Source organism: Streptomyces sp. ID05-39B (assembly GCF_033794725.1).
Lineage (GTDB): Bacteria > Actinomycetota > Actinomycetes > Streptomycetales > Streptomycetaceae > Streptomyces > Streptomyces bobili.
Genome location: NZ_JARGEF010000016.1, coordinates 1 through 56676 on the forward strand (window position 1 = coordinate 1; position 56676 = coordinate 56676).

Genomic DNA, 56676 nt, shown 5'->3' on the forward strand with positions numbered 1-56676 from the left:
GTCGGGGTGGAGGTCGGCGGGGTCCGGTGTCCGGTCGGCGGGGTCCGGTGTCCGGTCGGCCGGGTCCGGGGCGCCGGCCGCCCGCTCGTGCTGTGGCTTGGACTCGTCGGGCGTCCCGGCCTTCGCCGGAGTGGGCGGCTCGTCGGGCGTCCCGGCCGAGGGGCCGTGCCGCTTGTCCGTGGAGGGGTCGAGGGCCTCGGCCGGGGGCTCCTGGTGTGCGGCCGGCGGGGGCGCGGGTGTCGCGTGGCGCTCGGCCGGCTCTTCGCTGTCGGGCCGCGGCTGCCCGCTCCCGCCGCTTTCCACCACGGTGTCCCCTCGTTGGTCGCAACTCCCGCTCCTGCCGGGCGGAAGGGTCTGGGACCGATGGTATGCGTCCGCCGGGACGCGTTCCGCCCCGGCACCCCCTGGGGTTTCACGGCTCCCGCCACTTGCCGTGGGCGGAGGGGGTCACTGTCGGTGGCGGGCCGTAAGGTCTTGGGCATGGAGAGCAGCAGCGAGGGTGTCGCCCGGTCCGGCGACGAGGACGGTGTGGGGAGCCTGCCGCGGGCGGGGGTCGGGGAGACGGTCGTGGTGGCGGTGGAGGCCGCCGGTGAGAAGGCCGTCACCGCGATAGCGCCCGCTTCGCTCTCGCCCTCGCGCGCGGGCGACTTCATGCAGTGCCCGTTGCTGTACCGGTTCCGGGTGATCGACCGGCTGCCTGAGAAGCCGAGTGCGGCGGCCACGCGGGGCACGTTGGTGCACGCGGTGCTGGAGCGTCTTTTCGACGCGCCTGCCGCCGAGCGGACCGCGCCGCGGGCCAGGTCGCTGGTGCCGGGCCAGTGGGACCGGCTGCGTGAGTCGCGGCCCGAGGTGGCGGAGCTGTTCGCCGACGATCCTGAGGGTGAGCGGCTGTCCGGCTGGCTGGCGGAGGCGGAGCAGCTGGTCGAGCGGTGGTTCACGCTGGAGGATCCGACGCGGCTGGAGCCCGCCGAGCGGGAGCTGTTCGTGGAGACGGAGCTGGAGTCCGGGCTGAGGCTGCGCGGGATCATCGACCGGGTCGACGTGGCTCCCACCGGTGAGGTGCGGATCGTGGACTACAAGACCGGCAAGGCGCCCCGGCCGGAGTACGCCGAGAGCGCGTTGTTCCAGATGAAGTTCTATGCGCTGGTCGTGTGGCGGTTGAAGAACGTGATCCCCCGGCGGCTCCAGCTGGTCTATCTGGGCAGTGGTGATGTGCTGACGTACGATCCGGTGCTCGCCGATCTGGAGCGGGTGGAGCGCAAGCTGTTGGCGTTGTGGGAGGCGATCCGGCTGGCGACGGAGACGGGTGAGTGGCGGCCCCGTCCGACGAAGCTGTGCGGTTGGTGTGATCACCAGGCGCACTGTCCGGAGTTCGGTGGTACTCCCCCGCCGTATCCGTTGCCGGTGCGGCCGGTCGGGGGGACGGTCCAGGGGTAGGGCGTGGGTGAGGGCGGCCGAGTCCGGCGCGGTCGCGCAGGGCAGAATGGGGCCGGACTACCGAAGGAGACTTACGTGGCCATCCGCGTCCTACTGGTCGATGATCAGCCGCTGCTGCGTACCGGCTTCCGGATGATTCTGGAGGCGGAGCAGGACCTCGCGGTGGTCGGTGAGGCCGGCGACGGCCTCCAGGCCCTCGACCAGGTGCGGGCCCTGCAGCCCGATGTTGTTCTGATGGACATCCGTATGCCTCGTATGGACGGGGTGGAGGCGACGCGGCAGATCACCGGGCCGGGCCGGGACGGTCCGGCGAAGGTGCTGGTGCTGACGACCTTCGACCTCGACGAGTACGTGGTGGAGGCGCTGCGCGCCGGGGCGAGCGGGTTCCTGCTCAAGGACGCGCCCGCCAACGAGCTGGTGCAGGCGATCCGGGTGGTGGCAGCCGGTGAGGCGATGCTCGCGCCGAGCATCACCCGGCGGCTGCTCGACAAGTACGCCACGCATCTGCCCTCGGGCGACGAACCGCTGCCGGACACGCTGCACACGCTCACCGACCGTGAGGTCGAGGTGCTGAAGCTGGTGGCGCGGGGTCTGTCGAACGCGGAGATCGCCGCCGACCTGTTCGTCAGTGAGACGACCGTGAAGACGCATGTCGGGCATGTGCTGACCAAGCTGAGCCTGCGGGACCGGGTGCAGGCGGCGGTGTATGCCTATGAGAGCGGGCTGGTGCGTCCCGGGGCTCAGTAGCGGCGGGACCCACCGCACGACGGCACGGAGGGCGCCCCTTCCTGACAAGGGGCGCCCTCCGCGTCTGTTGGGGCTTCTCAGCCCTTCTCCAGCTCCCAGAAGCGGAAGACGGTGGAGGCGTCGAGGCAGTTCTCCAGGCCGTAGACGTTCTCCTGGACGACGGCGTACTGCTTGGCCTGCCAGATCGGGAGGACGGGGACCTGGTCGGCCACGATGTCCTGGAGCCGGCCGTAGTCGTCGGCGGTGGCGCCGCGGTCGCTCTGGGCGGCGGTGCGCGGGATGAGCGTGCCGGTGATGGCGTTGTCGGTGTAGTTGTTGCCCAGGACGTTGCCCTCGCCGAAGAAGGGCGCGGTGAAGTTGTCGGGGTCGGGGTAGTCGGGCACCCAGCCCTTGACGTAGACACCGTACTTGCCGTCGGCGATGTCCTTCTCGTACTGCTGGTAGGCCACCGACCTGACGTCGGCTTCGAAGAGGCCGCTGGCGTTGAGCTGGGCGGCGATCGCCTTCAGTTCCTGGTCGGTGGCGGGGCCGTAGCGCGAGGGGGTGGACCAGAGGGTGAGGTCGACCTTGTCGGTGATGCCGTCGTCCTCGAGGGCGGCGGCGGCCGCGGTGCGGGAGGGGCTGGCGCCGTAGCGGTCGAAGAAGGCGGTGTTGTGGCCGGCGATTCCGGCGGGGATGATCGAGTACAGCGGGTCGGCGGTGCCCTGGTAGACGTCGGTGATCAGGGCTTCGCGGTCGATCAGGTGGGCGATGGCGCGGCGGACGCCGAGCTTGCCGGCGACGGGGTCGTCCATGTTGAAGACGAGGTGCTGGACCTCGGCGCTGCTGCCCTCGACGACCTCGACACCCGAGCTGTCGTCGTTGGTGTCGGTGTCGGCGATGTCGGTGGCGGTGAGGCCTCGGTAGGCGATGTCGACGCGGTCGTCGAGGAGGGCCGTCTTGAGTCCGCGCTGGTCGCCGTGGAAGAACTTCAGGGTGACGCCGGTGTTCTTGACCTCGGCGGTGCCCTTGTAGTGCTCGTTGGCGGAGAAGGTGGCTTCGTCCTCGCCGAAGGAGTCCAGCTGGTAGGGGCCGGAGCCGACGGCCTCGCCGTCCTCGCGCAGGCCGTCGGCGTCGTACTGGCGGTGGTCGACGATGGAGCCCGCGCCCGAGGCGATCTTGCTGGGGAAGGTGGCGTCGGGGACCTTCAGCTTGAAGACGACGGTCTTCTCGTCCGGTGTCTCGACCTTGTCGAGCATGGGGAACATGATCGCGGGGCCGGCCGGGTCGTCGACGGCCAGCATGCGGTCGAAGGAGAACTTGACGTCCTCGGAGGTGAGGGCGTCACCGTTGCTGAACTTCAGGCCGTCCTTGAGGGTGCAGGTGTAGACCTTGGTCCGTGTGTCGGTGAAGCCGCAGTCCTTCGCGGCGTCGGGCTCGGGTTCGGTGGCGCCCTTGGGGAAGCTCAGCAGTGACTGGAAGACGTTGTTGAACAACAGCCAGGAGCCGGGGTCGTAGCCGGAGGCCGGGTCGGTGGCCAGGACGTCGTCGGACATTCCGATGACCACGGCGGAGCCGTCGCCGCCGGAGCCTGTCGACTGTGAGCCGCAGCCGGTCAACAGGCCGGAGGCCAGCCCCGCCACGACGGGCAGGACCGGCCACTGGTTGCGCATGTTCACGTGCGTGTGCCTTGTCGTCGTTCTCGTGCTCCCGGGGCCGTGGTCCACGGCCCCGGGCCGGACGGTCCGTCAGCCGCTGGTGCCGCGGGACAGCTCCCAGAGCTGGAGGGTGGCGGAGGAGTTCAGCACGTAGGCGGTGCCCGTGACGTCGTCGCGGGAGGCGACGTACTGCTTGCCCTGCCACAGGGGCAGGACGGGGACGTCCTCGGCGACGATGTCCTGAATCTCCGTCAGCGTCTTGCCTGCGGCCAGGCGGTCGGCCTCGCGACGGGACTCCGGGATGAGCTTGTTGATGATCTCGCTGTTCTGGTACGGCGACTTGAGGAAGTTGTCCTTGTCGAGGAACGGCGCGATGTAGCTGTCACCGTCGGCGAAGTCGGGGAACCAGCCCATGCCCCAGACGTCGTACTCGCCCTTGCGCTCGGCGGGGACGAAGGCGTCCCAGGGGGTGCCCTCGATGGAGACCTCGAACAGGCCGCTGGCGTTGAGCTGCTTCTGGAGGAGCTCGAACTCCTTCTTCGTGGCCGGACCGTAGTGGTCGGTCGTGTAGTGCAGCGTCACCTTCACCGGGGTGGTGACGTCGGCCTTGGTCAGCAGGGTCTTGGCCTTGCTGACGTTGGCTTCGCCGTACTTGTTGAAGAACGAGTTGGAGTGGCCGGTGACCGAGGCCGGGACGAGCGAGAAGAGCGGCTCGGCCTGCGAGCCGTAGACGTTGTTGACCAGCTCGCCGCGGTTGACGACCTGCGCCATGGCCTGGCGGACCGCCTTCTCCTTCACGGACGGGGCCGTGGTGTTGAAGGCGAGGTAGCGGATCTCCAGGCCGGCCAGCTCGACGATGTCGACGCTGTCGTCGGCGGAGGAGTCGGAGAGCTTCTCGATCTGCTCGGGCGACATGGTGCGGGTCATCACGTCGATGTCGCCCTTTTCGATGGCGGTGCCCATCTCGTCGGCGTCCGCGTACGAGACCATCTCGACCTTGTCGTTCTTCACATCGAGAGCACCCTGGTAGTTGGGGTTCTTGGTGAAGACGGCCCTGGTCAGCTCGTCGCCGTCAGTCTTGGCCTCGAGGGTGTACGGGCCGGAGCCGTCGACGGAGAAGCCGTCGCGCAGCTTGCCCTTCTCGTAGTCGTCGGGGTTGACGATGCCGGCGACCGGGGTCGACAGCTTGAACGGGAAGGTGGCGTCGGCGGTGTTGAGATGGAAGATGACTTCGTTGTCACCCTTGGTCTCGACGGTGTCGACCGTCGAGAGGAGGGCGAACACGCCGGAGTCGGCCTTGAGGGCGAGGGCCCGGTCGATGGAGAACTTGACGTCCTCGGCGGTCACGGCGTCGCCGTTGGCGAACTTCAGGTCCTTGCGGAGCTTGCAGGCGAAGCGCTCGTTGCCCGTGTCGGTGAAGCCGCAGCTCTCGGCCGCCTCGGGGACGGGGTCGCCCTCCCCCTTGGGCTGGATCATCAGGGTCTGCACGGTCTGGCGCAGGACGTTCCAGCTGCCGACGTCGTAGGCGTAGGCCGGGTCGAAGGGCGCCGGGGCGTCCTTGGTGGCGGTGAACCGGTCGGTGGTGCCCACGACGATGGCGTCGCCGCTGCCGCTGCCGCTGTCGGACCCGCCACAGGCGGCGAGCACGGGCGCGAGCAGACCTGCCACGGCCGGCAGCACCAAAGTCTTGCGGTTCATGCTCGAGTTTCTCCAGAGCTGTCAGGTCCGTGTACCCGGCATGCAGGGGTGTCGCGGCGGATCACGGGGGTAAGGGCGATGTTCTCGCGACGAGATTAGTCCGCACCTGCACCAGGGTTCGCAGCCACCGGAGTTGAAAGGCCATCACGCAGCGAAACCGGGCGTGGACACACCGAAAACCCGACAGTGGAATGATTCGTGCACGGTCCCATGAATCGGGACACAAGGACCCGCCCGCACCCCCCGAACGGGGGTGAACGGCACATCTGGGCGCCTGTGTCGAGACCGTTCAGCGTGGCGAAGTTCACATGTGCGTCAGGGTGCGCGCGGAGCGGAATTCGGCCGTCTGCGTCGGCCTGAATTCCCCGCGCGGGCACGCGCCGAATTCCCTCGCTATCGGTGGTGCACGCTGGGTGAACGGCTCCGGCATTTCTGTCATCGGAAGATCACGGAGATGATGGAGATCACGATGACCGCGGATCACGGAGATCACGCTTGATCTCCGTGACGATCATCCGAGCGGCATCAGGGCACGCAGGAACGTCAGGTCGACCTGTTCCAGGGAGGGAACGACGGTCCGCCGGGGCGCCGGGGCGATGGGCGCGACGGACGGCACGGCGACGACCTGGCAGCCCGCCGCCTCGGCCGAGGCGACCCCGGTCGCGGTGTCCTCGACGACGGCGCATCTGGCCGGATCCGCACCCAGGCCGGCGGCGGCGAACAGATAGGGGTCGGGGTGCGGCTTGGTTCGCGACACCTCGTCGCCGGCCACCGTCAGCGCGAAGTGCCGGGGGCCCAGCGAGGTGAGGACGCGGTCGATGATGCGGCGGTGCGAGGCGGAGACGAGGGCCGTCGGGATCCGGCGCGCCGCCAGCTCGGCCAGCAGCCGGGCGGCTCCCGGCATCAGCGGCAGGCCGTGTCCGATGCGCTCCTCGAAGCCCTGGTTGAGCAGGACGCTGAGTTCGGCGAGGGTGATGTCGGCGCCGGTCGCCTCGATCAGGAACCCGGCGCTGCGGCTCATCGGGCCGCCGACCACGACATGGCGCCAGGAGTCGTCGAGGGTGTGGCCGAGCCGGGCGAAGACCTCGGCCTCGACGTCCCACCAGAAGCCCTCGGTGTCCACCAGGGTGCCGTCCATGTCGAGGAGCACTGCCTGCAGGGCCGAGCCTTCGGCCGTCCGGGTTCCTAGTGCGGGGACCGTGCTGGTCATCCACGTACCTCCTTGAGGGACGAGCAGGCCGGTTCCCGAGAGGGAACCGGCCTTCAGTGGACCGACCAGTGTACGACTTGTCCGATCAGTGTGCCGAACGCGGCGCGGCGCGGCGTGTGCGGCGCCTCACCGTGCGTTGAAGTACTTCGCCTCCGGGTGGTGGATCACGATGGCGTCCGTGGACTGCTCGGGGTGCAGCTGGAACTCCTCGGAGAGGTGGACGCCGATCCGCTCGGGCCGCAGCAGCTCGGCGATCTTGGCGCGGTCCTCCAGGTTGGGGCAGGCGCCGTAGCCGAGGGAGAAGCGGGCGCCGCGGTACTTCAGGGCGAACATCTCCTCGACGTCGGCGGGGTCCTCGCCGGCGTATCCCAGCTCCGAGCGCACCCGGCCGTGCCAGTACTCGGCGAGGGCCTCCGCCAGCTGGACCGACAGCCCGTGCAGTTCGAGGTAGTCGCGGTAGGCGTTGGCCTCGAAGAGCTTGGCGGTCTCCTCGCCGATGCGGGAGCCGACGGTGACGACCTGGAGGCCGACCACGTCGGTCTCCCCCGACTCCTCGGGGCGGAAGAAGTCGGCCAGGCACAGGCGGCGGCCGCGGCGCTGGCGGGGGAAGGTGAAGCGGGTCCGCTCGTTGCCCTGCTCGTCGAGGATGATCAGGTCGTCGTCCTTGGACACACAGGGGAAGTAGCCGTAGACGACGGCGGCTTCCAGCAGGTTGTCGGTCTGGAGCTTGTCCAGCAGCCCGCGCAGCCGGGGCCGGCCCTCCGTCTCGACGAGCTCCTCGTACGTGGGGCCGTCGCCGGTGCGGGCCTGCTTGAGGCCCCACTGGCCCTTGAAGAGGGCGCCCTCGTCCAGCCAGGAGGCGTACTCCTTGAGCTGGATGCCCTTGATGACGCGGGTCTCCCAGAACGGCGGCTCGGGGACGGGGTTGTCGGTGGCGACGTCGGAGCGGACGTGGCCCTCCTCCGGGTGTTCCTCGGCCTCGACGGCGCCGGCGCTCGCGCGGACCCGGCGCTGCTTCAGTTCGGGCAGCGCCGCGCCGGGCACGCCCCGCTTGACGCCGATGAGGGCGTCCATCAGGCGCAGGCCCTCGAAGGCGTCGCGGGCGTAGCGGACCTCGCCCTCGTAGACCTCGTGCAGGTCCTGTTCGACGTAGGCGCGGGTCAGGGCGGCGCCGCCGAGGATGACCGGGTAGTCGGCCGCCAGGCCGCGCTGGTTCAGCTCCTGGAGGTTCTCCTTCATGATCACCGTTGACTTGACCAGGAGACCGGACATGCCGATGACGTCGGCGCGGTGCTCCTCGGCGGCCTCGAGGATCGCGGAGACGGGCTGCTTGATGCCGAGGTTGACGACGTTGTAGCCGTTGTTGGTCAGGATGATGTCGACGAGGTTCTTGCCGATGTCGTGGACGTCGCCGCGGACGGTGGCCAGCACGATGGTGCCCTTGCCCTCCTCGCCCTCGACCTTCTCCATGTGGGGTTCGAGGTAGGCGACCGCGGTCTTCATGACCTCGGCGGACTGCAGGACGAACGGCAGCTGCATCTGGCCGGAGCCGAACAGTTCGCCGACCACCTTCATGCCGTCCAGGAGGGTCTCGTTGACGATCTCCAGGGCGGAACGGACCTGGAGGGCGGCGTCGAGGTCGGCCTCCAGGCCGTTCTTCTCACCGTCGATGATGCGGCGCTTGAGGCGCTCGTCCAGGGGCAGGGCGGCCAGTTCCTCGGCGCGTCCGGCCTTGAGGGACTTGGTGGTGGCACCCTCGAACAGGGCCATGAGCTTCTGCAGGGGGTCGTAGCCCTCGCCGCGGCGGTCGTAGATGAGGTCGAGGGCCGTGCCTACCTCTTCCTCGGTGAAGCGGGCGATCGGCAGGATCTTCGACGCGTGCACGATCGCGGAGTCCAGGCCCGCCTTGACGCATTCGTCGAGGAAGACGGAGTTGAGCAGGACGCGGGCGGCCGGGTTGAGACCGAAGGAGATGTTCGACAGGCCCAGCGTGGTCTGGACGTCGGGGTGGCGCCGCTTCAGCTCGCGGATCGCCTCGATGGTGGCGATGCCGTCCTTGCGGGACTCCTCCTGACCGGTACAGATGGTGAAGGTCAGGGTGTCGATGAGGATGTCCGACTCGTGGATGCCCCAGTTGCCGGTGAGGTCGGTGATCAGCCGCTCGGCGATCGCGACCTTGTGCTCCGGGGTACGGGCCTGGCCCTCCTCGTCGATGGTGAGGGCGATGAGCGCGGCGCCGTGCTCCTGGGCCAGCCGGGTGACCTTGGCGAAGCGGGACTCGGGGCCGTCGCCGTCCTCGTAGTTGACGGAGTTGATGACCGCGCGGCCGCCGAGCTTCTCCAGGCCGGCCCGCAGGACGTCGACCTCGGTGGAGTCCAGGACGATGGGCAGGGTGGAGGCGGTGGCGAAGCGGCCGGCGAGTTCCTCCATGTCGGCGACGCCGTCGCGGCCGACGTAGTCCACGCACAGGTCGAGCATGTGGGCGCCTTCGCGGATCTGCTCGCGGGCGATCTCCACGCAGTCGTCCCAGCGGCCCTGGAGCATGGCCTCGCGGAACTTCTTCGAGCCGTTGGCGTTGGTGCGCTCGCCGATCGCCATGTACGCGGTGTCCTGGCGGAACGGGACGTTCTGGTAGAGCGAGGCGGCGCCCGCCTCGGGGCGCGGGTCGCGCGCGGCGGGGGCGAGGCCGCGGACTCGCTCGACGACCTGGCGCAGGTGCTCGGGGGTGGTGCCGCAGCAGCCGCCGATCAGGGACAGTCCGTAGTCGCGGACGAAGTTCTCCTGGGCGTCCGCCAGCTCGGGGGCCGTCAGCGGGTAGCTGGCGCCGTCCTTGCCGAGGACCGGCAGTCCCGCGTTCGGCATGCAGGCCAGCGGGATGCGGGAGTTGCGCGCCAGGTAGCGCAGGTGCTCGCTCATCTCGGCGGGGCCGGTGGCGCAGTTCATGCCGATCATGTCGATGCCGAGCGGCTCCAGGGCCGTCAGGGCGGCGCCGATCTCGGAGCCGAGCAGCATGGTGCCGGTGGTCTCGACCGTCACGGAGACGATCAGCGGCAGGTCCAGGCCGGCGTTGCGGCGGGCGCGCTGGGCGCCGAGCACGGCGGCCTTGGTCTGGAGGAGGTCCTGGGTGGTCTCGACGATCAGCGCGTCGGCGCCGCCGGCGATGAGACCCTCGGCGTTCTCCTGGTAGGCGTCGCGCAGGGTGGTGTAGGCGACGTGTCCGAGGGTGGGCAGTTTGGTGCCGGGGCCGATCGAGCCGAGCACCCAGCGGGTGCGGCCGTCACGTGCCGCGAAGGAGTCCGCCGTCTCGCGGGCGATGCGAGCGCCCGCCTCGGACAGTTCGTGGACCCGCTCCGGGATGTCGTACTCGGCCATGGCGGCGAAGTTCGCGCCGAAGGTGTTGGTCTCCACGCAGTCCACGCCGACGGCGAAGTACTCCTCGTGCACCGAGCGCACGATGTCGGGCCGGGTGACGTTGAGGATCTCGTTGCAGCCCTCGAGGTTCTGGAAGTCCTCGAGCGTGGGGTCCTGGGCCTGGAGCATCGTGCCCATCGCTCCGTCGGCCACCACCACTCGGGTGGCGAGTGCCTGACGGAGCTCGGACACACGGGTCCGGCTGTCGGCGGAAGGGGTCGGCGGCACAGAGGCCATGAAAGGGCTCCCTCGGGTGCGACGGCTGTCGGCTTCACGGCGCCCTCCGGTCGCTCCCGGACCGTCCCGGGGGATCGGTCATGGAGCTTCCCGTGGAGGGCGCTCGCCGCCAGGGTAGCCGGGACCGGGGGCTTATGGTCAGGGCGTCCACGGGACGGACCCGGAAGTCTGTGTGTCGCCCATGGGGGCCAAGTGGTGTGACGCGTATCGACCGACCATTGGCGGGAGGTCGGCATGGACCGGTAGTGTTCGACAATGCCGAACGACGGCAGCATTGGCTGCGCGTGGACGGCCGAGGGGACGGAGGCAGAACGGCGATGGCACGGAACATCCAGTCGCTCGAACGGGCGGCCGCGATGCTGCGACTGCTCGCGGGCGGCGAGCGGCGGCTGGGCCTCTCGGACATCGCCTCGGCCCTGGGCCTGGCCAAGGGCACGGCCCACGGCATTCTGCGCACCCTGCAGCAGGAGGGCTTCGTCGAACAGGACGAGGCCTCCGGCCGCTACCAGCTGGGCGCCGAGCTGCTACGCCTGGGCACCACGTATCTGGACGTGCACGAGCTGCGCGCGCGTGCCCTGGTGTGGACGGACGACCTGGCCCGCTCCAGCGGCGAGAGCGTCCACCTGGGCGTGCTGCACCAGCAGGGCGTCCTGATCGTGCACCACGTGTTCCGGCCCGACGACAGCCGGCAGGTCCTGGAGATCGGGGCCATGCAGCCGCTGCACTCGACGGCCCTGGGCAAGGTGCTGTCGGCGTACGACCCGGTCGCGCACAGCGAGGCCATGGAGGCCGACCGCAAGCCCTTCACCGAACGCACGGTGTGTGAGCTGGAGGAATTCGAGCAGCTCCTCGACCTCACGCGTGCGCGGGGGTACGCGGCGGACGTCGAGGAGACCTGGGAGGGCGTCTCCTCCGTCGCCGCGCCCATTCACGACCGGCGGCGCATGCCGGTGGGCGCCGTCGGTATCACCGGTGCGGTGGAGCGCCTGTGCCGGGACGGCGAGGTGCGCCCCGAGCTGATCGCCGCCGTACGCGACTGTGCCCGTGCGGTGTCGCGCGACCTGGGCGCCGGGCGGTTCTGAGACCTGCGCGCAGACACACCGGGGCGCCGCGACGACGCTCCGGCTTTCGGCATGCCCGCCGCCTCCCCTGCGCACGCCCGCCACGGCCCGTCGGCACGCCTTCGCCGTCCCGGCACCCCCACCGCTTCCCCTCGGCACGCCCTGCTCCCGCCCCTCGGCAGAAGCGCTCCGGTACTCACCGCCGTGGCCGTCGCGGCCCTCGCCGCCCTCGCCGCCGCGACCACCGCGCCACTCACCGCCGTGGCCGTCGCGGGTCTCGCCGCCGCGTGGCCGTGCCGGCCCTCGCCGCGCCCTGACGTGGACATACGCGTTTCCGTGCGCAAGCGCGCGAGCACGGGGATCGGCCCGCCCGGATCGATCTGCGGCAGCGATCAATAACGATCGTGCTTTCGATAACAGGACTCTTGACGCACCCGCGACGCCGGAGCAAGACTCCCGTCCATCGGTCGGCATTGTCGAACACCTACCGGCAATACGCGCTAGAGTGTGACAACGCCAAGGGCCGGCATCGCTCTCATCCGAGAGCAGCTCGAACTCCCGGAGGGACCCGGGGTTCGGTCCCCTGGACGAAGGACAAAGGAGTCGCGGGTGTCCAGCTCCGACATCTTCATCGGCGAGACCATCGGTACCGCCATACTCATCCTGCTCGGCGGCGGTGTGTGCGCCGCCGTCACGCTGAAGGCCTCCAAGGCCCGTAACGCCGGCTGGCTCGCCATCACCTTCGGGTGGGGCTTCGCCGTGCTGACGGCGGTCTACACCTCGGCGCCCCTGTCGGGTGCCCATCTGAACCCGGCCGTGACCCTCGCCCTCGCGATCAAGGACGGCGACTGGAAGAACGTCCCGGTGTACTGGGCCGGTCAGATGATCGGTGCCGCCATCGGCGCGGCCCTGGTGTGGGTCACCTACTACGGCCAGTTCCAGGCGCACCTCACCGACAGGGAGATCGTCGGCGGTCCGGGTGCGCAGGACACGACCGCCAAGGCCGTGGAGGCCCAGGAGAAGGGGGCCGGCCCGGTGCTCGGCATCTTCTCCACCGGCCCGGAGATCCGCAACGCGGTGCAGAACCTCGCCACGGAGATCATCGGCACCGTCGTGCTGGTGCTCGCCATCCTCACGCAGGGCCTCAACGACAAGGGCAACGGCCTCGGCACCATGGGCGCGCTGATCACCGCGCTGGTGGTCGTCTCGATCGGCCTGTCCCTCGGCGGCCCGACGGGCTACGCGATCAACCCGGCCCGTGACCTCGGTCCGCGCATCGTGCACGCCCTGCTGCCCCTGCCCAACAAGGGTGGCTCCGACTGGAGCTATGCCTGGGTCCCGGTGGTCGGTCCGCTGATCGGCGGAGCGATAGCGGCAGGCATCTACAACGTGGCGTTCGCCTAGGAACATGAGTTCAGGAACATGAGCTTCACGTTGCACACCGAGCACGCGCCGTACGTACCGCTCTTCAACCACGGAATCTCCGGGAGCACACTGTGACCGACGCCCACACCGCCGGCCCGTTCATCGCCGCGATCGACCAGGGCACCACCTCCTCGCGCTGCATCGTCTTCGACCGCGACGGCCGGATCGTCTCCGTCGACCAGAAGGAGCACGAGCAGATCTTCCCGAAGCCGGGCTGGGTCGAGCACGACGCGACCGAGATCTGGACCAACGTCGAGGAGGTCGTCGCCTCCGCCATCGCCAAGGCGGACATCACCCGCGACGACATCAAGGCCATCGGCATCACCAACCAGCGCGAGACCACCGTCCTGTGGGACAGGAACACCGGTGAGCCCGTCCACAACGCCATCGTCTGGCAGGACACCCGTACCGACGCCCTCTGCCGCGACCTGGGCCGCAACGTCGGCCAGGACCGCTTCCGCCGTGAGACGGGCCTGCCGCTGGCCTCGTACTTCGCCGGCCCGAAGGCCCGCTGGCTGCTCGACAACGTCGAGGGTCTGCGCGAGCGCGCCGAGGCCGGGGACATCCTGTTCGGCACCATGGACAGCTGGGTCATCTGGAACCTGACCGGCGGTGTCAACGGCGGACGGCACGTCACCGACGTCACCAACGCCTCGCGCACCATGCTGATGAACCTGCACACCCTGGAGTGGGACCCGAAGATCGCCGAGTCCATCGGCGTTCCGCTGGCGATGCTCCCGGAGATCCGCTCCTCCGCCGAGGTCTACGGCGAGATCACCGGCGGCAAGCTGGGCGACCTGCTCGGCGGCATCCCGGTCGCCTCCGCGCTCGGCGACCAGCAGGCGGCCCTGTTCGGCCAGACCTGTTTCGCGGAGGGCGAGGCCAAGTCGACGTACGGCACCGGCACGTTCATGCTGATGAACACCGGCGACAAGATCATCAACTCGTACTCCGGGCTGCTGACCACCGTCGGCTACCGCATCGGCGAGAACAAGCCGGTCTACGCCCTCGAGGGTTCCATCGCCGTCACCGGCTCGCTGGTGCAGTGGATGCGCGACCAGATGGGGCTGATCTCCACCGCCGCCGAGATCGAGACGCTCGCGCTGTCGGTCGAGGACAACGGCGGCGCGTACTTCGTGCCGGCCTTCTCCGGACTGTTCGCCCCCTACTGGCGTCCGGACGCCCGCGGTGTCATCGCCGGCCTCACCCGGTACGTCACCAAGGCGCACCTCGCGCGCGCCGTCCTGGAGGCGACCGCCTGGCAGACCCGCGAGATCAGCGACGCCATGACCAAGGACTCCGGCGTCGAGCTGGCGGCCCTCAAGGTCGACGGCGGCATGACCTCCAACAACCTGCTGATGCAGACCCTCTCGGACTTCCTGGACGCGCCGGTCGTGCGTCCGATGGTCGCCGAGACGACCTGCCTCGGTGCCGCCTACGCCGCCGGCCTCGCCGTCGGCTTCTGGACCAGCACCGACGACCTGCGCGCCAACTGGCGGCGGGCCGCCGAGTGGACCCCCCGCATGGACGCGGACACCCGCGACCGTGAGTACAAGAGCTGGCTCAAGGCCGTCGAGCGGACCATGGGCTGGATCGCCGACGAAGACTGACGAGGAGTAAGAACCGCAATGACCACCGAGTCCACCCTGCAGTCCGTGCCTGCCCTCGGCACGCACCCGGCCTACGGCTCGAACCCGAGCCGTGCCGAGACCCGGGAGCAGCTCGCCAAGGCGTCGTACGACCTCCTCGTGATCGGCGGCGGCATCCTGGGCATCTCCACCGCCTGGCATGCCGCGCAGTCCGGCCTCAGGGTGGCAGTGGTCGACGCCGGCGACTTCGCCGGCGCCACCTCCTCCGCCTCCTCCAAGCTGCTCCACGGCGGTCTGCGCTACCTGCAGACCGGCGCGGTGAAGCTGGTGGCGGAGAACCACTTCGAGCGCCGTGCGGTGTCCCGCCAGGTGGCCCCCCACCTGGCGAACCCGCTCACCTTCTACCTCCCCGTGTACAAGGGCGGGCCGCACGGCGCGGCGAAGCTCGGGGCGGGCGTCTTCGCCTACTCCGCGCTGTCGGCCTTCGGTGACGGCGTGGGACACCTGCTGTCGCCGGGCAAGGCCCAGCGCGACGTGCCCGAGCTGCGCACCGAGAACCTCAAGGCCGTCGCCGTGTACGGCGACGACCAGATGAACGACGCCCGGATGGCGCTGATGACGGTCCGCGCGGCCGTCGAGGCGGGCGCCGTGGTGCTCAACCACGCCGAGGTGACCGGGCTGCGCTTCACCAAGGGCCGGGTGACGGGCGCCGAGCTGCGCGACCGTCTCTCCGGTGACGAGTTCGGCGTCAGCGCCCGGCTCGTGCTCAACGCGACCGGGCCGTGGGTGGACCACCTGCGCCGGATGGAGGACCCGAATGCCGCACCGTCGATCCGGCTGTCGAAGGGCGCGCATCTGGTCCTGAAGCGGACGTCTGCGTGGAAGGCGGCGCTGGCGACCCCGATCGACAAGTACCGGATCACCTTCGCCCTCCCCTGGGAGGACATGCTTCTGCTCGGCACGACCGACGAGGTCTACGAGGGCGACCCCGCGGACGTCTCGGTCACCGAGAAGGACACGGCGCAGATACTCGACGAGGCCGCGTTCTCCATCCGTGACCAGCAGCTCGACCGTGATCTGATCACGTACGCGTTCGCCGGTCTGCGGGTGCTGCCGGGCGGTCCCGGCGACACGGCCAAGGCGAAGCGGGAGACGGTGGTGACCGAGGGCAAGGGCGGGATGCTGTCGGTCGCGGGCGGCAAGTGGACGACGTTCCGGCACATCGGGCGGACGGTCATGCAGAAGCTGGAGGCGCTGCCGGGCCACCCGCTCGGTGACGACTTCGAGCCGGTCTCCTCGCTGCCTAAGAGGATGCCGCTGCCGGGTGTCGCCAACCCGCGCGCGGTCGCCCACCGGCTGCTCGTCGACAATCCGGCTCCGGGGCCGCGCATGGCCGCCGACACCGCCAGGCACCTGGCCACGCACTACGGTTCGCTGGCCTTCGACATCGCCCGCCTGGCGAACGAGAACCCGGAACTGAGCGAGCGCGTCCACCCCGACGCTCCGGAGATCTGGGCGCAGGTCGTCTACGCCCGCGACCACGAGTGGGCCGAGACGCAGGACGACGTCCTGCGCCGCCGTACCACCCTGACGATCCGCGGCCTGGCCACGGACGAGGTCCGCGCGAAGGTGCAGGACCTGCTCGACAAGAAGTAGCCGGTAGGGCGCTACGACGCGAAGGGGACGGCTCCTCGGGGAGGGGCCGTCCCGTTCGCGTGCGTGCCGCGCCGCATCATCGGCCGATCACCTCGGTGTCCGAACACCTCGCCGGTGGCCCGGAGTTCCCGCCCGGGAGCGGACGTCGAGGTCGGGCCTTCGAGTGGCTTCCGGCGAGGGGTGTCCGGGGGTGGTGAACGGGGCAGTGATCCGTTCACCGGGCCCGTGCAAGGGGGCTGCGGGCGCCCCCGCCGGACGCCGTAAGGTTGGGTGGTCAGGCGAGGGCACGTCGGAAGGAGGCGCTGGGTGATCGAGCTCGAGGGGGTTCCCGAGCTGATCGACCCGGTCATGGTGGCCGCGTTCGAGGGCTGGAACGATGCCGGCGACGCCGCCTCCACCGCGGTCGCGCATCTGGAACGGGAGTGGAAGGGCGAGGTGTTCGCGGCGCTGGACGCCGAGGACTACTACGACTTCCAGGTGAACCGGCCCACCGTGTGGATCGATGCCGGAGTGCGAAAGATCACGTGGCCGACGACAAGGTTGTCGGTGGTGCGGGTCGGCGGCGAGAAGCCCCGCGACCTCGTGCTCGTGCGGGGCATCGAACCGTCCATGCGCTGGCGCTCGTTCTGCAACGAGCTGCTCGGCTTCGCGCACGAGTTGGGCGTGGAGCTGGTCGTCATCCTCGGCGCCCTGCTCGGCGACACCCCGCACACCCGTCCGGTTCCGATCAGCGGCACGACGTCCGACGCGGACCTGGCCCAGCGGATGGACCTGGAGGAGACCAAGTACGAGGGCCCCACGGGCATCGTCGGCGTCCTCCAGGAGGCGTGCACGCACGCGGGCGTGCCGGCGGTCAGCCTGTGGGCGGCCGTACCGCACTACGTGTCGCAGCCGCCCAACCCGAAGGCGACGCTGGCTCTCCTGAACCGGCTGGAGGACCTGATCGACGTGCGCATCCCGCTGGGCGAGTTGCCCGAGGACGCGCGTGCCTGGCAGGTCGGCGTGGACCAACTGGCCGCGGAGGACAGTGAGGTCGCGGAGTACGTCCAGACGCTGGAGGAGGCCCGCGACACCGCGGAGCTGCCGGAGGCCTCGGGTGAGGCGATCGCCCGGGAGTTCGAGCGCTATCTGCGGCGCCGGGACGGCGGCGGACCGCCCGGCCCCGGCGAGCGGACGCGGCCCCCGAAGCCGCCGAAGCCGACCGGGGAGAGTGCCGGCGAGAGTGCCGAGGACGACGATTCGCCGGAGGAGTAGGACCGGCGGACGCACGGACGGGGCGCCCCCTCACCAGGAGGAGGCGCCCCGTCCGTGCGTCCGCCGACGGGTTACAGGGCGACGCCCAGCAGTGCGTCCACCGCCCGGGACACCACACCGGGCGCCCCGATGTCCGTGCCGCCCCGCTCCTCCTGGAGCGCGGCCCAGCGGTCGACGGCGGCCAGCGCGGCCGGGGCGTCCAGGTCGTTCGTCAGGGCCGCGCGGATCTCTTCCACGAGGGCCTCGGCGGGTGGGCCGTCGGGCCGGGAGACAGCCGCGCGCCAGCGCCCGAGCCGGTCCACGGCGTCCGGGAGCACCTGGTCGGTCCACTCCCAGTCGGCCCGGTAGTGGTGGGCGAGAAGGGTGAGCCGGATCGCGGCGGGGTCGACGCCGTCCCGGCGCAGCCGGGAGACGAAGACGAGGTTGCCCTTGGACTTGGACATCTTCTCGCCGTCCAGCGCGACCATGCCGGCGTGGACGTACGCCTTGGCCATGGGGAACTCGCCGGTGAGCACCTGTGCGTGGGAGGCGCCCATCTCGTGGTGCGGGAAGGCGAGGTCGGAGCCGCCGCCCTGCACGTCGAAGCCCATGCCGAGGTGGTCCAGGGCGATGGCGACGCACTCGATGTGCCAGCCCGGCCTGCCGCGGCCCAGCGAGCCGCCGTCCCAGCTGGGTTCGCCCTCGCGGGCCGCCATCCACAGCATCGGGTCGAGCGGGTTCTTCTTGCCCGGCCGGTCCGGGTCACCGCCGCGTTCCTCGGACAGCAGCCGCATCGCGGCGGCGTCCAGGCCGGAGACCTTGCCGAAGTTCGGGTCGGACCCGACGGAGAAGTAGACGTCCCCGTCGAGTTCGTAAGCGGCGCCGAGTTCACGCAGCCGCTCGACGAGCGGGACGATGCCGGGTATGGCCTCGACGGCGCCTATGTAGTGCCGCGGCGGCAGCATCCGCAGGGCCGTCATGTCCTCGCGGAAGAGGGCCGTCTCCTTCTCGGCGAGCGCGACCCAGTCGAGGCCGTCCCGCTGCGCGCGTTCCAGAAGCGGATCGTCCACGTCGGTCACGTTCTGGACATAGTGAACCTGCCGCTTGGTGTCGAGCCACACGCGCTGAACCAGGTCGAACGCGTTGTAGGTCGCCGCGTGACCCATGTGGGTCGCGTCGTACGGCGTGATGCCGCAGACGTAGATACGGGCGACAGGACCGGGGTCGAGGGTGACGAGGCCGCCGGTCGCGGTGTCGTGGATCCTCAGGTCGCGGCCCTGACCAGGCAGGGCGGGGACCTCGGAAGCGGGCCAGGCATGCATGTCATGAGCCTAACCGGAGGGGTCTGCCGGATACGAACCGGAGCGGGCCGGATGACTGGGAAGGCACTCTTGCGCGGTTCCGGCCCGTGTGCTGCGGTGGCCGCCTGATGGGGAGCGCGGGACGACTAGACCGGTGGCCAGGGGATGGCCGGCCAGTCCCCGCCGGGCTCCGGGTGCCTGCCGGACTCCAGAAGCGCGCCGACCCGCGCGCGGGTGGCGTCGATCTCCGCCGGGGTGATGAGGGCGGCCAGGGTGGCGGTCAGGGTCCCGTCCATCTCCAGGGCGCCCTGGAGGCCCTTGAGCACCTCCACGGCCTCCCCGGTCAGGGGTTCCCCCGCCCAGCCCCACAGGAGCGTGCGGAGCTTGTCCTCGGCGTTGAAGGTGACGCCGTGGTCGATGCCGTACAGCCGCCCGTCGGCGGTGGGCAGCAGATGGCCGCCCTTGCGGTCGGCGTTGTTGATGACCGCGTCGAGGACGGCGAGCCGGCGCAGCCGCTCGTCGTCGGCGTGCACCAGCAGCGCGGTCCGGCCCTCACCGGCCTCGGCGAGACCGATCGCCTTCCAGCCCGGTCCGGGCTCCTCGGCGTCGAGCAGGGCGAGCAGCTCGGCCTCCGGGGACACCTCGATCCACAGCTGGCACATGCCCTCGCCGTACGGCCCGTCGCGCAGGACGGTGGGCGGGACCAGTCCCCAGCCGGTCGCCTCGCTGACCTCGTACGCGGCGACCTCGCGCTGGGCGAGGGTGCCGTCGGGGAAGTCCCACAGGGGTCTCTCCCCGGCGACCGGTTTGTAGACGCACGCGGCCTCGCGGCCCTCGTGCGCGACGGTGCAGTACAGGGCCGCGTTGGACGCCTCCGTGATGCGGCCGCGCACGGTCAGCTCGCCCCGCGCGAGCAGGACGGCGTCGGCCTTGCCGGTGGTCGTCACGCCCCGCGGCGGTATCCGTTCTGGCGCGGACATACGTGTCCTTCCGGGTCGAGCGGCAGACTGCACAGCGGGCAAGGCGGCCGGCCGGCGTTGACGACGTCGAGGGCCCGCTTGGCGAAGGCCCGTGCCTGCGCGCCGGTGAGCCGGACCCGCAGCATCGGGGGCCCGTTCTCCTCGTCCTGGAGGAGCCGTTCCTCGGCCTCGGCGAGGTCCTCGTCGGTGTCGGCCTCGAGTTCCACGAGTGCCTGCGCCTCGACGATCATGCGCTGTTCCTCGCCGTCCCAGGCGAGGGCCATCGTGCCGACCCGGAACTCCTCCTCGACCGGGGTGTCGAGTGGGGCGGAGTCGGCGACTTCGGTGGGCGTGACGGCGGGCACCGCGGCACTTCCGCCGCTACGGCGTACGACCTCGTCCAGCAGCTCGTCCATGCGCTCGGCGAGCGCGGCGACCTGGGTCTTCTCCAGGGCCACGCTGGTCACCCGGGAGCCGGCCGTGGCCTGGAGGAAGAAGGTACGGCGTCCGGGCAGTCCGACCGTACCGGCCACGAAGCGGTCCGGGGGGTCGTAGAGGAACACCTGACGGGACACGTCCTGTCTCCATGGGGATCGTGGGTACGAAAACGTCCATGCGTGAACGCGCGTGTGGACCGCTTCACCCTACTGCGGCCGACGATCACGGTGCGCCCGCGTCGCCCCCGACCGTGGCGTCCTGCTCCGGCGGCGCCTCGCGCGGCATGAGGGAGGCGAAGTCGCCGGTGTCGCCGAGGCGGACGAGGAAGGGGCGCAGGCGGGTGTAGCGGATCACCGTGACGGAACAGGGTTCGACGGAGATGCGCTGGAAGAGGTCGAGGTGCAGCCCGAGGGCGTCCGCGACGAGCGACTTGATGATGTCGCCGTGGGAGCACATGAGGTAGGCGGCGTCGGGGCCGTGGTCGCGCTCCACGCGCGCGTTCCACTCGCGCACCGCCTCGGCGGCGCGGGTCTGCATGGCCCGCATGGACTCGCCGCCGGGGAAGGCGGCGGCGGAGGGGTGCGACTGGACGACCTCCATCAGCGGGTCGTCGGTCAGCTCGGCGAGCTTGCGGCCGGACCAGTCGCCGTAGTGGGCCTCCCCGATCCGCTCGTCGGAGTGGACGGGCAGGTCGGGGCGGGCGGCCAGGAGCGGCCGGATCGTCTCCTGGCAGCGCTGCAGCGGGCTGGCGACGACCTCGGTGATCGGCACGCCCTCCAGCCGTGCGGGCAGCGCGGCGGCCTGCGCGGCGCCGCGCTCGTCGAGGGCGACGCCGGGTGTCCAGCCGGCGAGCACTCCGGAGGTGTTGGCGGTGGACCGTCCGTGCCGGACCAGGATCAGCGTGGGCATGCCGACCAGGGTAGGGGTACTCCTGGGGGCACGGGGAACGGCGGAAGGGAATGCGCTACGTGATCGTCGACTGCGCCATCTATCGCGACGGGCGCCGGACGGAGGGTCCGCAGGACTTCTCCGAGGCGCTGGACGACGTGCGTACCGAGGGCGGCTTCGTCTGGATCGGGCTGCACGAGCCCTCCGAGAAGGAGTTCACCCACGTCACGCGGGAGTTCGCCCTGCACCCGCTGGCGGTGGAGGACTCCCTGAAGGCCCACCAGCGGCCCAAGCTCGAGGTGTACGACGACTCACTGTTCCTGGTGCTGAAACCGGTCGTGTACGAGCCGGAGAGCGATGTGGTGTCCTCCGGCGAGGTCATGGTCTTCCTCGGCGACTCCTTCGTGCTGACCGTGCGGCACGGCGAGGGTTCGCCGCTGGCGGCCGTACGGCAGCGGCTGGAGCACGAGCCGGAGATGCTCGCGAAAGGGCCCACAGCGGTCGTCTACGCGATCGCCGACGCGACCGTCGATCACTATCTGGACGTGGCGGCGGAGCTGCAGACCGACCTGGAGGAGCTGGAGGCGGAGGTGTTCTCGCCGGACGGCGGCGGTTCGCGGAACACGGCGTCCCGGATCTACACGTTCAAGCGGCAGATCCTGGAGTTCCGCCGGGCGACCGTTCCGCTGGCGCCTCCGGTGTCCCGGCTGGCCGGCTCCGGTGTGGCCGGGACGGGCCTGCCGTTCGTGAACGACGACGCGCGGCCCTTCTTCCGTGACGTCGGCGACCATCTCGCGCGCGTGAACGAGTCCGTGGAGGGCCTGGACCGGCTTGTCTCGGACGTCCTGTCGGCCCATCTGGCGCAGATGAGCGTCCGGCAGAACGACGACATGCGGAAGATCTCCGCGTGGGCGGCCATGGCCGCGGTCCCCACGATGATCGCGGGGATCTACGGCATGAACTTCGAGCACATGCCGGAACTGCACTGGACGTGGTCGTACCCGGCCGTGATCGCGGTCATGGCCGCCCTGGAGGTGGGTCTGTACCGGACGTTCAAGCGGCGGGGGTGGCTGTAGGGGCCGCGGGCGCGCGGGCCGGGCCACGTCGTTCAGGCGAACTCGGGGGCCGTGGGGGCGGAGCCGCCCAGGGCGTCCCTGCGTTCGGGCATCCTGAGGGTGACCATGCGGTGCCAGCCCGCCAGCCGCTCCCACACGTACACGGCGTGGATGCCGGCGGCGAGAAGGGCCGCCTTGGGCCGGGACCAGCCCAGGATGCGGCCCATGCGGGTCATCACGGCGAGGCTGACGTCGCGGTAGACGCGGATCTCGGCGAACGCGGCCTCGCGCAGGGTCCGCTGAATGGCGCGGCCGTGTCCCGCGCGCGCGAAGCGCAGCAACTCCTCGTGGCAGTAGGCGAGGTGGTTGTCCTCGTCCTGGGAGATCATCTTCACCGCGCGGCCGAGGTCGGGATGGTCGGCGAAGTGCTTGCGCAGCAGTTCCATCTGTTCGGAGGCGCGCTGTTCGGTGACCCGGCTGTGGGCGAGGTAGGTGACGATGTCCGGCACGGTCAGCGGCCGCTCTGCCCTGAGCCGGTCGTGGGCGAGGCCGATGCCGCCCTGCTCCAGGAGCATCGTGTAGTCGGTGTCGGGCGGGACGGGGACGGGCTGGAGGCCGCGCTTCCTCAGCAGGGCGTTGAAGATCCGCCCGTGCTTGTCCTCGTCGGCTCCGTGCCGGGTGATCTTGGGGGCGAGGTCGCGCTGGTCCGGCGGGACGAGCGCGGCGATCCGGGCGTTCTCCCAGCCGCCCTGCGACTCCCCGCTCGCGGCGATGGAACAGAACAGCCGGAAGGACTCGTCGTCGTCCAGGATCTCCTGGAACAGGCTCTTGGCCGAAAGCATCCTGAGGCACCTCTCTGCATCCCGGGGGAATCCGCAGGTTCCGCAAAGAACGAGTCAAATGCGGGACGAGAGGTACGGCAACAGCTATGTCGGACAACTACGCCGAACGGATGACCCGAGAAGCTCGCGCCGGGGGCGTAACCGCACGCTTCCCGGCGCGTTGTTCCCCGTGACGGCCGTGGCGGGGAAGACCCCCGAGCCCCCACCACGGCCGCTGAAGACCTCCCCCCCTCCGCCGCGAGCGGCCCTACGCCAGTCCGGCCAGCTCCAGGGCTTCCGCACCCGCCCGCAGCGAGGCGAGCCGCTCGTCGAGCGTGAAGCCCGCGGGGGCGAGGGTGAGGGTGGTGACGCCGGCCGCCGCATAGGCCTTCATCCGGTCGGCGATCCGCTCCTTGGACCCCAGCAGCGTCGTCCGGTCGATCAGCTCGTGCGGTACGGCGGCCGCGGCGCCCTGCTTGTCACCGGCGAGGTACTTGTCCTGGATCTCGTCGGCGGCCTGCTCATAGCCCATGCGCCGCGTGAGCTGGTTGTAGAAGTTCTGCTTGCGGCTGCCCATTCCGCCGACGTACAGCGCGGTGTACGGGCGGAACGTGTCGGCGAGCTGCTCGACGTCGCTGTCGGCGCCGACGGCCAGCGGCAGCGTCGGGCAGATGTCGAAACCGTCCAGCGTCCTGCCGGCCTTCTCGCGCCCCGCGCGCAGGTGCTTGATCGCGGTGTCCTCGAGGTGGTCGGCGGACGGGAAGATCAGCAGGGCGCCGTCGGCGATCTCGCCGGTCTGCTCCAGGTTCTTCGGGCCGATCGCCGCGATGTAGAGCGGGATGTGCTCGCGCTCCGGGTGCACGGTCAGCTTGATCGGCTTGCCGGGACCGCCCGGCAGGGGCAGCGTCCAGTGCTCGCCCTCGTAGGACAGCCGCTCACGCGTCATCGCCTTGCGGACGATCTCGACGTACTCGCGCGTGCGGGACAGCGGCTTGTCGAACTTGACGCCGTACCAGCCCTCGGAGACCTGCGGGCCGGAGACGCCGAGGCCGAGGCGGAAGCGGCCGCCCGACAGCGAGTCGAGGGTGGCGGCGGTCATCGCGGTCATCGCCGGCTGGCGGGCCGGGATCTGGAAGATGGCCGAGCCGACGTCGATGCGCTCGGTCTGGGCCGCGACCCAGGTGAGCACGGTGGCGGCGTCCGAACCGTAGGCCTCCGCGGCCCAGCACACCGCGTACCCGAGCCGGTCGGCCTCCTGCGCCACGGCCAGGTTGTCCCCGTCCATTCCGGCACCCCAGTAGCCGAGGTTGATCCCGAGCTGCATGGCCGATCCCCTTACTGATCAGTAACGACGCTGTTGCGGAGACAGTAGCGCGGGCACGGCCCCCGGGGGAGGGCGGTGTGGCGAGGGTCGCGCCCGGCCGCCGGGCCCCCGGCCTGCCCGAACCACTCGCGGCCCGCCCGGAATTCGGTTGTCCACAGGCAACCCACGGCCCAGTTCTGGCCAGTAATCTCGGCACCCATGGAGCAGAGGCATCTCGGCCGCACCGGCCTGCGCGTGTCCCGCATCGGGCTCGGCACCCTGACCTGGGGCCGCGACACCGACGAGCACGACGCCGCGGACCTCCTGAAGACCTTCTGGGAGGCGGGCGGCACCCTCGTCGACACGGCGGACGCGTACGGCGACGGAGAGGCCGAGTATCTGCTGGGGCGGCTCATCGAAGGCCTCGTTCCGCGCCGGGACCTGATCATCTCGACCAAGGCCGGCAGCGTGCCCGATCCGGACCGTCGCTTCGACGGCTCGCGCGGTCACCTCCTGGGGGCCCTGGACGCCTCGCTCGGCCGGCTCGGCACGGACCACGTCGACGTGTGGCACGTACACGCCTTCGATCCGGACACCCCGCTGGAGGAGACCCTCCAGGCCCTCGACATCGCGGTCTCCAGCGGGCGCGCCCGCTATGCGGGGATCGCCAACTTCTGCGGCTGGCAGCTCGCCAAGGCCGCCACCTGGCAGCTCGCCGCCCCGGGCACCCGCACCCGGCTGGCCGGCACGCAGATGGAGTACTCCCTGCTCCAGCGCGGCGTGGAGCGCGAGGTGCTGCCGGCCGCCCTGGACCTGGGCATCGGCCTGCTGCCCTCCTCCCCGCTCGGCCGGGGAGTCCTCACCGGCAAGTACCGGGGCGACGCCCGGCCGCCGGACTCGCGCGCCGCCTCGGACCACTTCGCGCCGTTCGTCGAGCCCTACCTCGACGACACCGCGAGCCGCATCGTGGACGCCGTGGCGACCGCGGCGGACGGGCTCGCGGTGACCCCGCTCCAGATCGCGCTGGCGTGGGTGCGCGACCGGCCGGGAGTGACGGCCCCGATCGTCGGCGCGCGCAACGCGCAACAGCTCACGGCGGCATTGTCAGTGGAGGCCCTTAGTCTTCCTGACGAGATCTGCCGGGCGCTCGACGACGTGTCGGCGCCCGTGCACCGCTATCCCGATCACGACTGGAGCACGCTGTGAGCACGGAGCCGGAGCCCCCCAGCACCACGGAGAACACCGGGCCGGGCACCCCGGACGACGCCCCGCCCGCCGAGGCCTCTTCGGGGACCGACTCCGTGGCGGCCACGGCCGGGGGGCCGACGTCCGAGGCCGCGACCGGTGAGAGCGCCCCGAAGCCCCCGGCCGCCGAGGCCGCGGATACGGAGCCCGGCGCCGACGAGGCCGCCCGGAAGCTCTCCGAGGCCGAGGCGGAACTCGCCGCGCAGAAGCTGGAGCGTGAGCGGATCGAGCGGCGCAAGGCCGAGAAGCAGGGCCCCATCCCCGCCGGGACCAAGCTCAGCGGCAAGGCCGCCGACCTCCTCGCGGCCGTCCGGGCAGTGGAGGGTGGGGAGAAGCCCGCCGCCACCGTGTTCGCCGATCCGGAGCCCGCCCCGCGCCGCGCCGCGGCGGAGCCCGTGCGGCGCCCGCAGCCGGTGGCCGCGGAGCCCGCCGCCACGGCACCGGCACCGGACACCGTCGAGGCGGTACGGCGGGTGCTGACCGGTGGCGGTGCCCCCGAGTCGCTGGCGCCGCAGGTCGCCGCCGCTCTCGGCGAGGGCGCCGCGCAGGCGCTCGGCGAGGACCCCTGGCAGTTGCTGCGCGTCCCCGGTGTGCGGCCCGAGCAGGCCGACGGCTTCGCGCGGGCGCTGCTCGGCACGGAGTGCGCCCCGGACGACGAGCGGCGGGGCCGGGCGGTCACCGTCTGGCTGCTGGAGCAGGCGGCCCTGGCCGGGCACACCGCCCTGGAACTGCCGGCCCTGACGGCCGCGCTCGGCAGGCAGGGTGTCCCGGACGCGGACGCGGCCGTACAGAGCACCCTCGCCGAGGGCGAGGCCCTCGCCTTCCAGGACGCCGTCGACGAGCCCGGGGCCGCCCCGGCCAGGGCTGCGCAGAGCGAGGAGTCCGAAGGGGACGACGAGGAGGAGACCGGCCCGGTCCGGGTCCTGGTGGGCCTCGAACGGTACGCGCTCGCGGAGGAGAGCCTCGCCGACGCTCTGGCCCGGGTGGTCAACTCGGTCGCCAAGGAGGCTTCGACGGCGTGGGAGCCGGCCGCCGCCTCCGCGTCCGGCAGCACCGCCGAGCTGATCCGCGCGGTCGCCGGGCACGGTCTGGTCCTGCACACCGGTGGCGAGGCAGCCCGCGCGGAACCGGCCGCCCTGCTGGCCGCCGCCCGGTCCCTCGGGCTGCGCGCGGTCGCCGCCTGTCACACGCCGGACGGACGGCGGCGGCTCGCGGCCCGTCTGCACGCCGATGACGGGGACGGCTTCCTCGTCACCGTCCCCGGCCTGCTGTCCGGCGCCGAGGGCCCCGGCCGGGACGCCGAGGGCGCCTTCGCCCTCGACCTGCTGATCGTGCTGGACGCGCCGCAGCTGGACGTGGAGACCGCCGCGATGCTCGTGGAGTCACTGCCGGACGGCGCCCGGCTGGTGCTCAGCGGTGATCCGGCGATGCTCTGGTCGGCCGGTCCCGGCCGGGTCTTCGCCGATCTGCTGGCCGCCCGCGTCTGCCCCCAGGTGGCTTCCCGCACCCCCGATCCGGGACCGCTCGGCGAGCTGGTGTCCGGCGTGGGCATCGGCGAGCTGAACCAGGTCGAGGCGCCCGGCAAGGAGATCGTGATCGTGCCCGTGCGGGACGCCGGCGAGGCCGTGCACCGGACGGTGCAGCTCGTCGCCGACTCCGTGCCACGGGCCTTCGGCATCCCCGCCGAGCAGACGGTGGTCGTCACCCCGGGCCACGGCGGCGCGGCCGGTACCCGCGCGCTGAACGCCGCCCTCAAGGAGCGCCTCAACCCGGGCCCCGGCCGCTTCGGCGGCTTCGACCCCGGCGACCGGATCGCCTACTCCCCCGCTCCGGGCCGTACGGTGGCGGGCCAGGTGGTGACGGCCGACGCGGACGGACTGCACCTGTCCTGCGCCGGCGCCGCCGTGGTCGTACCGAAGGAGCGGGTGGAGCAGTCCGTGCGGCACGGGTGGGCGCTCACGGCGCACCAGGCGGTGGGGAGCCGGTGGCCGGCCGCGGTCGTGGTGCTGCCAGGCGATGCCGCGCAGGTCCTCAGCCGCCCGTGGGTCTACACGGCCTTCAGCCGGGCCGAGCGCCACCTGTCCGTGGTCCACGGCGTCGAGCAGGCGCTCGCCGGTGCGGTCGCCGAGGTCACGGCCAAGCCCCGTACGACCCGGTTGCCGGTGCTGCTGCGCACACAGGTGCCGGCGGCGGGCTGACGGCCCGGAGGACGCGGACGGCGGCGGTCACGGCGGGGAATCACTCCCCTGCCGTGACCGCCGCCGTCCGTCCGTCCACGTCCACCGCCGTCGCCGGGCGTCCGGCACGGCTCCGCGCTAGCGGTCCACGCGGTCGGCGTCCGACCGCTGCGAGCCCGCTCCCCCGTCCTCCTCGTCATCCGCCGGTTCGCCCTCGTCGTCGTCCTCGTCCTCCTCGTCATCGAGGTCGTCGTCGAAGACGGAGCTGACGTCGAAGCGGCACACGACCTGCTGCGGGTCCGGCTGCTCGAAGGGGGTCTCCAGCCATTCGCCCGGCTCGGCCGGCTCGTCGGCCGCCAGCACCCACAGGGTGGAGTCGCCCTCCTCCAGGCCGAACTCCTTGTGCCGGGAGGCGATCTCGTCGGGCTCGAACTCGCCGAAGAGCAGGCCCAGCGCTCCGTGGACGGTCCCGGAGGCCTCCGCGTCCGCGCCGTCCTCGAACTCCGCCGCCTCGACCCGCTGGGCCTGCGCCAGCAGCCGCTGCGGTTCCACCACGGCGTAGTCGCGGCGGATCAGCACGCTCAGGGCGTTGGGCTCCTCGGGGCCCGCGTAGGGCGGCAGCGAGTCGTCGGCGCCGGGGATCTCGAAGGGGGTGACCTCGTCATAGCGGTCGTAGAGCAGCTCGTCGTACACCTCCGCCGCCGCGGCCAGCTCGTTGAACGCCTCGTAGACGGCCGGGTCGTCCTCACCCGTCCTGCGTTCGACCGCCGCCAGGTGGCGGTCGAGCGCGGTCTTGACCGCCTCGGCGGCGGCGCGTACCTCGGCAGCGGTGGGCTGCGCAGCATCAGACATAGAGCAGACGCTATCCGTACCGGGCCCCAGCCCGCACAATAGATGCGATGCCGGAATACGAATTTGTCGACGTGTACGTTCCGCGCGGTGTCTCCCGCAAGGACGCGACACGTCTGCTGACCGACCATGCGGAGTACGGACACTGGGAGTTGGACCGTCTGAGCCTTCTGCGGGACGGCAGCCGCCGAGTGCGGCTGCGTCGGCGGATCATCCGTCAGGTACGCGCCACGTGGTGAGCTGAACATGACGGAAACGGAGCGGGCCCCGCCTGGGCGGGGCCCGCTCCGTCGTGCGGTGCCGGGGACGTCACGCCGAGGCGCGTGCCTTGCGGTAGAGGACCGCGCCCGCGAGCAGCGCGCCCGCGCCGGCCGGGAGGGCGAGGCCGAGCGGCAGTCCGCTGCCGGTCTGCGCGAGCTGCGGGGAGTGGACGGAGGAGGCGCCGGCCGGGGTCACGTGACCGGGCTTGGCGGGCGTGCCCTCGGCCTCGGAGTGGCTGGACTTTCCGGGGCCGGCCGGCTTGCCGGGGCCCTGGTGGCCGGGCGTCTCCTCGCCGCCGGGAGGCGTTCCGTACTCGCGGCCGGGGCCGCTGTCGTTGGCGCAGTCGTTGCCCATGGTCGGGTTGAGGATCCCGACGACGTCGATGCTGTTGCCGCAGACGTTGACCGGCACGTGTACCGGTGCCTGGACGTTGTTGCCGGACAGAACGCCGGGCGAACCGGCGGTGTGGCCGCCCGCCTGCGCGCCGCCGGAACCGCTGTGCGCGCCGGAGCCGCCCTGGGAGCCGGAGCCGCCGTGGCTGCCGCCGCCGTTCCCGGTGTGGCCGGCGCCGCCGCTCTTGCCGCCGCTGTGGCCCGTGCTCCGGTTGGCACAGGAGTTGCCGACCGACGGGTTGAGGAGGCCGACCACGTCGACGGTGTTGCCGCAGACGTTGACCGGCACGTTCACCGGCGCCTGGACGTTGTTGCCGGACAGGACGCCGGGCGAGTCGGAGGCGGAGCCGGTCGCGCCGGAGTCGGCGTGTGCGTACCCTCCGGCGGCGGCGATCACCCCCGTCGCCGCCGCCACGGTCATAAGGCCTTTGCGGGTGACCTGTCGCATTCCTGAATCCCTGCTTTCGATCTCGTCCCGAATTGCTCGCATCCTTCCAGCTGCGCGAGGCCTTCGGGTTCTACGGCTTCTTCGGTTTTCCTTTCTCACTCCATCGGCTTTCGCGCGGATGAACATGAGAAAAGACCGGTCGGCCCCGGAGCGCATGGAGTGCGCTCCGGGGCCGACGGTGTGGACGACCCCTCAGCGGGTCGACGTCACTTGTTGATGCAGACGTTGCCGAAGGCGGGGTTCAGCAGCCCGATCACCGAGACCGTGTTGCCGCAGACGTTCACGGGGACGTGAACGGGAACCTGGATCACGTTGCCGGAAACAACACCCGGGGAGTGCACCGCGGCACCCTGGGCGCCCGAATCGGCGACGGCCATGCCCGCACCCGCGAGAACCAGACCACCGGTGGCAGCCGCAGCAGCGACGATCTTCTTGATCATTATTCCTCCTTGTTGGCAATGCGATCCCAAGCAACGGGATCGCATCACCAGTAACGACGAGGAAGTAATGGGGCTACGTGCTTATCGTCGCATTCACTCTTTCCAGTCGCTCCCGCACAGGCTGCCGAATAAAAGGAACGTTGTTCAGGAAGCGTCGATGAAGCGGTCGAGGACGCGGACACCGAACTGGAGTCCGTCCACCGGCACCCGCTCGTCGACGCCGTGGAACATGCCGGCGAAGTCCAGCTCCGGCGGCAGCTTCAGCGGGACGAAGCCGAAGCCGCGGATGCCGAGGTCGTCGAAGGACTTGGCGTCGGTCCCGCCGGAGAGCATGTAGGGGATCGCCTTGGCCGTGGGGTCCTCGGCGAGCAGCGCGGACTGCATGGCCTCCACCAGCGGTCCGTCGAAGGAGGTCTCCAGGGCCTTGTCGGAGTGGACGTCCTCGCGGCGCACCTTGGGGCCGAGGATCCGGTCCAGGTCGGCGAGGAACTCGTCCTGGTATCCGGGCAGGAAGCGCCCGTCGACGTGGGCGGTGGCCTCGCCCGGGATGACGTTGACCTTGTAGCCGGCGCCGAGCTGGGTCGGGTTGGCGGTGTTGCTCAGGGTCGCGCCGATCAGCTTGGCGATGCCGCCGAGCCGCACGAGGGTCGACTCCATGTCCTCGGCGTCCAGCTGGATGCCGAGCGCGTCACCCAGCTCGTCGAGAAAGGCCCGGGTGGTCTTGGTGACCCGCACCGGGAACGTGTGGCGGCCCACCCTCGCCACGGCCTCCGAGAGTTCGGTGATCGCGTTGTCCCGGTGGATCATCGAGCCGTGCCCGGCGGTGCCGGCCACGGTCAGTTTCATCCACTGCATACCCTTCTCGGCCGTCTGGATCAGATAGAGCCGCCGCTCCTCGCTCACCGTGAACGAGAACCCGCCCACCTCGCTGATCGCCTCGGTGACGCCTTCGAAGAGGTCGGGGTGGCGGTCGACCAGGTGCCGGGCGCCGTAGGTGCCGCCGGCCTCCTCGTCGGCGAGGAAGGCCAGGACGATGTCGCGAGGCGGCCTGCGTCCGGAGCGCAGCCGGTCGCGGACGACCGCCAGGGTCATCGCGTCCATGTCCTTCATGTCGACCGCGCCCCGGCCCCAGACGCACCCGTCGGCGACCTCGCCGGAGAAGGGGTCGTAGGTCCAGTCGGCCGCGTTGGCCGGTACGACGTCGAGGTGGCCGTGGATGAGCAGCGCCGGCCGGGACGGGTCCGTGCCCTCGATACGGGCCACGGTGGAGGCTCGGCCCGGGTGCGACTCGTAGATCTTCGATTCGAGCCCGACCTCGGCGAGCTTCTCGGCCACGTACTCGGCCGCCTTGCGCTCGCCGGGACCGGAGTGGTCGCCGTAGTTGCTGGTGTCGAACCGGATCAGCTCGCGGCAGAGGTCCACGACCTCGTCCTCGCCGGTGACGCCCCTGGCCGTGTCGTCCGTCGCGCTCACTCTGGTTCCTCCCGCTGTCACTGCTGGTGGTTCCCCTCATCCTCCCCCTCTCCGCCGCCGCGCCCAAGACCGGTCCCGGCCCGTCACAAGCCGTTCACGCCCGGTGCGACGGACGGCAGGCGGGCGGCAGGCGGGCGGCAGGGCGGCGGCAGGCGGGCGGCAGGGAGCAGCGGTGACGGCAGTCGGCTGTGATCGGGCACCCCGGAAAGCCTGGTAATGTTTACGTCGTCGCCGCCGGGGAAACCCGCGCGACAGACACCTTGTCCGGGTGGCGGAATGGCAGACGCGCTAGCTTGAGGTGCTAGTGCCCTTTATCGGGCGTGGGGGTTCAAGTCCCCCCTCGGACACGCGAATGAGTGAGGGCCCCGACCGTCTGGTCGGGGCCCTCACTCGTTGATGTGGGACATCTCTCCCCGGCCTGAAGATCACCAGGTCACAGCCCCACCGCGGTCCCCGACGAGCCCCGGACGGCCATCCCTGCTGGCTGACAGATGGGGGCGAGCCTAGCGTCGTACTAAAATTTCCGGCTTGTTACGGGCTGGAGCCGGACAACCCCAGGCAGACCTGCGGGCCCGCCAGCGCCCCGGAGGTGTCCGGGCATGAGACGCGAGGACCGATGGCAGCCACAGACGAGAGCAGCGCTCTCGGCCTGCTCGACGAAGAGATCCGCGAACAGCTCGGCGACACGGCACGTTTCTCGGGCGGTCCCGCGGCCTCCCCGCGCACCCTCGTCGACATCCTCGACGCGTCCGTGCGCTCGTACCCGGACGAGCCGGCCCTGGACGACGGCGCCGCCGCGCTGACCTACCGGCAGCTGGCCGTCGAGGTCGACCGGCTGCGGCTTCGGCTGGCGGGCGCCGGGGTGGGCCTCGGCGACCGGGTGGGGGTCCGGGTGCCGTCCGGGACCAACGACCTGTACGTCGCGATCCTCGCCGTCCTGGCCGCCGGGGCCGCCTATGTGCCCGTCGACGCGGAGGACCCCGAGGAGCGGGCCGCACTGGTCTTCGGGGAGGCCGGGGTCAGGGCCGTCGTGGGGGCCGGGCACGAGCTGACCGTCCACGGCCGCTCCGAGGTGCCCGCCGCGCGGCCCGGTGCCGGGCACGACGCGTGGATCATCTTCACCTCCGGTTCCACCGGGAAGCCCAAGGGCGTCGCCGTCAGCCATCGCGGCGCCGCCGCCTTCGTGGACGCCGAGGCCGCCCTGTTCCTCACCGAGGAGCCGATCGGCCCCGGCGACCGCGTGATGGCGGGGCTGTCCGTCGCCTTCGACGCCTCCTGCGAGGAGATGTGGCTGGCCTGGCGGTACGGGGCCTGTCTGGTGCCGGTGCCGCGTGCGCAGGTCAGGAGCGGTGCCGACCTCGGGCCCTGGCTGGTGGAGCAGGAGATCACCGTCGTCTCGACCGTGCCCACGCTGGCCGCGCTCTGGGAGCCGGAAACCCTCAACGACGTCCGCCTGCTGATCTTCGGCGGCGAGGCCTGCCCGCCCGAGCTGGTGCAGCGGCTGGTGACCGAGGGCCGCGAGGTCTGGAACACGTACGGACCGACCGAGGCGACCGTGGTGGCCTGTGCCTCGCTGATGAGCGGGGCGGAGCCGGTCCGGATCGGGCTGCCGCTGCGGGGCTGGGAGCTGGCCGTCGTGGACGAGGCCGGGGAGCCCGTGCCGATGGGAGGTACCGGCCAGCTGGTGATCGGCGGGGTCGGGCTGGCCCGGTACCTCGACGCCGGGAAGGACGCGGAGAAGTACGCGCCGCTGGAGTCGCTGGGCTGGGAGCGGGCGTACCGCAGCGGTGATCTCGTGAAGGCGGAGGCCGAGGGGCTGGTCTTCCTCGGGCGGGCCGACGAGCAGATCAAGCTCGGCGGGCGGCGGATCGAGCTGGGCGAGGTCGACGCGGCGCTCCAGGCGCTGCCCGGCGTCGCGGGCGCGGCGGCCGCCGTGCGCACCGCGCGCAGCGGGAACCAGCTCCTCGTCGGCTATGTCGTCACCCAGGAGGGCTGGGACCGGGCCGCGGCCGTGGAGAAGCTGCGCGCCGCGCTGCCCGCCGCGCTGGTGCCGCTGCTCGCGCCGGTGGCCGACCTGCCGACCCGGACGTCGGGCAAGGTCGACCGGGCCGCGCTCCCCTGGCCCCTGGAGGGCCTGGAGGCGGGCGGCCCCGCGGAGCGGCTCTACGGCACCGAGGCCTGGCTCGCCGAGCAGTGGACGGAGGTCCTCGGCATCCCGGTCGGCGGCGCCCGTGACGACTTCTTCGCGATCGGCGGCGGCAGCCTGGCCGCCGCCCAGCTCACCACGCGGCTGCGCACCCGGTACCCGAACGCCGCCGTCCTGGACGTCTACCAGCAGCCGACGCTGCGCAAGCTGGCCCGGCACCTGGAGAAGTCCGCGCAGGACGACGGTTTTCGGCGGACGGTCGCGCCGGTGCCGCGGCGCGCGCAGGTGATCCAGGTCCTGCTGCTCCTGCCCCTGTTCACGCTGCTGGGGCTGCGCTGGACGCTGGTCCTGGCCGCCGCGGGCAACGTGCTGCCCGCGTACGGCGGGCTGCCGACCGCGCCCTGGTGGCTGGTGATCGCGGGCGCCCTGCTGTTCTTCAGCCCGCCGGGCCGGCTCGCGCTCGGCGCGGGCGGGGCGCGGCTGCTGCTGCGGGGCGTGACGGCGGGCCGCCACCCGCGCGGCGGCAGCGTGCATCTGAGGCTGTGGGCCGCCGAGCGGCTCGTGGAGTTCACCGGGGCGGCCTCGCTGACCGGCTCCTGGCTGGAGCGGTACGCGCGCGCCCTGGGCGCCAGGGTCGGCCCGGACGTGGATCTGCACGCGCTGCCGCCGGTCACCGGACTGCTCCGGCTGGGCCGGGGCGCGGCCGTGGAGTCCGAGGTGGACCTCTCCGGCTGGTGGCTGGACGGCGACCGGCTGGAGATCGGGCCGGTCAGGATCGGCGCTCATGCCGTCGTCGGCACGCGCAGCATCCTGTTCCCGGGCGCCCGGGTCGGCAAGCGGGCCGAGGTGGCGCCGGGTTCGGCCGTCACCGGTCAGATCCCGACCGGGCAGCGCTGGGCGGGCGCGCCCGCGGTCAAGCTCGGCAAGGCCAAGCGCAACTGGCCCAAGGAGCGGCCGGCCCGGGGCCGGGCCTGGCGGGCGCTGTACGGGGCCGCGGGCGTCGGGCTGACGCTGCTGCCGGTGCCGGCCGCCGGGGCCGCGCTGCTCGTGGTGTACGCCCTGGTCTCACCGGACGCCCCGCTGCGGGGTGCGGCACTGGCGCTGGTCCCGGCCACACTCGCCTACGGGCTGACGTACGCGCTGCTGCTTCTGGTCGCCGTGCGGCTGCTGAGTCTGGGACTGCGTGAGGGCACGCATCCGACGCACAGCCGGATCGGCTGGCAGGCCTGGACGGTCACGCAGCTGATGGACCGCTCGCGCGAGACGCTCTTCCCGCTGTACGCCGGGCTGGTCACGCCGGTCTGGCTGCGGCTGCTGGGGATGCGGATCGGGAAGGGCGCCGAGGTGTCGACCGTCCTCGCGCTGCCCAGCCTGACCACGGTCGGTGAGGGCGCCTTCCTGGCCGACGACACACTGACCGCGCCGTACGAGCTGGGTGGCGGCTGGATGCGGATCGGGCGGGCGGAGATCGGGCGGCGGGCGTTCCTCGGGAACTCGGGGATGACCGCGCCGGGGCGGAGCGTGCCGGACGGCGGGCTGGTCGGGGTGCTGTCGGCGACGCCGAAGAAGGCGAAGAAGGGCAGCTCGTATCTGGGGTTGCCGCCGATGAAGCTGCCGCGCGCGGCGGCCGGCGGTGACCAGAGCCGGACGTACGACCCGCCGGCCCGGCTGCTGTGGGCGCGCGGGCTGGTGGAGCTGTGCCGGATCGTGCCGGTGTTCTGCTCGGCCGGTATCGCGGTGCTGACCGTGGCGGCGCTGTGCGCGCTGGGCGGGTGGGCGCCGCTGCTGTCCGGGCTCGTGCTGCTGGGGGCGGGGGCGCTGGCGGGGCTGGTGTCGATCGCCGCCAAGTGGCTGCTGGTCGGGCGGCACCGCGGCGGGGAGCACCCGCTGTGGAGCGGTTTCGTGTGGCGCAACGAGCTGGCGGACACCTTCGTCGAGGTGGTGGCGGTGCCGTGGCTGGCCGGTTTCGTGCCGGGTACGCCGGTGCTGTCGGCGTGGCTGCGCGGGCTGGGCGCGCACATCGGCAGGGGCGTCTGGGTGGAGAGCTACTGGCTGCCGGAGACGGACCTGGTGACGCTGGAGGACGCGGCCACGGTGAACCGCGGCTGTGTGCTCCAGACTCACCTCTTCCACGACCGGATCTTGCGGACGGATACTGTGGTCCTCCGTGAGGGTGCCACGCTGGGCCCTGGCGGGATCGTGCTGCCCGGCAGCACGATCGGGGCCCGGACGACTTTGGGTCCCGCGTCGCTCGTGATGGCCGCGGAGTCCGTCCCGGACGACACCCGCTGGCTCGGAAACCCGATCGAAGCATGGCGTCCCTGAACGCCTGCCCCTTCGAACCGGACGACGGCACACCGGCGAGGAGTGGCAGCACGGCGCAGGGAGCGGACGCGGAAGTGGCAGTTCAGCAGGCAGGTGGGCCGGACCCGTACTTCCCGGCCAACGGTGATCCCCGCTACCGGGTGCATCGCTACGAACTCACGCTGGACTACCGGCCCGGCCCGAACCGGCTCTCGGGCACGGCCCGGATCAACGCGATAGCCGGGCGTTCCCCGCTCGCCGAATTCCAGCTCAACCTGGCCGACTTCAAGATCGGCCGGGTCCGGGTGGACGGCCGCCAGACGCACTACACGCATCGCGGCGGCAAGCTGCGGGTCCGGCCCGCCAAGCCGTTGCGGGCCGGGGCGGCGTTCACGGTCGAGGTGCACTGGGCGGGCAACCCGAAGCCTGTCAGCAGCCCCTGGGGCGGGATCGGCTGGGAGGAACTGGGGGACGGGGCGCTGGTGGCGAGCCAGCCCGTGGGGGCGCCCTCGTGGTACCCGTGCAACGACCGGCCCGCCGACAAGGCGTCGTACCAGATCTCGGTCACGACGCCGTCGGCGTACTCGGTGGTGGCGGGCGGCCGGCTGCTGACGCGGACGACGAAGGCGTCGACGACGACCTGGGTGTACGAGCAGTCCGCGCCGACGTCGAGCTATCTGGTCGGGCTGTCGATCGGCAAGTACCAGACGGTGCTGCTGGGCGATCCGGGGCTGGGCGGGGTGCCGCAGCACGGGCACATCCCGGCGGACCTGCTGCCGGAGTTCTCTCGGGACTTCGCGCGTCAGCCGGGCATGATGCACCTCTTCCAACAGCTTTTCGGGCCCTACCCGTTCGACGAGTACGCCGTGGTGGTGACGGAGGAGGAACTCGATGTCCCCGTCGAGGCGCAGGGGTTGTCGCTGTTCGGCGCCAACCATGTGGACGGGGCGCGGGGTTCGGAGCGGCTGGTGGCGCACGAGCTGGCGCACCAGTGGTTCGGCAACAGCGTGTCCATCGCGGACTGGCGGCACATCTGGCTGAACGAGGGCTTCGCCAAGTACGCGGAGTGGCTGTGGTCGGAGCGTTCGGGCGGCCGTACGGCGCAGCAACTGGCCGCTGTCGCGCACCGGTTGCTGTCCACACTGCCGCAGGACCTGAAGCTGGCGGATCCCGGCCGCAAGTCGATGTTCGACGACCGGCTCTACGAGCGGGGCGGGCTCACCGTGCACGCGTTGCGCTGCGCGCTGGGTGACGACGCGTTCTTCCGGATGCTGCGCGCCTGGCTCGGCCTGCACCGCGGCGGCGCCGTCACGACGTCCGTCTTCACGGCTCACGCGGCACGGTTCGCGGCCGAGCCGCTGGACGACCTGTTCGACGTGTGGCTGTACGGAACGGCGCTGCCGCCGCTGCCGTCGGCCGAGACGCGGGCGGCCGTCTAGGAGAATGGCGGGCATGACGACCCGATCCTGTCCCTGTGGGCTGCCCTCGCCGTACGAGGCGTGCTGCGGCCGGCTTCACTCCGGGAGCGCCGCCGCCGCGACCGCCGAGGCGTTGATGCGGTCGCGGTACAGCGCCTTCGTGAAGGGGGACGCGGGGTATCTGCTGCGGACCTGGCATCCGCGGACCCGGCCGGGGCGGCTGGAGCTGGATCCGGGGATGCGGTGGACGGGGCTGGAGATCCTCGACACGGTCGACGGGTCGGCGTTCCACACCAGCGGGGTCGTGGAGTTCCTGGCCTCCTACCGGGGCGGCGAGCTGCGGGAGCGGAGCCGCTTCGAGCGGGTGGAGGGGGCCTGGGTGTACGTGGACGGGGAGTTCCCGCAGCGGTAGCGAGGCGGGCTACGGCGCGAGGATGTCCAGTTCCTCCAGGGCGCCGACGGTGATCTCGCGGGTCAGCTTCTCGGCGCGGTCCGCGTCGCCCTCGCGGACCGCCTCCGCCACCTGCACGTGCAGGGTGACGGCCGTCGGGTCGGGGTCCTCGAACATGACCTCGTGATGGGTGCGGCCCGCGAGGACCTCCGCGACGACGTCGCCGAGGCGGGCGAACATCTCGTTGCCGGAGGCCGTGAGGATCACACGGTGGAAGGCCACGTCGTGGATGAGGTAGCCCTCCAGCTGGTGGCCTCGCGAGTTGGCCACCATGCCGAGCGCGCACTCGGTCAGCTCGGCGCACTGCTGCGCCGTGGCGTTGCGTGCCGCCAGGCGCGCCGCTACCGGCTCGATCGCCGAGCGCAGGACGGTGAGCGAGCGCAATTGGTGGGGACGGTCGGCGCCGGCCAGCCGCCAGCGGATGACCTGCGGGTCGTAGACGTTCCACTCGGCCTTGGGGCGTACCGTCACGCCGACCCGGCGGCGGGACTCGACCAGGTGCATCGACTCCAGGACGCGGACCGCCTCGCGCATGACGGAGCGGGAGACGTCGAAGCGCTGGGCCAGTTCGTCGGTGCGCAGGACGCTGCCCGGCGGGTACTCGCCCGCGGTGATGGCGGGGCCGAGGGTGTCGAGTACATGGCCGTGCAGACCCCGGCCCGGAGTGGTCATGCACTCAGCGTACGGGGTAGATCACGGAACCAAAAAGTCAGACTTATTTGTCACAGACTCTTGAATTCGTCGTACCTAATAGGTTTCAGTGTCGTCCACATCAGGTGTCGAGGAAGACAGCGAGGCAGAGATGCGAACCCCCCACGTCGTCGCGGTGATGGGCGTCGCCGGCACGGGCAAGACCACGATCGGTCCCCTGCTCGCCGCCCGGCTCGGCGTTCCCTACGCCGAGGGCGACGACTTCCACCCGCAGGCCAACATCGCCAAGATGTCGGCCGGCACCCCGCTCGACGACGACGACAGGTGGCCGTGGCTCGACGCCATCGGAACCTGGGCGCACGAGCGGGCCGGACTGGGCGGGGTCGTCAGCTGCTCGGCGCTGAAGCGGTCGTACCGCGACCGGCTCAGGGCCGCCGCACCCGGGATCGTGTTCGTGCACCTCGCGGGCGACCGGGCGCTGGTCGAGGACCGGATGGCGCACCGGCAGGGGCACTTCATGCCGACCGCGCTGCTGGACTCCCAGTTCGCCACGCTCCAGCCGCTCGAAGCGGACGAGGCAGGGGCGACGGTCGATGTGACCGGCACGCCCGAGGAGATCACCGAACGGGCCGCGAAGGCCCTCGACGTCCTTCCCGACACCCACCGGTAGCCGCCCCGCTCGGACGGGTCACCGCCCCCGCGGTCCCGTAGTGCCTGCGCGCCGCCCGCACCCGTAGTGCCTCACCCCGTAGTACCCCTCTCCCCATCCCCCGTACGCGTAAGGGACCCCCGTGACCAGACTCAGCGTCGAGATGCTGGCGGCGGACAGTGTCGAGCCGATCACCTCGGCCGGTCATGCCCAGCTGGGCATCGCCGTGCTGGCGGGCATCGCCGTCATCGTCCTGCTCATCACCAAGTTCAAGCTTCACGCCTTCCTGGCGCTGACCATCGGCTCGCTCGCCCTGGGCGCGTTCGCCGGGGCACCGCTGGACAAGACGATCGTCAGTTTCACCACCGGTCTCGGGTCCACGGTCGCCGGTGTGGGCGTGCTGATCGCGCTCGGCGCGATCCTCGGCAGGCTGCTCGCCGACTCCGGCGGCGCCGACCAGATCGTCGACACGATCCTCGCCAGGGCGGGCGGCCGCTCGATGCCGTGGGCGATGGTGCTGATCGCCTCGGTGATCGGCCTGCCGCTGTTCTTCGAGGTCGGCGTCGTCCTGATGATCCCGGTCGTGCTGATGGTCGCCAAGCGCGGCAACTACTCGCTGATGCGCATCGGCATCCCGGCGCTGGCCGGTCTGTCCGTGATGCACGGCCTGGTCCCGCCGCACCCCGGTCCGCTCGTCGCCATCGACGCCGTGGACGCCAACCTGGGCGTGACGCTCGCGCTGGGCGTGCTGGTCGCCATCCCGACGGTGATCATCGCCGGTCCGGTGTTCTCCCGGTTCGCCGCCCGCTGGGTGGACGTCCCGGCCCCGGAGCGCATGATCCCGCAGCGCCCCTCGGAGGACCTGGAGCGGCGTCCCGGCTTCGGCGTCACGCTGGTGACGATCCTGCTGCCCGTCGTGATGATGCTGGCCAAGGCGCTCGTCGACATCGTCGTGGACGACCCCGAGAACACCGTGCAGCGCGTGTTCGACGTGGTCGGCTCCCCGCTGATCGCCCTGCTCACCGCCGTCATCGTCGGCATGTTCACCCTCGGCCGGGCGGCCGGCTTCACCAAGGACCGGATCTCCGCCACCGTCGAGAAGTCCCTCGCCCCCATCGCCGGCATCCTGCTGATCGTCGGCGCGGGCGGCGGCTTCAAGCAGACCCTGATCGACTCCGGCGTGGGCCGGATGGTCCTGGAGATCTCCGAGGACTGGTCGATCCCGGCCCTGCTGCTGGCCTGGCTGATCGCGGTGGCGATACGGCTGGCGACCGGTTCGGCGACCGTGGCGACGATCTCCGCGGCCGGCCTGGTCGCGCCGCTCGCCGCCGACATGTCGACCGCCCACACCGCCCTGCTGGTCCTGGCGATCGGTGCCGGCTCGCTGTTCTTCAGCCATGTCAACGACGCCGGATTCTGGCTGGTGAAGGAGTACTTCGGCCTCACCGTCGGCCAGAACATCAAGACCTGGTCGGTCATGGAGACCCTCATCTCGGTGACCGCCGGCGGCCTGGTCCTGCTGCTCTCCCTGGTCATCTAGGAGTACGGGGATGACTCACCCTCTGTTCGACATCGGCGGCCGTACGGCCCTGGTGACCGGCTCCAGCCGTGGCATCGGGCTCGCGCTCGCCCGCGGCCTCGCGGAGGCCGGCTGCACGGTGGTCCTGAACGGGCGGGACGGTGACCGCCTCGCGAAGGCGGCCGCCGGCCTGCCCGGCGGGCGGGTGCACACGGCCGTGTTCGACGTCACCGACGGCGCCTCGGTGGCCGCCGGCATCGCGGACGTGGAGGAGCGGATCGGACCCCTCGACATCCTTGTCAACAATGCGGGCATGCAACTGCGCGCCCCGCTCCTGGAGTTCGCGGAAACGGACTGGCACCGGATCCTGGACACCAACCTGACCAGTGCGTTCCTCGTCGGGCGCGAGGCGGCCCGGCGGATGACGGAACGCGGCCACGGCAAGATCGTCAACATCTGCTCGCTGCAGAGCGAGGTGGTGCGGCCCGGCATCGCGCCGTACGCGGCCACCAAGGGTGCCCTGAAGATGCTCACCAAGGGCATGTGCGCGGACTGGGGCCCGTCCGGCGTCCAGGTCAACGGCCTGGGCCCGGGGTACATCGAGACCGAGCTGACCCGGCCGCTCGTCGAGGACGAGGAGTTCAGCGCGTGGGTGCGGCGCCGCACCCCGGCCGGCCGGTGGGGCCGTACCGAGGACCTCGTGGGCGCCCTGCTGTTCCTGGCCTCCCCGGCGGCGGACTTCGTCGGCGGGCAGATCCTGTACGTCGACGGCGGCATGACGAGCGTCTTGTGAAAGGGGCCCCGCGGATGCTGGGTTGTGTGATCCACGGTCAGGACGACCTGCGGGTGGAGGAGCTGGCGTCGCCGGTCCCCGGCCCGGGTCAGGTCCTCGTCGCGGTCCGCTACGGCGGTGTCTGCGGGTCCGACCTGCACTACTGGCGGCACGGCGGGGTGGGCGACTTCCGCCTGGCGGAGCCGATGGTGCTGGGCCACGAGGTGGTGGGGACGGCCCTCACGGGCCCCCTCGCCGACCGGGCCGTCGCCGTGCACCCCGCCACCGCGTGCGGGGTCTGCCCGGAGTGCCGCGACGGCCGGCGCAACGTCTGCCGGGACACCCGCTACCTGGGCAGCGCGGCCCGCACCCCGCACGTCCAGGGCGGCTTCGCGGCCCGGATCGCCGTCGCGGCCGAGCAGCTGCGGCCGCTGCCCGGGGGACTGGAGCCGCGCCGGGCGGCGCTGGCCGAGCCGCTCGCGGTGGCGCTGCACGCGGTGCGCCGGGCCGGGCCGGTCGCCGGGAAGCACGTCCTGGTCACCGGTGCCGGGCCGATCGGCTGCCTGGTGGTCGCGGCGGCCAGGGCGGCGGGCGCGGCACACGTGACCGTGACGGACCTGCTCCCGGCGGCGCTGGCGTACGCCCGCACCGCCGGCGCCGGCACGGCCGTACGGGCCGACGATCCGGCGGATCCCGGATGGCCGTCCGAGGTGGACGTGGCCGTCGAGGCGTCCGGGGTGGCCGCGGGGCTCGGCACCTGTCTGCGGCTGGTGCGGCGCGGCGGGGTCGTCGTGCAGCTCGGGATGCTGCCGCCGGGGCAGAGTCGGTTCGCGGGCAATCTGGTGGTCAGCCGGGAGATCGAGCTGCGCGGGGCGTTCCGCTTCGACACCGAGTTCGACGACGCGCTGGCGCTGCTGGCCGCCGAGGACTCCTTCGACGGGCTGGTCAGCGCGGTGGTGCCGGTGCGGGAGGCGGAGTCGGCGTTCGCCCTGGCGGCCGACCGCGGCCGGTCCTGCAAGGTGCTGCTGGACTTCGGCACCGCTTGAGACCCTCTTTCGCGGCGTCAGCGGCGCCACAGCGGGTGTTCCCGGTCGGCCCAGTCCGGGCTGACCGATCCGGTGCGCATGCCGCGGCGGGCCTCCGGGTCGCCCAGGGCCATGCCGATGTGGCCGGCCAGGACGATGCCGATGGTCAGGGCGAGCCAGTCGTGCACGAAGGTCGCGCTGGTCCGCCACATGATCGGGGTGAGGTGGGTGAACCACATGAGCAGCCCGGTGCCGAGCATGACCAGCGTCGCGCCCGCGATCCACGCGGCGTAGACCTTCTGGCCCGCGTTGAACTTGCCGGCCGGCCGGGACCGGGCCCGCCGGTCCCGGCGCAGGGCGGCGCGCAGCCAGCGGCGGTCGTGCGGCCCGAAGCGGTTGAGGTGAGCGAGGTCGGCGCGCAGCGCGCGGGAGGCGAGTCCCGCCAGGACGGGGACGGGCAGGGCGAGGCCGGCCCACTCGTGGACGCGGACGACCAGTTCGCGGCGGCCGACGAGCTGCGCGAGTTCGGGGACGTACAGGAAGGCCGCCGTCAGGACGCAGACGCCCATGAGCAGGGCGGTCGTGCGGTGGACCCACCGTTCGGCCCGGCTGAAGCGGCGGATGCGGGTGGTGGCGGGCGGGGCGTCGGCGGGGTCAGCTCGTAGGGTCATCGTCGCGCCCGTTCGAACGGCCCACCCAGGCGTCGATGTCGTAGCCGCGCTTCTCCCAGTAGCCGGGCTTCACCTTCTCGGTGACGGTGATGCCCGAGAGCCACTTGGCGGACTTGTAGAAGTACATGGGTGCCACATACAGGCGGACCGGGCCGCCGTGGTCGTGGCCGAGGTCCTCGTCCTGCATGCGCAGGGCGACCAGGACGTCGGAGCGGCGGGCCTGGGCCAGGGTGAGGCTCTCGGTGTAGGCGCCGTCGAAGCAGGTGAAGCGGACGGCGCCGGCCCGTGCCCGCACTCCGGCCGCGTCGAGCAGGGTGGACAGCCGTACGCCCTCGAAGGGTGTCCCGGGCACCCGCCAGCCGGTGACGCACTGGACGTCCTTGACCATGCGGGTCTGGGGCAGGGCCCTCAGGTCGGCCAGGGTGTATTTCGCGGGGCGGTCGACCAGGCCGTCGACGGTGAGGCGGTAGGTCTGCGCGTTCTTGTGCGGTACGGAGGAGGTCACCGAGTAGTAGCGGAAGCCGCCCCCGTTGGGGAGCAGCCCGGTGAGGCCGGTGGGGTCCTTGTCGGCGGCGCTGCCCAGGAAGTCCTCCAGGCCGCGCTGGAGGACGGGGGCGGCGACGACGCCGAGGGCGCCCAGGCCGAGCGTGCCCAGGAAGACGCGGCGGCCCATGGGCGTGCCGCGTTCCTCGGGTGGTTCTGCTGTCACAGGCCCATTCGAGCACTCGGGGCGTGGACGGGGCCAGGGGTCCGGGCAGGCCGTCAGAATTCCGTCATCACTTCACGGAGCCGGAGCCGGAGCCGGAGGAGGAGCCGGAGCAGGGGGCCTCCTGGCCGAGCGCCGCCGTGCGGGCCGCGTGGAAGGCGGCGTACGGGTCGCGGGCCGGGTACGACCAGGGGGCCGGGGTGACGTGGTCGCCGATGCGCTGGAAGAGGGCGGCGGCCTCGGCGGGCCGCCCCTCGCAGAACTTGGCGTGCGCGAGGAAGTTCAGGTCGACCAGGCGGCGGGGGTGTCCGTCGTGCTCCCATTCGAGCCACCAGTCGAAGGCGGCCTTCATCACGTCGGCGGCCCGGTGGTCGCGCCAGTGCCGGGCCGTCGTCGGGTCGGCGGGGGCGTGGCCGCGGACGGCCAGGGCCCGGTAGCGCTCGGCGTGCGCGACGATCGGGAGAATGGCCAGCGGGGAGTCGGCGGGCGCCTGCTCGGCCGCCCAGGACGCGAAGTCGTAGACCTCGTGCAGCTGGTCCGGTCCTGCGTCGGCGCGGCGCTCGGCGAGCAGGGCGACCATCAGGTGGTGGGCGTGGTGGTGGTCGCGGTGGCGGGCCCGGACCTCCTCGAAGATCCGGACGGCGTCGGCGGTGCCCTCGCGCTCCAGCATCAGCAGGCCGAGCCACGGGGTGGGGTCGGCGGGTGCGGCCTCGGCGGCAATCCGGCAGGCCGCGCGGGCGCTGGCCGGGGTCTCCTTGCCGCGCAGGGCGCGCCGGACGTGGGCGAGGGCGAGCAGGACGGCGGCGTCGGCGCAGCCGGGTTCGGCGAGCAGCCACGCGTGGGCGTGGGCCGCGGCGTAGGGATCGAGGGCGAGGACGGTGATCCGGTGTCCGCGCCGGTCCCAGTCGTCACCGGTGCGGGCGAGCAGCGAGCGGGCGGCCTGCCGTCGGCCCTGGGCCTGCGCGGCACGGGCGCAGGCCAGCTCGGCGTCGTCGAGGGCCGGGTCGGTGACGGGCGGCACGGTGAGCGGGGGCGCGGTGAGCGAAGGGTCGGTGAGCGAAGGGGCTGCCACCCTCGGGTCAGCGAGCGCGGCCTGCACGGACGTGGCCTCCGCGAACGCCGTGTCGACGGTCGCGGCCGGGCGCTCTCGGCTCCCGGACGGGGACGAGGGGGGTGGTGGGGGCACTGCGGGACTTCCTCGTGCTTCTCGGTGACGGGCCGGGGCAGGGCGCCGCGTACGGCTCGGGCGGCGGGCACGTCATCGGCCCGCAATCGGCCGATCACCCTCAGCAAACCGCCAGCCCGTGCTTGCCGTCAAGCGCCGGGGTCACATGACGGCCGTCAACTGCCTTCCGACGGCAGGGAGTTGGCGAACCTCCGCACCGGTCGCGGCACCGTGGGGGGCGCGAATGTGGCGTACGCCATGGCGCGGCCCGCTCCCGTCCCTCAGCATGGCCGCACGGTCGCTCCGCGCCGCACCCGGCGCCGCGACCGCGTCAGGCGCCCGGAGCAAGGTACTCCCCCGAGGCACGTTCCTCCGGGCACTCGCAGGGCGCCGAGTGCGCCCCGAGGCTGCGGTCGGTGACTCCCCGTCCCGTGGCCCGACCCGATGATCGAGGTACGCAGCGTGTCGGTTCTGGTTCTGCTTCTCGCCGTGAGCGCCGCCTGCTGCCTGGGTTTCGGATTCGTCCTCCAGCAGAACGCGGCCCAGAAGGCGCCCCTCGGCGACTTCCTCTCGCCCCGGATCCTGCTCGACCTGATGCGCGTGCCACGCTGGCTCGGCGGTATGGGACTGATGGTGGCCGGCATGGCGCTCGGCGCCACCGCCCTCGGCCAGGGCCAGGTGTCGCTGGTCGAGCCGCTGCTCGCGACCAACCTGCTCTTCGCCCTCGCGCTCTCCCGCCGCCAGACCGGACAGCCGCTCGGCCGGCAGGGGTGGTCGGGCCTGCTGCTGCTCGGGGGCGGGGTGAGCGCGTTCATCGTGGCGGGCGAGCCGCGCGGCGGCACGGCGGTCTCCGATCCGCTGCGGCACTGGCTGATCATCGGCGGGATGGTCGGCCTCGCCCTGCTCCTCACCGCGTACGCCAAACGCTCACGGCTGTCCTCGGGCCCGGTGCTCCTCGCCCTCGCGGCCGGGCTGCTCTACGGCGTCCAGGACGCCCTGACCCGGGTCAGCGGTGAGCGCTTCTCCGACGGCGGTCTCGTCGAACTGCTCACCGGCTGGCAGCCGTACGCCGTGCTGGTGCTAGGAGTGACCGGCCTGGTGCTGGTGCAGAGCGCCTTCGAGACGGCGCCCCTGCGGATGTCGCTGCCCCCGCTGACCGCCGCCCAGCCGCTGGCCGGGATCATCTGCGGGGTGGGCTTCCTCGGGGACCGGCTGCGTACCGACGCGGGCGCGCTGGCCTGGGAGGCGGCGGGGCTCGCGGCGGCCGTGGTGGGCATCATGCTGCTCGGGCTGCACCCCGCGATGCCGCAGGGCGCGGCACCGCGCGAGCGGGTGCCCGACCTCCAGGCGATCTGACCTCCAGCGCTCCGACGTCCGGCGCTCTGACGTCCGGCGCTCCGACGTCCGGCGCTCTGACCTCCGGCGCTCTCACCCCAGGCCGCTCCGCCCCTCCTCCCCCTCCTGCCTCCGCCCGCTCTGCCGCACGGCCGGCCGCCCCTGCTTGGATGGGCGTATGAGCGCTGCTGACGAGATCCTCGACGTCGTCGACGAACACGACCGGGTCGTGGCACAGCTTCCCCGCGGGCAGGTGTACACCGAGGGCCTGCGCCACCGCTGCGTCTTCGTGCGGGCCAGGGACGCCGAGGGGCGCCTCTTCGTGCACCGCCGCACCTCGACGAAACTGATCTTCCCCTCGCTCCACGACATGTTCGTCGGCGGGGTCGTCGGTGCGGGCGAGACCTACGACGACGCGGCCCTGCGCGAGGCCGAGGAGGAACTCGGGGTGAGCGGTCTGCCGCGCCCGGAGTTCCTCTTCACGTTCCTCTACGACGGCGGCGCCCGCGGGACCTGGTGGTCGGCCGTGTACGAGGTGCGCTGCGAGCTGCCGGTGAACCCCCAGGTGGAGGAGGTGGCCTGGCACGCCTTCCTCACCGAGGAGGAGGTCGAGGGCCATCTGGGCGACTGGGAGTGGGTGCCGGACGGGCTCGCGGCGTACGAACGGCTCAGGGCGTTGCGGGCGGCCGACTGAGCGCGGCGAGTCCGTGGACGGGCGGCAGGTAGGGTCCGGCACGTGAGCGAGTTCGTGCGGAACGTCCGGTTGTGGTTCGCGCCCGAAGGGGTCCGGCAGGAGGGGGTGACGCCCGACTACCGGTTCTCGCTGGCCAACGAGCGCACCTTCCTGGCCTGGCTGCGCACCGCGCTCGCGCTGATCGGCGGCGGGTTCGCGGTGGACCAGTTCCTGCCGGACCTGCGCTGGGGCTGGCGGGTGGGGCTGGCGCTCGCGCTGCTCGCGGCGGGCGTGCTCTGCTCCCTGCGGGCGGTGAACCACTGGGTGCGCTGTGAGCGGGCGATGCGGCGGGGCGAGGACCTGCCGGTCTCGCGTTTCCCGGCGCTGCTCGGCGTCCTCGTCGCCGTGGTGGCCGTCGCGATGGTCGTCGTGGTGCTGGTCGGGTGGGAGGGGTGAGCGGCGACCGCGATCCAGGGCTCCAGCCGGAGCGGACCCGGCTCGCCTGGCGGCGTACGACGCTGTCGAGCACCGTCGCCGCCGTGCTCGGCATGAAGGCGGCCCTGCACGGGGGCGCGTCGGCGTCCGCGATCGCGGCGTGCGTGGCGTGCGGCGGGCTCTGGCTGGGCTTCCTCGCCCTCGCCCACCACCGCATCCGCGTCCTCGCCTCGGCGGCCGCTCCCCCGGCCCTGCACCCCCGCCGCGCCACGGCGGCGGCACTGTGCACGGTGGCGCTGGCGGTGTGCGCGGCAGCGCTGGTGATCTAGCGCCTCTCGGGTCGTCCGGGGTCCTCTCGCGGCTGCGGGTCTCACTCTCCCGACTCGTCCGGCCAGTCCACCGTCACCACGATCTTTCCGCGGGTACGGCCCTCCTCGCTCCGCCGGTGCGCGTCCGCCGCGCGCTCCAGCGGGAACGTCTGCGAGACGTGGACCGAGACGACGCCCTGTTCGGCCAGCTCCGCGAGCCGGGTGAGGTCGTCGGGGTCGGGGCGGACGAAGGAGTAGTGGCCGCCGTAGTCGACGACGTCGCCGTCGGCGATCGACACCAGCCGTCCCTCGGGCGCCAGCAGGTTGGCGGAGGTCTTCAGGGTGTCGCCGCCGATCGTGTCGAAGGCGGCGTCCACGCCCTCGGGGGCCAGCCCGCGCACCCGTTCGGCCAGGCCGTTCCCGTAGGTCACGGGCTCGCCGCCCAGGGAGCGTACGAATGCGTGGTTGGCCTCGCTCGCGGTGCCGATCGGGCGGGCGCCGAGATGGCGGGCGAGCTGCACGGCGATCGAGCCGACGCCGCCCGCCGCCGCGTGGATCAGGACGGTCTCGCCGCGCTTGACCTGGAGGGCCTTGGTGAGGACCTGGTAGGCGGTGAGGCCCACCAGGGGCAGGCCGGCGGCCTGCTCCCAGGTGAGGTTGCGCGGCTTGCGGGCGAGGGTGCGCACAGGGGCGGCCACGTACTCGGCGAAGGTGCCGCGGGAGAGGAAGTCCTCGCGGACGTAGCCGATCACCTCGTCGCCCACCGAGAACTCGCCGACGGCCGGGCCCGGCTGGACGACGACACCGGAGACGTCCCAGCCCGGCACCACCGGGAAGACGGCTTCGAGGGCGCCGTCGAGATAGCCCGCCCGGCACTTCCAGTCGACGGGGTTGACGGCGGCCGCCCGCACCTTGACCAGCACGGAGTCGGGGCCGACCTTGGGGTCGCGGACCTCGCCGTACTCGAGGACCTCGGGACCGCCGTACCGGCTGTAGCTGATGCCCTTCATGCCACCGACCCTCCGGGGTACTCGCACGCCACGCAAGCCGGATGCCCGGATATGCGCCGTTCGCGTGGCAGCCTGTCCGACGTCATCCCCGTACCCCCGAAGGTGAGCGCCATGACCACCCTTCACCAGGAGCACCCGGCCCACTCCCACGCGCACGGCCCGGAGTGCGGACACCCGCGGGTCCCGCACGGAGACCATGTGGACTACGCGCACGACGGGCATCTGCACCGCGAGCACGGCGGCCACTGGGACGAGTGCGAGCCGGGCGGCCATCTGCCCCACGAGGTGCACGAGCACCGGCACGGCGAGGGCTGCGGACACCCCGGCGTGGTCCACGGCGACCACGTCGACTATCTGCACGACGGGCACCGCCACGCCGAGCACGAGGGGCACTGGGACGACCACTGAACACCGCACCGGCCCCGCGCACATTCCTCACACGGCTCCCCGGGTTCTCCCCGGGGGGCCGCCGTCGTCCTATCGTGGCTCCGATCACTTTGCGCACACCCTCTGGACGTACATACCGACCGGTCGGCATCATGGTGCGGGTCACCGTTCACCCGTCCGTAGGAGCGATGTATGACCCCCGACCACCCGCCCGGACTCGACCTCGACCGGCTGCGCGCCCTGCTCGACCGTGAGCGCCCCGGTCTGGTCGACGGCCCCCTCAGCGGCCGGCTGATCGAGGGCGGACGGTCGAACCTCACCTACGCGGTCACCGACGGCGGATCCCGGTGGGTCGTCCGGCGGCCCCCGCTCGGCCATGTCCTGGCCACCGCGCACGACATGCGGCGCGAGCACCGCGTGATCGACGCCCTGTACCCGACCAGTGTGCCGGTGCCGCGTCCCGTGCTGCTGTGCGAGGACGACGAGGTGCTGGGGGCGCCCTTCTACGTCATGGAGTTCGTCGAGGGCACGCCCTACCGCACGGCCGACCAGCTGGGCCCGCTCGGCCCGGAGCGCACCCGCGGCGCGGTGCTGTCCCTCGTGGACACACTCGTGGAACTGCACGCCGTCGACCCGGCCGCCGTCGGCCTCGCCGACTTCGGCCGCCCCGAGGGCTTCCTCGACCGGCAGCTGCGCCGCTGGGGCAAGCAGCTCGACGCCTCCCGCAGCCGTGACCTGGCCGGCATCGACGAGCTGCACGCCGCGCTCGGCCGGTCGCTGCCGTCCTCCCCCGCCCCGGCGGTCGTGCACGGCGACTACCGGCTCGACAACGTCCTGATCGGCGAGGACGACACGATCAGGGCGATCCTCGACTGGGAGATGTCCACGCTCGGCGATCCGCTGACCGACCTGGGCCTGCTGGTGATGTACAGCGTGCCGCTGGAGATGCCGGAGTCCCCCGTCTCCACCACCGCCTCGGCCGCGGGCCACCCGACGCCGGCCGAGCTGATCGAGCGGTACGCCGCACGCTCGGGGCGCGATGTTTCGGCCGTCTCCTGGTACACGGCGTTCGCCTGGTTCAAGCTCGCCGTCATCCTCGAGGGCATCCACTACCGCTACACGCTCGGCCAGACGGTGGGCCGCGGCTTCGACCGCATCGGCGAGCTGGTCCCCGTCTTCATCCACCACGGCACGACCACTCTCCAGGAAGGCTGACGCCATGGACTTCGCGTTCGACGCACGCACGGAGGAGCTGCGCGCCAGGCTGCTCGCCTTCATGGACGAGTACGTCTATCCGGCCGAGGCGGTCGCCGAGGAGCAGCGCGCCCTGCTCGCCTCGCCGTGGGACACCCCGGCGGTCGTGGAGGAGCTGAAGGCCGAGGCCCGCCGCCAGGGTCTGTGGAACCTCTTCCTGCCCGACGCGGAGTACGGCGCCGGCCTCACGAACCTCCAGTACGCGCCGCTGGCCGAGATCACCGGCCGCTCCCCGCACCTGGCGCCGACCGCTCTGAACTGTGCCGCGCCCGACACCGGCAACATGGAGGTGCTCTCGCAGTTCGGCACCGAGCAGCACAAGAAGCAGTGGCTGGAGCCGCTGCTGGCGGGGGAGATCCGCTCTGCGTTCGCGATGACCGAGCCGGAGGTGGCCTCCTCCGACGCCACGAACATCACCACGCTCATCGAGCGGGACGGCGACGACTACCTCGTCACGGGCCGCAAGTGGTACATCTCCGGGGCGATGAACCCGGACTGCACGATCTTCATCGTGATGGGCAAGACGGACCCGGACGGCTCCGACATCCGCCGTCAGCAGTCCATGGTGCTGGTGCCCCGCGACACCCCCGGGGTGACCGTCAAGCGGGCGATGAAGGTCTTCGGGTACGAGGACCACTCGCACGGCGGCCACGCCGAGGTGGTCTTCGACCACGCGCGCGTGCCGGCGACCAACCTGATCGGCGAGGAGGGCGGCGGCTTCGCCATCGCCCAGGCCCGGCTCGGGCCCGGCCGCATCCACCACTGCATGCGGCTGATCGGCATGGCCGAGCGGGCCATCGAGCTGATGTGCCGCCGGGCCGTGTCGCGGGACGCGTTCGGCAAGGCGCTGGCGCAGCAGGGCGTGGTCCACAACTGGATCGCCGACGCGCGTGTGACGGTCGAGCAGCTGCGGCTGCTGGTGCTGAAGACGGCCTGGATGATGGACACGGTGGGCAACCGGGGCGCGCACACCGAGATCCAGTCGATCAAGATCGCGACGCCGCGGGCGGTCGTGGACATCCTGGACCGGGCGATCCAGCTGCACGGGGCGGGCGGGGTCAGCCAGGACTTCCCGCTGGCGGAGCTGTACGCCTCGGCGCGGACGCTGATGATCGCAGACGGGCCGGACGAGGTGCACCAGCGGTCGCTGGCTCGGCGGGAGTTGAAGAAGTACCTGTGAAGCGGGGGTGTGGGCGGTGGGGTTTCGCCCCCGCCGCCCCTTCCCTTCCCGTCCCTGAGGGCTGCGCCCCCGGACCCCCGGACGGGCTGGAACATCCCTACGGGCGCAGTTTTGGGCGCAGTTATGGGCGCAGCGCCCTCAGCAGCAGGTCGGCCAGGTGGTCGGCGACCTCCTGGGGGGCCATCGGGCCGTCGGGGCGGTACCAGGTCGACAGGTGGTGCACGGAGCCGAAGTGGTAGTCCACGATCAGGTCGGCCGGGGTCGCCTTCGAGAAGACGCCCTCCTGCTGGCCCTCCTCGATGAGGGCGCGGAAGCGTTCGTGGTAGCGGCGGCGCTCGGCGCGGACCTGCTTGTTCTTCTCGGGGCTGAGGTGGTGCATCGAGCGGAAGAAGATCGACGCGTCGTCGAGGTTGTCGATCGTCGTGACGACCACGTCGGCCGCCGCGCCTCTGAGCCGCTTCTCGATGGGTTCGTCGGCGTTCGCGAACGCGTCGAGCCGCTCCTGCTGGATGCGCAGCACGCGCGCGTACACCTCGTGCAGGAGGTCGTCCTTGGAACCGAAGTAGTGGTACAGCGCCCCCTTCGTGACGCCTGCCGCCTCGACGATCTCCTGGACCGAGGTGCGGTCGTAGCCCTGCTCCGCGAAGAGCCGGGTGGCGGCGGCGAGAAGCCGTTGCGGAACAGGCGCCTCTGTACCGTCCGTCGTCCTGGGCACTGCCGCCACCTGCCTTCCGTTCGCCTTACTGGCTGTCTTGCGCGCGGGAACGAAGTTCCCGACGGAGGATCTTCCCACTCGCCGTCTTGGGCAAGTCGGGCAGGATCTCCACCTGCCGCGGATATTTGTAGGCGGCCAGTCTCTCCTTGCAGTACACCGCCAGCTCATCGGGGTCCGTGTCGGTCCCCGGACGCAGGCTGATGTACGCCTTCACCGTCTCCCCGCGGTACCCGTCGGGCACCCCGACGACGGCCGCCTCGCGCACCGCCGGGTGGGTGTACAGCACGTCCTCGACCTCTCGCGGCCAGACCTTGAAGCCGGACGCGTTGATCATGTCCTTCTTGCGGTCGACGACGTACAGCCAGCCCTGTTCGTCCATGAAGCCGATGTCGCCGGTGCGCAGCTCGCCGTCGGGAAAGGTCTCGGCGGTGGCGTCGGGGCGGCGCCAGTAGCCGGGAACCACCTGGGGTCCCCGTACGAGGATCTCGCCCTGTTCGCCGAAGGGCACCTCCTCGCCCCGGTCGTCGACGATCCGTACGACCGTGTCGGGGCCGGGGACGCCGACCGCGAGGGTCCCGGAGGCCGGGTCCACGGGTGCCTCCCGGTGGGGCGGCACGGAGGCGCAGGGGGCGCTGCACTCGGTGAGGCCGTAGCCGTTGCGGATGTACGGCCCGAAGCCGGCCCGGAACTTCTCCACCAGGGCCGGCGGCAGCGGGGCACCGCCGGAGGAGATGTTCACGAAGGAGGAGAAGTGGTCCCGGGTGACGTCCGGGTGGGCGGCCAGCGCCATGAACGCGGTGGAGGGGCCGACCGTGTAGTGCGGGCGGTGCTCGGCGAACGCCTCCAGGACGAGGCCCGCCTCGAAGCGGTACGTCAGGACGAGCGTGCCCGCGCTGTTCAGGCAGGCGCCCAGCTGGCAGACCATGCCGGTGATGTGGAACAGGGGCGCGAGCGCGTAGTACACGGGCCCCTCGGGCAGATGCAGGCCGGTGCTCTGCCGTTCGGCGTTGTACATGAGGTTGGCGTGCGTGTTGGTGGCGCCCTTGGGCGCGCCGCTGGTGCCCGAGGTGTAGCTGATCAGGGCGATGTCCGCGCCGGCCGGGTCACGGTCGGCGGGCGCCGGGTGCCCGGCGCGGGCGACGGCGGTCAGGTCGTCGGCGTCGGAGGCCTGTGGGAGCCTCTCGAAGGTGAGCACGCGCGCGTCGCCGCGCGTCTGGAAGTCCAGCTCGCACGCGGTGAGCACGATCCGCACCGGCGAGTCGGCCGCCGCCTGGCGCAGATACGACTCCCAGGCGCGGTCGGCACAGATCAGCGCGGCCACCTCGCCGTCCCGCAGGACGTGGCCGACCTCCCCCGACTTGTACATGGGGTTGACGGGGACGACGATCGCGCCCGCCTTCCACGCGCCCAGCACGGCGAGCACGAACTGCGGGGAGTTCTGCAGCAGGACGGCGACCCGGTCGCCCCGCTCCAGGCCGCGGGCCGCCAGGTGCCCGGCGACCGAGTCGCTCAGCTCGTCCGCCTCGCGGTAGGTGAGCCGGCCGTCGAAGTAGGCGAGGAAAGGGCGCTCCGGGGCCTCGGCGGCGGACCGGCGAAGGGCGTGCACCAGCGAGGCGGCCGGGTCGACCGGGCCGCGCTGGGCTTCGTCGAGGAGGTCCAGCCAGGGCTTGGCGGCGTAGCGGGAGGCGGTCACTTCGCGGCCTCCCACTTCTGCTGGATGTGGTTCATGGTGGACAGCCAGCGCTCGGGGTCACCGGCCCGCGCCTGGTAGTACCCGGCGACCTCGGGGTGCGGCAGGATCAGGAAGCGGTCCTCGGCGATCCCCTCGAAGAGGGCGTCCGCCACGTCCGCCGGCTCGATCGCGGTCGGCTTGAGGACGAGGTCGCCCGCGGTGCCGGTGGCGTCGAGCATGTCGGTGCGGACGCCCTGGGGACAGATCGCGTGGACCTTGATCCCGCGGTGGCGGTACGTCAGCGACAGCCACTCGGCGAAGGCGTACGCGCCGTGCTTGGTCACGCTGTAGGGAGCGGCGCCGATCATGGTGAGCAGTCCGGCGGCGGAGACGGTGGAGACGAACCGGCCCGAGCCGCGCTCCAGCCAGTCGGGGATCAGGGCGTCCGCCGCGCGGACATGGGCCATCACGTTGACGTCCCAGGCCAGTGCCCACACCGGTTCGCCGGCCGCCTCGGACTCGCCCGAGGCGACACCGGCGTTGGCGCAGTAGACGTCGACGCTGCCGCCGAGTGCCTCGCGGGCCTCGTCGATGATCGCGGAGGCGTCGCCCGGTACGGCGGTCCCGCCGACCTCCTCGGCCACGGCCTTCGCCCGGTCCGCGTCCAGGTCGTTGACGACGACCCGTGCGCCCTCCGCCGCGAAACGCCGGGCGAGCGCGGCACCGATGCCGCCTCCCGCCCCGGTGACGACGACTCCTGCACCTCGAACGGCTTCCACCATCGATCTCCTTCGACCCGGCTGGCTGGGGCGCCACGGCGCCCTGCGCTCCGACCGCCAGACTAACCGGTCGGTATGTTTCGGAAAAGGGGAAGCGCAACACCGTTAAGGGGCGCGGGGCCGTATCGCTGTGCGGCGGCTCCGCACCGGAGCGCGATCAGCCACCCACACCAGGAGCCGGCATGCATCTGCCCAGACGAACCCTGCTCGCGGCGACGGCGGCGGCCGCCACCCTCCCGGCGACCGCGACCGCGACCGCGACCGCGACCCCGGCCCCGGCCCCCGCCGCCGCGGCCCGCCGCACGCGGACCGGCTTCGAGCGCCTGCGGGCGGCCGGGTACGCCCAGCTCGGGGGAGAGCGGACCGGGATCGTCACCAACCCCACCGGCGTGACCCGCGACGTACGCCACATCGTCGACGTGATGCACGCCGACGACCGGGTGGACCTGGTCGCCGTGTTCGGCCCCGAGCACGGTTTCCGGGGCACCGCGCAGGCGGGCGGCTCCGAGGGCCGCCACGACGATCCGGCGACCGGTCTGCCCGTCTACGACACCTACCTCAAGAGCGGGCAACCGCTTGCGGACGTGTTCACCGCCTCCGGCGTCGACACGGTCGTCTTCGACATCCAGGACGTCGGTGCCCGCTTCTACACGTACATCTGGACGCTGTACGACTGCATGGAGGCGGCGCGGCTGGCCGGGAAGCGGTTCCTGGTGCTGGACCGGCCGAACCCGGTGACCGGGCGGGCGGCGCTGGGCCCCGTGCTGCACCCGGAGTTCGCGACCTTCGTGGGGCGCGAGCCGATCGCCCAGGCGCACGGGATGACGGTGGCGGAGCTGGCCCGGCTGTTCAACGCGGAGTTCCTGGCCGCGCCGGTGGAGCTGGAGACCGTACCCATGAGCGGATGGCGGCGCGCGGACTGGTACGACGCCTCGGGGCTGCCGTGGGTGCCCGCCAGCCCGAACATGCCGACGCCGGAGACGGCCCTGGCGTACGCCGGGACCTGTCTGTTCGAGGGGACGAACCTGTCGGAGGGCAGGGGCACGACCCGCCCGTTCGAACTCCTCGGCGCGGAGGGCGTCGACGGGCGGTGGGCGGAGGCCGTGAACGCCCTCGGGCTGCCCGGAGTGCGTTTCCGCGAGGCGTATTTCGCGCCGGCCTTCTCCAAGTTCCAGGGGAGGACGGTCGGCGGGGTGCAGCTCCACGTGGACGACCGGGACGCCTTCGACCCGGTCCGCACCGGCATCGCCCTCCTGGTGACCGCCAGGAAGGTCTGGAGCGGCTTCGGCTGGCGTGCGGATCACTGGATCGACAAGCTGACGGGCTCGACGTGGGTGCGTACGGCGATCGACAAGGGGGCGGAGGCCGACGAGGTGGTGGCGGGCTGGCAGGAGGAGCTGGCCGCGTTCCGGCGGGTGCGGCGGGAGTATCTGCTGTACCGGTGATCCGGTGTGCCCTGTACCGGTGAGCCCCTGTACCGGTTGGGCCCGTGGGCCATGACATCTGGTCAACTCCCGCCGCTCGCAGGACGATGCGCCCACCTGGCGCGCGGCAGCGGGGCGTTCGCGCTGCGCGGCCTGCCCGAGGGAGTACGTGCGGTCAAGTCCGTGACGCTGCTCCAAGGGGCCTTCTCGCACTACGCGTTCGCCGCGCAGCTGCCGCACGACCCGCGCGCGGGCGGCGCGCTCCAGGGGCAGCAGCACCGCATCGACGGTCCGCTGGTGTGCTGTCACTCGCGGCACGACACGGCGCTCGGCACGGTGTATCCGCTGGCCTCCCGGATGGCGGGCGACGCGCGCGGGGCGGTCGGGGAGCCGCTGGTGGGAAAGCTGCTGGGCGCCAAGTGGGGGGCGTTGGGCTTCGACGGTGTGCGGGCGGTGCCGGGCACACGCGCGTGCACGCTCGCCGAGGCGCTGTCGGCTCCGCTGCCGGCGTCGGGCTGCGTGAACGTGGACGCGGCGGCCGTGGTCCGGCGCGGCGGCCCGCCGTCCGGGGCGCACAGCGACATCGTGCACCCCGAACTGGCGCGGGTGGTGCTGGCGGCGGGCCGCGTCCGCTGA

General features: G+C 72.0%; 49 protein-coding genes, 1 tRNA gene and 2 pseudogenes. 29 read left to right on the top strand and 23 right to left on the bottom strand.

What is annotated here, in order from left to right; all coding sequences use genetic code 11:
• A pseudogene (locus P1P75_RS06370) lies at positions 1 to 306 on the bottom strand (peptidase); the annotation flags it as partial.
• Between the two features lie 174 nt (positions 307 to 480).
• Between P1P75_RS06370 and P1P75_RS06375 the strand changes: the two are divergent.
• Complete coding sequence (locus P1P75_RS06375; RefSeq protein ID WP_319252415.1) at positions 481 to 1437, top strand: RecB family exonuclease; 957 nt, start codon at positions 481 to 483, stop codon at positions 1435 to 1437.
• A gap of 75 nt (positions 1438 to 1512) precedes the next feature.
• Positions 1513 to 2184: a response regulator transcription factor gene (locus P1P75_RS06380; protein WP_086770157.1), complete on the top strand. Its 672-nt coding sequence runs from the start codon at positions 1513 to 1515 to the stop codon at positions 2182 to 2184.
• A gap of 77 nt (positions 2185 to 2261) precedes the next feature.
• Here P1P75_RS06380 and P1P75_RS06385 read toward each other — a convergent pair whose 3' ends face one another.
• The 4 genes from P1P75_RS06385 to metH all read right to left on the bottom strand — a co-directional run bounded on the left by P1P75_RS06385 (position 2262) and on the right by metH (position 10377).
• Positions 2262 to 3842: an ABC transporter substrate-binding protein gene (locus P1P75_RS06385; protein ID WP_319252416.1), complete on the bottom strand. Its 1581-nt coding sequence runs from the start codon at positions 3840 to 3842 to the stop codon at positions 2262 to 2264.
• Positions 3843 to 3911: 69 nt separating this feature from the next.
• Positions 3912 to 5519, bottom strand: coding sequence for an ABC transporter substrate-binding protein (locus tag P1P75_RS06390; RefSeq protein WP_319252417.1), 1608 nt, complete (start codon positions 5517 to 5519; stop codon positions 3912 to 3914).
• A 511-nt stretch (positions 5520 to 6030) separates the two neighbouring features.
• Positions 6031 to 6729 carry an HAD family phosphatase gene (locus tag P1P75_RS06395; protein WP_319252418.1) on the bottom strand — a complete coding sequence of 233 codons (699 nt, stop codon included), beginning with the start codon at positions 6727 to 6729 and terminating at the stop codon, positions 6031 to 6033.
• Between the two features lie 126 nt (positions 6730 to 6855).
• On the bottom strand, positions 6856 to 10377 hold the full coding sequence (gene metH, locus P1P75_RS06400; RefSeq protein WP_319252419.1) for a methionine synthase: 3522 nt from the start codon (positions 10375 to 10377) through the stop codon (positions 6856 to 6858).
• Between the two features lie 317 nt (positions 10378 to 10694).
• On the opposite strand from metH, the gene P1P75_RS06405 reads away from it, so the two are divergent.
• The 6 genes from P1P75_RS06405 (at position 10695) to P1P75_RS06430 (ending at position 17362) form a co-directional block, all read left to right on the top strand.
• Complete coding sequence (locus tag P1P75_RS06405) at positions 10695 to 11459, top strand: IclR family transcriptional regulator (protein WP_319252420.1); 765 nt, start codon at positions 10695 to 10697, stop codon at positions 11457 to 11459.
• A gap of 51 nt (positions 11460 to 11510) precedes the next feature.
• Positions 11511 to 11837 (top strand): hypothetical protein, encoded by a 327-nt coding sequence (locus P1P75_RS06410; RefSeq protein WP_319252421.1) that lies wholly within the window; start codon positions 11511 to 11513, stop codon positions 11835 to 11837.
• A gap of 210 nt (positions 11838 to 12047) precedes the next feature.
• Positions 12048 to 12842, top strand: coding sequence for an MIP/aquaporin family protein (locus P1P75_RS06415; RefSeq protein WP_319252422.1), 795 nt, complete (start codon positions 12048 to 12050; stop codon positions 12840 to 12842).
• A 92-nt stretch (positions 12843 to 12934) separates the two neighbouring features.
• On the top strand, positions 12935 to 14473 hold the full coding sequence (gene glpK / locus P1P75_RS06420) for a glycerol kinase GlpK (protein ID WP_266454486.1): 1539 nt from the start codon (positions 12935 to 12937) through the stop codon (positions 14471 to 14473).
• Between the two features lie 18 nt (positions 14474 to 14491).
• Positions 14492 to 16108 (top strand): glycerol-3-phosphate dehydrogenase/oxidase, encoded by a 1617-nt coding sequence (locus P1P75_RS06425; protein WP_319252423.1) that lies wholly within the window; start codon positions 14492 to 14494, stop codon positions 16106 to 16108.
• A gap of 306 nt (positions 16109 to 16414) precedes the next feature.
• Complete coding sequence (locus P1P75_RS06430) at positions 16415 to 17362, top strand: PAC2 family protein (protein ID WP_319252424.1); 948 nt, start codon at positions 16415 to 16417, stop codon at positions 17360 to 17362.
• A 71-nt stretch (positions 17363 to 17433) separates the two neighbouring features.
• Here the strand turns inward: P1P75_RS06430 and mshC are convergent, their stop codons facing one another.
• From mshC to P1P75_RS06450, 4 genes are all read right to left on the bottom strand, one after another.
• On the bottom strand, positions 17434 to 18663 hold the full coding sequence (mshC, locus tag P1P75_RS06435; RefSeq protein ID WP_319252425.1) for a cysteine--1-D-myo-inosityl 2-amino-2-deoxy-alpha-D-glucopyranoside ligase: 1230 nt from the start codon (positions 18661 to 18663) through the stop codon (positions 17434 to 17436).
• Positions 18664 to 18788: 125 nt separating this feature from the next.
• The gene (locus P1P75_RS06440; RefSeq protein ID WP_319252426.1) at positions 18789 to 19622 is read right to left on the bottom strand and encodes an SCO1664 family protein; all 834 of its coding nucleotides are present in this window, start codon (positions 19620 to 19622) and stop codon (positions 18789 to 18791) included.
• Positions 19586 to 20176: a DUF3090 domain-containing protein gene (locus P1P75_RS06445; protein ID WP_086770410.1), complete on the bottom strand. Its 591-nt coding sequence runs from the start codon at positions 20174 to 20176 to the stop codon at positions 19586 to 19588. The genes P1P75_RS06440 and P1P75_RS06445 overlap by 37 nt, the downstream gene beginning before the upstream one ends.
• Before the next feature lie 85 nt (positions 20177 to 20261).
• Complete coding sequence (locus P1P75_RS06450; RefSeq protein WP_319252427.1) at positions 20262 to 20948, bottom strand: histidine phosphatase family protein; 687 nt, start codon at positions 20946 to 20948, stop codon at positions 20262 to 20264.
• 59 nt (positions 20949 to 21007) lie between these two features.
• Here P1P75_RS06450 and corA point away from each other — a divergent pair, with 59 nt between their 5' ends.
• Complete coding sequence (gene corA, locus P1P75_RS06455) at positions 21008 to 22003, top strand: magnesium/cobalt transporter CorA (RefSeq protein WP_319252457.1); 996 nt, start codon at positions 21008 to 21010, stop codon at positions 22001 to 22003.
• Positions 22004 to 22035: 32 nt separating this feature from the next.
• Here corA and P1P75_RS06460 read toward each other — a convergent pair whose 3' ends face one another.
• The gene (locus P1P75_RS06460) at positions 22036 to 22824 is read right to left on the bottom strand and encodes a ferritin-like domain-containing protein (protein ID WP_319252428.1); all 789 of its coding nucleotides are present in this window, start codon (positions 22822 to 22824) and stop codon (positions 22036 to 22038) included.
• A gap of 247 nt (positions 22825 to 23071) precedes the next feature.
• Positions 23072 to 24127 carry an LLM class F420-dependent oxidoreductase gene (locus tag P1P75_RS06465; RefSeq protein WP_086770414.1) on the bottom strand — a complete coding sequence of 352 codons (1056 nt, stop codon included), beginning with the start codon at positions 24125 to 24127 and terminating at the stop codon, positions 23072 to 23074.
• Between the two features lie 198 nt (positions 24128 to 24325).
• Here P1P75_RS06465 and P1P75_RS06470 point away from each other — a divergent pair, with 198 nt between their 5' ends.
• A complete protein-coding gene (locus tag P1P75_RS06470; protein ID WP_319252429.1) occupies positions 24326 to 25312 on the top strand; it encodes an aldo/keto reductase in 987 nt (328 codons plus the stop codon).
• A complete protein-coding gene (locus P1P75_RS06475) occupies positions 25309 to 27549 on the top strand; it encodes a helix-hairpin-helix domain-containing protein (RefSeq protein ID WP_319252430.1) in 2241 nt (746 codons plus the stop codon). Before P1P75_RS06470 ends, P1P75_RS06475 begins: the two co-directional genes overlap by 4 nt.
• A 117-nt stretch (positions 27550 to 27666) precedes the next feature.
• Here P1P75_RS06475 and P1P75_RS06480 read toward each other — a convergent pair whose 3' ends face one another.
• Complete coding sequence (locus P1P75_RS06480; RefSeq protein WP_319252431.1) at positions 27667 to 28380, bottom strand: hypothetical protein; 714 nt, start codon at positions 28378 to 28380, stop codon at positions 27667 to 27669.
• 47 nt (positions 28381 to 28427) lie between these two features.
• On the opposite strand from P1P75_RS06480, the gene P1P75_RS06485 reads away from it, so the two are divergent.
• Positions 28428 to 28616 carry a DUF5703 family protein gene (locus tag P1P75_RS06485; RefSeq protein ID WP_005485166.1) on the top strand — a complete coding sequence of 63 codons (189 nt, stop codon included), beginning with the start codon at positions 28428 to 28430 and terminating at the stop codon, positions 28614 to 28616.
• A 70-nt stretch (positions 28617 to 28686) separates the two neighbouring features.
• Here the strand turns inward: P1P75_RS06485 and P1P75_RS06490 are convergent, their stop codons facing one another.
• The 3 genes from P1P75_RS06490 to P1P75_RS06500 form a co-directional block, all read right to left on the bottom strand.
• Positions 28687 to 29478: a chaplin gene (locus P1P75_RS06490; protein WP_319252432.1), complete on the bottom strand. Its 792-nt coding sequence runs from the start codon at positions 29476 to 29478 to the stop codon at positions 28687 to 28689.
• Positions 29479 to 29684: 206 nt separating this feature from the next.
• Complete coding sequence (chpH, locus tag P1P75_RS06495) at positions 29685 to 29918, bottom strand: chaplin ChpH (protein WP_319252433.1); 234 nt, start codon at positions 29916 to 29918, stop codon at positions 29685 to 29687.
• Positions 29919 to 30062: 144 nt separating this feature from the next.
• Entirely contained in the window at positions 30063 to 31391 is a 1329-nt protein-coding gene (locus tag P1P75_RS06500) for a M20/M25/M40 family metallo-hydrolase (RefSeq protein ID WP_319252434.1), read from the bottom strand.
• Between the two features lie 262 nt (positions 31392 to 31653).
• Between P1P75_RS06500 and P1P75_RS06505 the strand changes: the two genes are divergently transcribed.
• The 4 genes from P1P75_RS06505 to P1P75_RS06520 all read left to right on the top strand — a co-directional run bounded on the left by P1P75_RS06505 (position 31654) and on the right by P1P75_RS06520 (position 37671).
• Positions 31654 to 31738: transfer RNA gene (locus P1P75_RS06505), tRNA-Leu, on the top strand.
• Positions 31739 to 32007: 269 nt separating this feature from the next.
• Positions 32008 to 35862, top strand: coding sequence for a Pls/PosA family non-ribosomal peptide synthetase (locus P1P75_RS06510; RefSeq protein WP_319252435.1), 3855 nt, complete (start codon positions 32008 to 32010; stop codon positions 35860 to 35862).
• A 74-nt stretch (positions 35863 to 35936) separates the two neighbouring features.
• Entirely contained in the window at positions 35937 to 37280 is a 1344-nt protein-coding gene (locus tag P1P75_RS06515; protein ID WP_319252459.1) for a M1 family metallopeptidase, read from the top strand.
• Between the two features lie 13 nt (positions 37281 to 37293).
• Positions 37294 to 37671 (top strand): YchJ family metal-binding protein, encoded by a 378-nt coding sequence (locus P1P75_RS06520; RefSeq protein ID WP_319252436.1) that lies wholly within the window; start codon positions 37294 to 37296, stop codon positions 37669 to 37671.
• 9 nt (positions 37672 to 37680) lie between these two features.
• Here the strand turns inward: P1P75_RS06520 and P1P75_RS06525 are convergent, their stop codons facing one another.
• A complete protein-coding gene (locus tag P1P75_RS06525) occupies positions 37681 to 38382 on the bottom strand; it encodes a FadR/GntR family transcriptional regulator (RefSeq protein WP_086768943.1) in 702 nt (233 codons plus the stop codon).
• 130 nt (positions 38383 to 38512) lie between these two features.
• Here P1P75_RS06525 and P1P75_RS06530 point away from each other — a divergent pair, with 130 nt between their 5' ends.
• The 4 genes from P1P75_RS06530 to P1P75_RS06545 all read left to right on the top strand — a co-directional run bounded on the left by P1P75_RS06530 (position 38513) and on the right by P1P75_RS06545 (position 42347).
• Positions 38513 to 39031, top strand: coding sequence for a gluconokinase (locus P1P75_RS06530; RefSeq protein ID WP_319252437.1), 519 nt, complete (start codon positions 38513 to 38515; stop codon positions 39029 to 39031).
• 121 nt (positions 39032 to 39152) lie between these two features.
• On the top strand, positions 39153 to 40550 hold the full coding sequence (locus P1P75_RS06535; protein ID WP_266454530.1) for a gluconate:H+ symporter: 1398 nt from the start codon (positions 39153 to 39155) through the stop codon (positions 40548 to 40550).
• Positions 40551 to 40560: 10 nt separating this feature from the next.
• A complete protein-coding gene (locus P1P75_RS06540; RefSeq protein WP_319252438.1) occupies positions 40561 to 41322 on the top strand; it encodes an SDR family oxidoreductase in 762 nt (253 codons plus the stop codon).
• Between the two features lie 14 nt (positions 41323 to 41336).
• Positions 41337 to 42347, top strand: a complete 1011-nt coding sequence (locus P1P75_RS06545; protein WP_319252439.1) for an L-idonate 5-dehydrogenase — start codon at positions 41337 to 41339, stop codon at positions 42345 to 42347.
• Positions 42348 to 42364: 17 nt separating this feature from the next.
• Here P1P75_RS06545 and P1P75_RS06550 read toward each other — a convergent pair whose 3' ends face one another.
• The 3 genes from P1P75_RS06550 to P1P75_RS06560 form a co-directional block, all read right to left on the bottom strand.
• The gene (locus tag P1P75_RS06550) at positions 42365 to 42997 is read right to left on the bottom strand and encodes a cytochrome b/b6 domain-containing protein (RefSeq protein ID WP_319252440.1); all 633 of its coding nucleotides are present in this window, start codon (positions 42995 to 42997) and stop codon (positions 42365 to 42367) included.
• Positions 42981 to 43706, bottom strand: coding sequence for a molybdopterin-dependent oxidoreductase (locus P1P75_RS06555; RefSeq protein WP_319252441.1), 726 nt, complete (start codon positions 43704 to 43706; stop codon positions 42981 to 42983). Before P1P75_RS06555 ends, P1P75_RS06550 begins: the two co-directional genes overlap by 17 nt.
• Positions 43707 to 43773: 67 nt before the next feature.
• Complete coding sequence (locus P1P75_RS06560) at positions 43774 to 44724, bottom strand: hypothetical protein (RefSeq protein WP_319252461.1); 951 nt, start codon at positions 44722 to 44724, stop codon at positions 43774 to 43776.
• A gap of 606 nt (positions 44725 to 45330) precedes the next feature.
• Between P1P75_RS06560 and P1P75_RS06565 the strand changes: the two genes are divergently transcribed.
• From P1P75_RS06565 to P1P75_RS06580, 4 genes are all read left to right on the top strand, one after another.
• Positions 45331 to 46224 carry a DMT family transporter gene (locus P1P75_RS06565; protein WP_319252442.1) on the top strand — a complete coding sequence of 298 codons (894 nt, stop codon included), beginning with the start codon at positions 45331 to 45333 and terminating at the stop codon, positions 46222 to 46224.
• A 157-nt stretch (positions 46225 to 46381) separates the two neighbouring features.
• Positions 46382 to 46897 carry an NUDIX domain-containing protein gene (locus P1P75_RS06570; RefSeq protein WP_319252443.1) on the top strand — a complete coding sequence of 172 codons (516 nt, stop codon included), beginning with the start codon at positions 46382 to 46384 and terminating at the stop codon, positions 46895 to 46897.
• A gap of 42 nt (positions 46898 to 46939) precedes the next feature.
• A complete protein-coding gene (locus P1P75_RS06575) occupies positions 46940 to 47332 on the top strand; it encodes a YidH family protein (protein ID WP_086771076.1) in 393 nt (130 codons plus the stop codon).
• The gene (locus P1P75_RS06580) at positions 47329 to 47640 is read left to right on the top strand and encodes a DUF202 domain-containing protein (protein ID WP_319252444.1); all 312 of its coding nucleotides are present in this window, start codon (positions 47329 to 47331) and stop codon (positions 47638 to 47640) included. Before P1P75_RS06575 ends, P1P75_RS06580 begins: the two co-directional genes overlap by 4 nt.
• A 41-nt stretch (positions 47641 to 47681) precedes the next feature.
• Here P1P75_RS06580 and P1P75_RS06585 read toward each other — a convergent pair whose 3' ends face one another.
• Positions 47682 to 48629, bottom strand: a complete 948-nt coding sequence (locus P1P75_RS06585; RefSeq protein ID WP_319252445.1) for an NADP-dependent oxidoreductase — start codon at positions 48627 to 48629, stop codon at positions 47682 to 47684.
• Positions 48630 to 48740: 111 nt separating this feature from the next.
• Between P1P75_RS06585 and P1P75_RS06590 the strand changes: the two genes are divergently transcribed.
• From P1P75_RS06590 to P1P75_RS06600, 3 genes are all read left to right on the top strand, one after another.
• On the top strand, positions 48741 to 49037 hold the full coding sequence (locus P1P75_RS06590; protein ID WP_319252446.1) for a hypothetical protein: 297 nt from the start codon (positions 48741 to 48743) through the stop codon (positions 49035 to 49037).
• A gap of 171 nt (positions 49038 to 49208) precedes the next feature.
• Positions 49209 to 50231 (top strand): phosphotransferase family protein, encoded by a 1023-nt coding sequence (locus P1P75_RS06595; protein WP_319252447.1) that lies wholly within the window; start codon positions 49209 to 49211, stop codon positions 50229 to 50231.
• A gap of 4 nt (positions 50232 to 50235) precedes the next feature.
• Entirely contained in the window at positions 50236 to 51450 is a 1215-nt protein-coding gene (locus tag P1P75_RS06600; protein WP_319252448.1) for an acyl-CoA dehydrogenase family protein, read from the top strand.
• A 121-nt stretch (positions 51451 to 51571) separates the two neighbouring features.
• On the opposite strand, the gene P1P75_RS06605 is transcribed toward P1P75_RS06600, so the two are convergent.
• From P1P75_RS06605 to P1P75_RS06615, 3 genes are read right to left on the bottom strand one after another with little or no spacing between them, the layout of a single operon-like run.
• On the bottom strand, positions 51572 to 52165 hold the full coding sequence (locus tag P1P75_RS06605) for a TetR/AcrR family transcriptional regulator (RefSeq protein ID WP_319252449.1): 594 nt from the start codon (positions 52163 to 52165) through the stop codon (positions 51572 to 51574).
• 25 nt (positions 52166 to 52190) lie between these two features.
• A complete protein-coding gene (locus P1P75_RS06610) occupies positions 52191 to 53858 on the bottom strand; it encodes an AMP-binding protein (protein WP_319252450.1) in 1668 nt (555 codons plus the stop codon).
• The gene (locus tag P1P75_RS06615; RefSeq protein ID WP_319252451.1) at positions 53855 to 54619 is read right to left on the bottom strand and encodes an SDR family oxidoreductase; all 765 of its coding nucleotides are present in this window, start codon (positions 54617 to 54619) and stop codon (positions 53855 to 53857) included. Before P1P75_RS06615 ends, P1P75_RS06610 begins: the two co-directional genes overlap by 4 nt.
• A gap of 179 nt (positions 54620 to 54798) precedes the next feature.
• Here P1P75_RS06615 and P1P75_RS06620 point away from each other — a divergent pair, with 179 nt between their 5' ends.
• A complete protein-coding gene (locus P1P75_RS06620) occupies positions 54799 to 56061 on the top strand; it encodes a DUF1343 domain-containing protein (RefSeq protein WP_319252452.1) in 1263 nt (420 codons plus the stop codon).
• Positions 56062 to 56178: 117 nt separating this feature from the next.
• Positions 56179 to 56676: pseudogene (locus P1P75_RS06625) on the top strand (serine-threonine protein kinase); the annotation flags it as partial.

Excerpts from the sequence above, each read along its gene's own strand:
- mshC (WP_319252425.1), bottom strand. The coding sequence starts at position 18,663 with ATGCATGCCTGGCCCGCTTCCGAGGTCCCCGCCCTGCCTGGTCAGGGC.
- P1P75_RS06620 (WP_319252452.1), top strand. The coding sequence starts at position 54,799 with ATGCATCTGCCCAGACGAACCCTGCTCGCGGCGACGGCGGCGGCCGCC.
- P1P75_RS06615 (WP_319252451.1), bottom strand. The coding sequence starts at position 54,619 with ATGGTGGAAGCCGTTCGAGGTGCAGGAGTCGTCGTCACCGGGGCGGGA.
- P1P75_RS06390 (WP_319252417.1), bottom strand. The coding sequence starts at position 5,519 with ATGAACCGCAAGACTTTGGTGCTGCCGGCCGTGGCAGGTCTGCTCGCG.
- P1P75_RS06545 (WP_319252439.1), top strand. The coding sequence starts at position 41,337 with ATGCTGGGTTGTGTGATCCACGGTCAGGACGACCTGCGGGTGGAGGAG.
- P1P75_RS06425 (WP_319252423.1), top strand. The coding sequence starts at position 14,492 with ATGACCACCGAGTCCACCCTGCAGTCCGTGCCTGCCCTCGGCACGCAC.
- P1P75_RS06585 (WP_319252445.1), bottom strand. The coding sequence starts at position 48,629 with ATGAAGGGCATCAGCTACAGCCGGTACGGCGGTCCCGAGGTCCTCGAG.
- P1P75_RS06450 (WP_319252427.1), bottom strand. The coding sequence starts at position 20,948 with ATGCCCACGCTGATCCTGGTCCGGCACGGACGGTCCACCGCCAACACC.
- P1P75_RS06525 (WP_086768943.1), bottom strand. The coding sequence starts at position 38,382 with ATGACCACTCCGGGCCGGGGTCTGCACGGCCATGTACTCGACACCCTC.
- P1P75_RS06530 (WP_319252437.1), top strand. The coding sequence starts at position 38,513 with ATGCGAACCCCCCACGTCGTCGCGGTGATGGGCGTCGCCGGCACGGGC.
- P1P75_RS06595 (WP_319252447.1), top strand. The coding sequence starts at position 49,209 with ATGACCCCCGACCACCCGCCCGGACTCGACCTCGACCGGCTGCGCGCC.
- P1P75_RS06600 (WP_319252448.1), top strand. The coding sequence starts at position 50,236 with ATGGACTTCGCGTTCGACGCACGCACGGAGGAGCTGCGCGCCAGGCTG.
- metH (WP_319252419.1), bottom strand. The coding sequence starts at position 10,377 with ATGGCCTCTGTGCCGCCGACCCCTTCCGCCGACAGCCGGACCCGTGTG.
- P1P75_RS06480 (WP_319252431.1), bottom strand. The coding sequence starts at position 28,380 with ATGTCTGATGCTGCGCAGCCCACCGCTGCCGAGGTACGCGCCGCCGCC.
- chpH (WP_319252433.1), bottom strand. The coding sequence starts at position 29,918 with ATGATCAAGAAGATCGTCGCTGCTGCGGCTGCCACCGGTGGTCTGGTT.
- P1P75_RS06460 (WP_319252428.1), bottom strand. The coding sequence starts at position 22,824 with ATGCTTTCGGCCAAGAGCCTGTTCCAGGAGATCCTGGACGACGACGAG.
- P1P75_RS06395 (WP_319252418.1), bottom strand. The coding sequence starts at position 6,729 with ATGACCAGCACGGTCCCCGCACTAGGAACCCGGACGGCCGAAGGCTCG.
- P1P75_RS06510 (WP_319252435.1), top strand. The coding sequence starts at position 32,008 with ATGGCAGCCACAGACGAGAGCAGCGCTCTCGGCCTGCTCGACGAAGAG.
- P1P75_RS06375 (WP_319252415.1), top strand. The coding sequence starts at position 481 with ATGGAGAGCAGCAGCGAGGGTGTCGCCCGGTCCGGCGACGAGGACGGT.
- P1P75_RS06550 (WP_319252440.1), bottom strand. The coding sequence starts at position 42,997 with ATGACCCTACGAGCTGACCCCGCCGACGCCCCGCCCGCCACCACCCGC.
- P1P75_RS06470 (WP_319252429.1), top strand. The coding sequence starts at position 24,326 with ATGGAGCAGAGGCATCTCGGCCGCACCGGCCTGCGCGTGTCCCGCATC.
- P1P75_RS06490 (WP_319252432.1), bottom strand. The coding sequence starts at position 29,478 with ATGCGACAGGTCACCCGCAAAGGCCTTATGACCGTGGCGGCGGCGACG.
- P1P75_RS06485 (WP_005485166.1), top strand. The coding sequence starts at position 28,428 with ATGCCGGAATACGAATTTGTCGACGTGTACGTTCCGCGCGGTGTCTCC.
- P1P75_RS06405 (WP_319252420.1), top strand. The coding sequence starts at position 10,695 with ATGGCACGGAACATCCAGTCGCTCGAACGGGCGGCCGCGATGCTGCGA.
- P1P75_RS06540 (WP_319252438.1), top strand. The coding sequence starts at position 40,561 with ATGACTCACCCTCTGTTCGACATCGGCGGCCGTACGGCCCTGGTGACC.
- P1P75_RS06570 (WP_319252443.1), top strand. The coding sequence starts at position 46,382 with ATGAGCGCTGCTGACGAGATCCTCGACGTCGTCGACGAACACGACCGG.
- P1P75_RS06590 (WP_319252446.1), top strand. The coding sequence starts at position 48,741 with ATGACCACCCTTCACCAGGAGCACCCGGCCCACTCCCACGCGCACGGC.
- P1P75_RS06465 (WP_086770414.1), bottom strand. The coding sequence starts at position 24,127 with ATGCAGCTCGGGATCAACCTCGGCTACTGGGGTGCCGGAATGGACGGG.
- P1P75_RS06410 (WP_319252421.1), top strand. The coding sequence starts at position 11,511 with ATGCCCGCCGCCTCCCCTGCGCACGCCCGCCACGGCCCGTCGGCACGC.
- P1P75_RS06520 (WP_319252436.1), top strand. The coding sequence starts at position 37,294 with ATGACGACCCGATCCTGTCCCTGTGGGCTGCCCTCGCCGTACGAGGCG.
- P1P75_RS06440 (WP_319252426.1), bottom strand. The coding sequence starts at position 19,622 with ATGTCCGCGCCAGAACGGATACCGCCGCGGGGCGTGACGACCACCGGC.